A 55,861-nucleotide genomic window follows, 5' to 3' on the forward strand; every position below is an offset into this window, starting at 1 on the left:
GAGCAGCGGCCCGGTGCGCCCGCCCATGACGACGCTGGCGCTGACGCCGACCACCTCGACCAGGCACCCCAGCGCGTAGGTGGCATAGAGCCCGATCCTGGCCGCGAGCTTCTGCCACAGCCAGACCGATGGGAAACCGGCAAGTCCCGTGACCATCCAGACCACCGCCTCGAAGACGCGGCCACCGCCGCCCTGGCGGACGATGGCGACCAGGAACGTTGCCGTGACGATGTAGCCGAAGCCGAACAGGCCGTAGGCGACGATGATCTTCACCAGCGACTGGTGTGTCGGCAATGCCGGCTCGCTCCCGGTGGTGCTGTTCGCGGCCGAGGTGCCGCCGGCCAGCAAGGCGACGGCGGCAAAGCCGCAGGCTGAAATCACCGCGGACCACAGCCAGCCCGCAGCCCAGCCGGCATGTTCGGTGACGAGGACTGCCAACAGCGCCGAAGACGCCGCGATGCCGAGGCCGACTCCGCCGAAATACAGCGCCTGCAGGTCGCTTCGCCCGGCTGCGGCGAGATGACCAAAAACGATGCTGGTCATGAAGACCAATACGAAGGCGCTGGCGAGGCCGGCAAGAAAGCGGATGAGGAGAAAGGCGGGCATCGTGCCGGTCAGGCCCATCAGCCCGGCGAGGATCGCAGTGGCGGCGAGGCCGGCCAGCATCAGCTGGCGCTCGCGGCCTTGCGCCCAGCCGCCGGTGGCGGCAAGCGCGCCGACGAGGTAGCCGAGATAATTGGCCGATGCGATCCAGCCGGCATCGGCCGGCGACAGGCCGAGCTCTTCCATCATTCCGGGCAGGATCGGCGTATAGACGAAGCGGCCGATGCCCATGGCGACGGCCAGGGCGATCATGCCGGCGATTGCCAGGCGCAAGGGCGAAGCGATGTTCATCGCGGTGCACCATAGGTGCGCCTGCCAGTGAGACAATCCGCCTTTTATTGGGCCAGAAGTGTTCGCGGCCGCGTCGGCGGCTGGCTCGCCTGAAGTGCCAGCAAGTCCTTGTTTAGCCGCAGCAGGTTCTTGGCGGGGCCGTCTCAAAGTGAGTACGACCCGCAGTCAGCCTGAACGGCATGTCGGCGAGTTCGCGCTCCGACATGGTGTCGAGCACCGGATGCGACAGCGGATCGGTCACCCAGCTGGTGGCCTCGCTGTCATGCCGGTGTGGCTGCGTTCCGATTGGGGAAAAGGCGCCGAGCCATGATAAAATCTTCATCGGATTTGCCTCCTCACTCTGAGTAACCCACCTAAAATCCGGCATTCGGCAGCGCCTGGCAATTGAGATTTCAGCCGTACGAGTTTAGAAAAACTGTATGGCTATGCTGAACCGTGTCCATCTCAACGGCTTGCGCGCCGTCGAAGCCGTCGCCCGCCTGGGCTCGCTCGCGGCGGCGGCCGGCGAGCTCAACGTCTCGGTCAGCGCCGTCAGCCAGCAGATCAACCGGACCGAAAAGCAGCTCGGCCGGGCGCTGTTCGAACGAACGCCAGCTGGCCTCGTGGCGACCGAATTCGGTGCCATCTTCACAACGCGGCTCAGCGCAGGCTTTCGCGAACTTGCGCAGGCGATGGCGCTTGCCGATGAAAGCTCGGAGTGCACGCTGGTGGTTTCGGTAGCGCCGGCCTTCGCCTCGAAATGGCTGCTGCCGCGGCTGTCACGGCATTTTGCCCGGCATCCGAACGTGCTCCTGCGGATCGATGCCTCGGTGCGGCTTGCCGATCTCGATCGTTCGGACATCGACGTCGCCATCCGGCTCGGCGACGGCAAATGGCCGGGCGGGCGGGCCGAATTGCTGCTGGCGCAGGAGGTGTTTCCGGTCTGTGCACCGGCGATCGCCAGCAAGCTGAAATCGATCGAGGACCTTGCTTTGACCTGTGCGATCACCGACGAAAGGTCGATGATCAGCTGGGAGAGCTGGTTCGAAGCGGCCGGCGTGGAGCCGGTCACCTTCATGCAGGGCGCGCGCTTCACCGATCCGATGCTGTGCCTGGAATCGGCGATTGCCGGTCACGGTGTCATGCTCGGCTGGCAGTTGCTGGCCGCCGACGCGCTGGCCGACGGCCGGCTCGTCGCGCCGTTCGGCGCGAGGGCGCAGAGCGGGCTTGGCTATTGGCTGGTGACCTCGGCCAGCAAGAGCGAAAGCCGTAAGGTCAGGGATTTCAAGATCTGGGTGCGCGAAGAGATCGAGGCGACGATGGCGCAGTTCAGATCGCTCGAGAGGGCCAGCTAGCACTACTTTGGCAGATTTTTAGCGGAGATGGTTCTGCGGCAGTGGGGACAACGGATTGGGGGCGGCTGCGCGAGCGCGGTGAGGATGGCTTGCCTGACGGCGGGTAGGCTCGGTTGGGGCGGCGGGCCGAGGATTCTTTTTTCCCCCTCCCGCTTGTTTGAGGCGGCGAGATTGCAGGAAGGCGTAGGCGATCATCGTCATCAGCGCGTGCCGGTGCAGGCCCGTCCATGAGCGCCCCTCGAAGTGGTCGAGGCCAAGTTCCTCCTTGAGCTGCTGATGCGCCTGTTCGCAGACCCAGCGCGCCTTGATGGCGCCTGCGATCTGCTTGAGCGGGGTGTCGGCGGGCAAGTTGGAGAGTAGTATTTGCGCTCGCCGGTCGAGCGGTGCTCGCCGATCACCCAGACCTCCTCGCCAGGCAGATGCTGAGCGCCCATGTCGCGGATGCGCTGGGGTGGGCCATCTGCAACCCGGACACGGACAGCGGCGAAGCGGGCCGAGAGGCGGCCTTTGGTGCCACGCCGCCAACTGACCGTCCGCCATTGGGCTTTTTCCAGCATCGCCTGCGCGGCCATCGACTTCACATCGGGGATATGCCGGCGGCGCGGGCGGCCGTGTCCGGCAACGGGGAAGATCATCGCCACGTCGGCGGCATAGACCTTCTGCTTGAACGGGATACCGACGGCCCAGGTAAGGCCGCGCTCGGTGAGCGCCTGCCGGAAGGGGGCGCTCAAGCCATATCCGGCATCGGCGAGCACGCAGCCAAAGCGTAAGCCGGCTGCGCGAGCCCGGTCGATCTCGGCCAGCGCGATTTCGGGCTTGGTCCTGTAGGCACGATGGTCCTCGGGCACACCGGCACGGTCGAGCCGGGCGGGATCGGAAGTCCAGCTCTCGGGCAGAAACAGTCGCAGCCCCACCATGACCGGCACTTCGCCAGAGGCCAGCGTCAGCGACACCAGCGTCTGGCAGTTGGCGTTCTTGCCAAGTGCCGAGGCATATTGCGGCGCGACGCCGACCGAGTGGCGCCCCTTCTTGGGGAGCGCGGTGTCGTCCACGATCAGCCACGCATCGTTCCCGCCAACTTGTCTGTCGGCCTCCGCGAGCAGCACCTTCTCCAGCGGCGCAGCATCCCACACGCCGCTCGCGATGAAGTGGTGCAGCTGGTCATAGTTGACGCCTGCGTCGCGCGCAGCCATCGGTTGGACGCTCTTGCGATCCCCAAGGCCAATCAGCCCAGCAATATAGGCCGGACACATCCGCGCACGCGTCTTGTGCCTCAACGCCGAGACGAACGGCTCAAGCCACCGCTCCAGATCGAGTTGCCAATCCCTGTTCATGGCCGGCCCCTCCAACAGCCGACCTCTCATGAATCACGCAAAACCGCTCTTGGGAATCCTCGAAACGCTCCCGGAACTAAAAATCTGCCAAAGTAGTGCTAGGACGTAGACTCATTACCGCGTAGCCAGATGCGGATTGCGACGAGTTTGAGCGCGGTAAGATAGTTCTCAGCCAGCTTGTCGTAGCGGGTTGCGATGCGGCGGAATTGCTTCGCTTTGTTGAAGAAGCGCTCAACTAAGTTGCGGGCCTTATACAAGAAGGGGCTGAAGCAGATCGGGTCCTTGCGGTTGGCCTTGGGCGGATGTTGGCCCATGCTTTTCGCTCGCTGACCGCATTGCGCAAGGCGTCGGCATCATAGCCCTTGTCGGCGAGTAGCATGGCACCCTCCGGCAAATCCGTGATCAGGTCCGCGGCCGAGGTAATGTCACTCATCTGACCTGCCGTGAGCATCAGTTTGATCGGCATGCCTTTGGCGTCGACAAGAGCATGGATTTTGGTTGTCAGCCCGCCTCGGGAACGACCGAGACAATGATCTCGATCCCCCTTTTTTGCCGTCGCGCCCTGCTGATGGACGCGAACAATAGAGGTGTCGATCATCTGCACCTTGCCGTCATGGACTTTGGTGATAGCACGCGCCGATCATCGACACGCGGCACACCTCGTGGCCTTTTTGGGCAAAAGTGGCTTGATCACGTGCCATTCGAAGTCGGTCAGGTCATATCGGCTCATGCAGAGTCTGGAATCAGATTCCCCTGCAATAGGAAAGCCGCCAGTCGACAATCGACCTCTTAGCGGACGTATTTGATTTTCACAGGTGGTCTTGGGAGTGCCGCAGCCACGAAGTCTTGACCTCGGAATTGCAGTGCCAATGGTGTTCAGCCACCAGCACCGCAAGTCCGGATGTTCCGCAGGGTTCGTTAGTTGCGGCCGTTCTCGTCGATGGCGAGGGAACTCGACAGCTCGCGATAGGCATCGATCTGCTGCTGCAGAATGGCAATCTTCTGCTCTGCCGTGGCAATGGCGTCGGCACCGGCAAGGAAACGGTGGGGCAGCACGTCCTCAGCCGCGAGCGTGATCAGGGCGCGCGCAAGCTTGGCGGCGTCACCCCCTTGCTTGCCGTTCTGAGAACGCCAGAAGGCGATCTGCGCCGTCCGTCGCTCATGGTAGTCCTCGACGGAAGGCGCGGCATAGTTGGTCGACTCTTCCGTGAGAAGCTCGGTGCGGAAGAAGCCCGGGTTCACGATCATCGTCTCGATGCCGAACGGCACGACTTCGGTCTGCAGCGCCTCCATCCAGCCGTCGAGGCCGAACTTCGAGGCTGAATAGGCCGTGCAGAACTCGAAGCCCATCAGCCCGGCCGTCGAGGAGATCGAGATGACCCTGCCGGACCGCTGCTTGCGCATCGCTGGCAGAAAGGCCCGCGTCACGTTCATGGGACCGACGAGGCTGGTGCTGAGCTGCAGTTGCATCTGTTCGGCGGTCAGCTCTTCGAAGTACCCGGCAAAGAAGCTCGCCGCATTGTTGACCAGCACGTCGATGCGGCCAAACCGGTCAAGCGTAGCCTGGGCAGCGGCTTCGGCGTCGGCCGCGCTCGTCACGTCCAGCTTGACGACAAGGAGGTTCTCGGACTTTCCCACGGCCCTTGCGACCTTTTCCGTGTTGCGGCCGGTTGCCACCACCTTGTGGCCCGCCGCCAATGCGGCCTTGGCGATATCCAGACCGAGGCCCCGGCCTGCGCCGGTGATGAACCAAACACTCATATTGGGCTCCTGTTCTTTAGGCCGCAGCTCGGCCTCGAATTCGGACGCGATGGCCAGCGGGGGCTGACGTCCCATACTGGTATCCGTCCGCTAGCGGACTGTGTCACTGCGGAAGGCCGGCGCCTTCGGTAATGATGCGAAATCCTTCGGTCGACTTGGTAAAAAACTGCCGGGCCGCCGTGTATTCCGGCGAGTTGTAGTAGCGCTGGGCGTCAGCAAGGCTCGGGAACTCGGCGATGGCGATCACCGATCTCGAGCTTCCTTCGATGGCAATGACATTGGGATTGTAGACGATCACGCGGCCGCCATACTGGGTGACGAGCGGCGAGGCGGCTTCGATGTACTGCTGAAACACCGCCTGATCCTTAATGTCATAGCTGCCGATCATGTAGGCGCGGGGGGCGGCGCCCGTCGCTTCCTGAGCAAAGGCGGCCGGGCTCACCATCATGGTGAGGGCGGCGAGCGCGCCCACGATTACCTTCTTCATTTTGTTCTCCTTCAGTGCGCCAGTTGGACGGTAGGCATTGCGCGGAGAGTTGCTCCGGTGGACCGTCTGGCCTTGACGTCAGGAAGTTAGCTCCTTTAGCGGCATGCAATTAGATGGTATAATCTGCATGGGCTTAGAAGTGGGATTGATGAATGCGTCGCGACAGTCTGGATGACTTCCTGACCTTCATCGCCGTCGCCCGCGAGCGCAGCTTCACCAAGGCGGCCGCCAAGCTCGGCCTGTCGCAGTCGGCTCTGAGCTATTCGATCCGGACGATGGAAGAGCGCCTCGGCGTTAGGCTGCTGACCCGCACGACCCGCAGCGTCTCGCTAACCGAAGCGGGGGATCGCCTGTTTCGAAGCATCGCTCCCAAGTTAGATGAGATCGCAAGCGAGATTGCCGCCCTCAGCGCCCTGCGCGACAAGCCGGCCGGCACAGTCCGGATCACCACGGTGGAGCATGCCGGCGAGACCATCATCTGGCCCGCCATGGTCGGGCTCATGCGCGACTATCCCGACATCAGGGTCGAGATTATCCACGACTACGGCTTGGCAGACATTGCGGCCGATCGCTTCGATGCGGGTGTACGGCTTGGCGAACAGGTGGACAAGGACATGATCTCGGCGCGCGTTGGGCCAGACTTCCGCATGGCGGTTGTGGTAGCGCCTTCATACTTCGCAAGCCGCTCCCGTCCGGTCACGCCTGAAGACCTTGCCGATCATGCGTGCATACCCCTGCGACTGCCCACAGGCGGCTGTGCACCGTGGGAGTTTCGCAAGGAGGGGCGGGAGTTGAAGGTGCGCGTTCAAGGACACGCCGCGTTCAACACCCTCGCGATGATCTGTCAGGCCAGCCTTGAAGGATTCGGGCTCGCCTATCTGCCCGAGGATCTGGTGACCTACCCACTCGAACAGGGTCGCCTGGTGCGTGTTCTTGAGGACTGGTGCCCCCTTCGGCCGGGATATCACCTGTATTATCCAAGCCGGCGCCAACACTCGCCGGCTTTCGCACTCGTGCTGGAAACGCTGCGCTACCGCGACTGAGTGCGGTTGAAATAAGGGTCGTCAGACCTCGACGACCATGGCACCTATCCAAGCCGCCCAGTACAGGAAGTCCGGAGCGTCCGTTTCCCACCGATCCCAGTCTTCCCCAATTTATGAGTTCACGGCCTAGCACTACTTTGGCAGATTTTTAGCGGAGATGGTTCTGCGGCAGTGGGGACAACGGATTGGGGGCGGCTGCGCGAGCGCGGTGAGGATGGCTTGCCTGACGGCGGGTAGGCTCGGTTGGGGCGGCGGGCCGAGGATTCTTTTTTCCCCCTCCCGCTTGTTTGAGGCGGCGAGATTGCAGGAAGGCGTAGGCGATCATCGTCATCAGCGCGTGCCGGTGCAGGCCCGTCCATGAGCGCCCCTCGAAGTGGTCGAGGCCAAGTTCCTCCTTGAGCTGCTGATGCGCCTGTTCGCAGACCCAGCGCGCCTTGATGGCGCCTGCGATCTGCTTGAGCGGGGTGTCGGCGGGCAAGTTGGAGAGTAGTATTTGCGCTCGCCGGTCGAGCGGTGCTCGCCGATCACCCAGACCTCCTCGCCAGGCAGATGCTGAGCGCCCATGTCGCGGATGCGCTGGGGTGGGCCATCTGCAACCCGGACACGGACAGCGGCGAAGCGGGCCGAGAGGCGGCCTTTGGTGCCACGCCGCCAACTGACCGTCCGCCATTGGGCTTTTTCCAGCATCGCCTGCGCGGCCATCGACTTCACATCGGGGATATGCCGGCGGCGCGGGCGGCCGTGTCCGGCAACGGGGAAGATCATCGCCACGTCGGCGGCATAGACCTTCTGCTTGAACGGGATACCGACGGCCCAGGTAAGGCCGCGCTCGGTGAGCGCCTGCCGGAAGGGGGCGCTCAAGCCATATCCGGCATCGGCGAGCACGCAGCCAAAGCGTAAGCCGGCTGCGCGAGCCCGGTCGATCTCGGCCAGCGCGATTTCGGGCTTGGTCCTGTAGGCACGATGGTCCTCGGGCACACCGGCACGGTCGAGCCGGGCGGGATCGGAAGTCCAGCTCTCGGGCAGAAACAGTCGCAGCCCCACCATGACCGGCACTTCGCCAGAGGCCAGCGTCAGCGACACCAGCGTCTGGCAGTTGGCGTTCTTGCCAAGTGCCGAGGCATATTGCGGCGCGACGCCGACCGAGTGGCGCCCCTTCTTGGGGAGCGCGGTGTCGTCCACGATCAGCCACGCATCGTTCCCGCCAACTTGTCTGTCGGCCTCCGCGAGCAGCACCTTCTCCAGCGGCGCAGCATCCCACACGCCGCTCGCGATGAAGTGGTGCAGCTGGTCATAGTTGACGCCTGCGTCGCGCGCAGCCATCGGTTGGACGCTCTTGCGATCCCCAAGGCCAATCAGCCCAGCAATATAGGCCGGACACATCCGCGCACGCGTCTTGTGCCTCAACGCCGAGACGAACGGCTCAAGCCACCGCTCCAGATCGAGTTGCCAATCCCTGTTCATGGCCGGCCCCTCCAACAGCCGACCTCTCATGAATCACGCAAAACCGCTCTTGGGAATCCTCGAAACGCTCCCGGAACTAAAAATCTGCCAAAGTAGTGCTAGGGCTGCCGGCGTCATCAGAGTGGAAAGGTCGGTAGCGCCGGTCTATGTAAGACACAGTCCCCAATCACGGCAGGCAGGATCATGACCACACATTCGCGCGGCGTTTCCGCAAGCATCGACCCGGTGAAGCTCGACAGGCTGGCGGAGGTCGCCGTCAAGGTCGGGCTGCAATTGCAGCCGGGGCAGGATCTGGTGCTGACCTCGTCTATCGCCGCGCTGCCTCTGACGCGGCGGGTCGTCGAGCACGCCTACAAGGCAGGTGCGGGCCTGGTGACGCCGATCTTCAACGATGACGAGATCACGCTGGCGCGCTTCCGCTACGGCGCCGACGCCGGCTTCGACCGCGCCGCCGGCTGGCTCTTTGAAGGCATGGCAAAAGCCTTCGCCAATAATGCGGCGAGGCTTGCCGTGCGCGGCGAGGATCCGTCGCTGCTTTCTTCTCAGGACCCGGCAAAGGTGGCGCGTGCCAACAAGGCGAATTCGATGGCTTACCAGCCGGCGCTGGAGAAGATCACCGGCTTCGATATCAACTGGAACATCGTCGCCTATCCCGATCAGGCCTGGGCCAAGCAGGTTTTCCCGGACGACGCCGAAGACGTCGCCGTGGCCAAGCTAGCCGACGCCATCTTTGCGGCCTCGCGGGTGGACGTCGAAGACCCGATCGGCAACTGGACGGCGCACAATGCGGCGTTGAAGAGCCGCACCGAATGGCTGAACGGCCACAATTTCCACGCACTGCATTTCACCGGCCCCGGCACCGACCTGACCGTCGGACTGGCCGAAGGCCACGAGTGGATGGGTGGTGCCTCGACCGCCAAGAACGGCATCACCTGCAACCCCAACATCCCGACCGAAGAGGTGTTCACCACGCCGCATGCAAGGCGTGTCGAAGGCCATGTCACCAGCACCAAGCCGCTGTCCTATCAGGGCACGCTGATCGACGGCATTGCGGTTCGTTTCGAGGCGGGGCGCATTGTCGAGGCCAAGGCCACGAAGGGCGAGGATGTGCTGCAGAAGGTGCTCGACACCGATGAAGGCTCGCGCCGTCTTGGCGAGGTGGCGCTGGTGCCGCATTCCTCGCCGATCGCCAAGAGCGGGCTCTTGTTTTTCAACACGATGTTCGACGAGAACGCCGCCTGCCACATCGCGCTTGGCCAGTGCTACTCTAAGTGCTTCGTCGACGGCGCCTCGCTCAGCCAGGAGGAGATCGCGGCGCGCGGCGGCAACAAGAGCTTCATCCACATCGACTGGATGATCGGCTCGGACAAGATCGACATAGACGGCGTCCATAAGGACGACAGCCGCGTGCCGGTGATGCGCAAGGGCGAGTGGGTTTAGGCCCGGGATCTCTAAGCGAAGGCCAGCAAGCAGCGGCGCCTGCTGGCCCAGCGGAGTTGGCAATGGAGCTCGCGGTCAAGCGCATTTATGAGCAGCCGGCGCCCGATGATGGGCAGCGGGTGCTGGTGGATCGCATATGGCCGCGCGGCATCGCCAAGCAGGACGCGGCGCTGACGCTATGGCTGAAGGACATCGCGCCAACCAATGCGTTGCGCAAATGGTTCGGCCATGAGCCGGCGCGCTGGTCGGAGTTCCAGCGGCGATACCGCGATGAGCTCGACCGGAACGGCGAGGCGGTTGCGGAACTGCGCGCCTTGCTCCGTGAAGGCCGGGTGACGCTGCTCTACGGCGCGCATGACGAGAAGCACAATAACGCGGTGGCGCTGGCGAGCTACTTGCGTGAGAGCAATTAGTCACGCCAGCGGGACAGCACCCCTCTCTGTCCTGCCGGACATCTCCCCCTCAAGGGGGGAGATTGGCAGCTTCGCCGAAAGCGCCCTTCTTTGGAGACTAGCGAACGCCGAAGTGACATCCAATCACCCCACTAGAGGGGGAGATGTCCGGCAGGACAGAGGGGGCGCGACGGATCGCGGCGGGTCGGTCCTATTTCCCACTCACCGCCTGCTGATAAACATCAGGCTTGAAGCCAACGAGAACCCTGTCGCCAAGTTCCAGCACCGGTCGCTTTATCATCGTCGGTTTGGCCAGCATCAGCGCCTTGGCCTTGTTCTCGTCCAGACCCATCCTGTCCTGGTCCGACAGTTCACGGAACGTCGTGCTCGCCTTGTTGAGCAGGATTTCCCAGCCGACCTTGCCTGACCAGCCGTTCAGCCGATCCGCGTCAAGCCCGTCTGCCCTGTAGTCGTGAAAGCGATAGGCAACATCGTGGCTCGCCAGCCAGGAACGCGCCTTCTTGACCGTATCGCAATTGGTGATGCCGTACATGGTGATCGTCAAAACGCGTCCTCGGACCAGTCGAAGCTGACGGCACCCTAAAACCGCGCCTCTCACTTTTCCAGCGGCCTCGCCGGGCTCCGCGATTTTGGGGCTTGCCAATAGTAAGGACTTTCCCTAAGTGTTTTCTAAGCCAACTCTGGTCACGCGGAATGGCCGAGGCAAGGAAATGACCATGACGAGCCTGCAGACCGAAAGCCCCCCGCCGATCAACGGCATTTTCCGGGCGCTCGCCGATCCGACCCGGCGACGCGTGGTCGAGCGACTGAACCGAAGTCCCGCCTCGGTCAGCGAGCTTGCGCAGCCGTTCGAGATGGCCCTGCCATCCTTCATCGAGCATCTCCGGGTTTTGGAAGGCTGCGGGCTGGTGCATTCGGAGAAGGCAGGCCGCGTCAGGACCTACCGGCTCGCGCCGGAGCCGTTGAAGCTCGCGGAAAACTGGTTGGCCGACCAGCGGGCGCTGTGGGAGCGCCGTCTCGGCCAGTTCGACGACTACGTGCTGAAACTCAAGGAGAAAGACAGATGAATATGGCCCCGTTGTTCCAACCCGATCCGAAGCTCGACCTCGTGCTCGAACGGACGATCGAGGCGCCGCGAGAACTGCTGTGGACGGCCCTGACGAGGCCCGAGCATGTCCGCCAATGGTTCACGCCGAAGCCGTGGATCATCACCGATTGCGAGATCGACCTGCGGCCCGGCGGTCTGTTCCGCACCCGCATGCAGTCGCCCGACGGCAAGGAGGTCAACGACAGGCGTTGCTGCTACCTCGAGATTGTTCAGAACGAGCGGCTGGTGTGGACCGATGCGCTGCTGCCCGGCTACCGGCCGTCAGGCGACCCATTCATCACAGCGGTCATATCGCTGCAATCGCAGGGCGAGGCGACGCGCTACACCGCGACCGCTATCCACCGCGACGAAGCCACGCGCAACAGCCACGAGGAGATGGGCTTTTACGACGGCTGGGGCACGGTGGCGGATCAGTTGGCGGGCTACGTCAAGACGATCTGAGGGGACCCTGGCTTGGCTCACATTGCGGCCACGGAATCGTCGTGGCCGTTCAACCGCCAGCGCCCGAGCTCTTCGTACCGGCCTTGCCGGATCAGACTGCGGATGAGCACAAAGTCACGTACGGTCCAGCTGATCGGTTCGATCGCCCGTTCTCGAACCCTTTGAACCCGCAATTTGTCACGAAGCAATCTAACATGAGGTTCAAAGGAGCTCCCCACAAAGGGCTTCAGCGGGCTGTCGGCGATCAGGGCGGTAAGATTGCGCCAGAACGCTTGCAGCGGCGGGACGCCGTCGCTGCCACGCAGCACCAACGCACCGCCGCCGAAAGCCGACAACCGATCGAACGACACCTCAAACGGTTTCGCCTGGACCATCGAGGCGACGTGGCGGGCGATTTTGACCAATTCCTCCGGCAGTCCATCATAATCGCCGAGCCCAACAAGCGAGATGTGCAGGCGTTCTGCCGGAAACGCTTGCCCTCGCAATCCCGATTCTCGCCGCCAGACGGCGGCCCGGCGTGCAAGCGGCACGGCGATCGTACTTTCAAGAAGAATGGCGAAGAACAGCCGGTCATTCCAGCGCCGATCCAGCTCCTGCCAGTTGAACACGGCTTGGCCGTTTTCGGTGATCCTGAATGCGGGCAGCTCATTCATGTTCATTGCTCCTCTCAAAGCCATTCCCGCCCAGCCAAGCAGAATAGAACAAAAAGGGAACAAATCAAACGGAAATGATACGAGCGCTGGTGCTGGCAGCATCAATGCTCGCAACCACATTTCGGTCGGCCGTATGTTGATGGCTCAGGCGCCGTAGCCGATGATGCCCTTGATCTCGAGGAAATCGTGGATCGCCCGGTCGGCGTATTCGCGGCCGTTGCCTAGCTGGACAGCATAGGGCAGTTGGCGCCACGGCGCAGGCTGATATGCGCCACGTCGCCGACGCTGAATTGAAAACCCTCCGCCCGGCGCGGCGCGTCGATCACCACCTGTGTCCCCTGCCCCAGCTCTGCATGAAGGCGCAAGGTGCGGCCGTGAAAGACGATGCTGTTCACCCGCACCGGTGCAGTACCGGCCGCGGCCTCTGTCGTCGCCAAAAGGTCCTCCGGACGCACGCCGATGGTGCGCACCGTGCCCTCGCCAGGCAGTTCGCCCGTCTCCGAAACCGCTTCCAGCGGCAGGGCGCCGGCGGCGAACCGCAAGCGCTCGCCGTCACGGCCGACGAAGCGCGACTGCAGAAGGTTCATCGTGCCGATGAAGCTGGCAACGAATTTGGTGGCGGGCCGGTCGTAGAGGGTCGCCGGCGGCGCAATCTGCTCGATGCGGCCTTTGTTCATGACGACGATGCGATCAGAGATCGACAGCGCCTCGGTCTGGTCGTGCGTGACCATGACGAAAGTGGTGCCGAGGCGCGACTGCAGTCGCTTCAATTCGACCTGCATCTGTTCGCGCAGATGCGCATCGAGCGCCGACAGCGGCTCGTCGAGCAGCAGCACGCGCGGTTCGCAGACGATGGCGCGGGCAAGCGCGACGCGCTGGCGCTGGCCACCCGACAATTCGGACACGCGGGCGCCGAGCTTTTCAGCAAGGCCGACCATGTCGAGCGCTGCGCCGACGCGCTTCGCCTGTTCGGCACCGGAGAGCTTGCGCAGCGACAAGCCGAAGCCGACATTTTCGGCGACGTTCATGTGCGGGAACAGCGCGTAGTCCTGGAATACGGTATTGACCGGACGGTCGAAGGGCCTGAGCGCACTGATGTCGCGGCCTTCGAGCAGAACCTTGCCGCTCGACGGGCTTTCGAAGCCGGCGATGACCCGCAGGCTGGTGGTCTTGCCGCAGCCGGATGGTCCGAGCAGGGTCAGGAACTCGCCGCGCGAAATATCGAGATCGACGGCATCGAGCCCGACGATGCTGCCGGGGAATATCTTGGAGACCTTGTCCAGCCGGACGAGCGGATCAGGCGCCATCGCGAACCTCGGACGGTTTGGTCGTGTTGACCCACAGGATCTGGCAGCGCTCGCTGCCCGGATTGCGGAAGGCATGCAGCAAGGTGCTCTTGAAGGCGAAGCTGTCGCCGGCCTTCAGGCCGTATCTGGTCGAATCGACCACCAGCTCGACCTCGCCCGAAAGGACGAACCCGAATTCATGGCCTGCATGGGCGTAGGCTTCGGCGGTGCCGCCACCGGCCTCCACCGTCACCAGCATGCCGGTCAGCGTAGCGGCCGGCGGCGACAGCAGTGCCTTGGCAATGCCTTCCGACTTGACCGGGATCTGCCGCCGGCTGTTGGCGCGCACACAATAAAGATCGTTGCCGGCGTCGTTGCCGTCGGCGATCAGCGCGGACGGCTCGATGTCGAGGGCGGCGGCGAGCGGCCAGATCACTCGGACCCGCAATGACGACATGCCGCGCTCGATCTGGCTCAGCGCTCCGATCGAGACGCCGGCTTTGGCTGCAAGTTCGGCCAGCGAGAGATTACGCTCCAGCCTTAGCGCCCGCACGCGCCGGCCGACCCTGACGTCGGCGTCGTCCTTCGGCTTCTCAGCCGCTTCGTCCAGCATGTCCATTCGTTCGTCCTTGTTTGGTAAGGTTTCCCCTTCTCCCCTTGTGGGAGGAGGTGGATAGGCGCGAAGCGCCGAAACGGATGAGGGGTGTTGGGCGGAGTGCCGTCGGTGCCATCTGGAACACCCCTCATCCGTCGCCTTCGGCGACACCTTCTCCCCAAGGGGAGAAGGAAGAAGCAGGCTCAGCCGCCCGCCTTGACCTTCTCGAACATCTTGGCGAGTTCATCATTCTGTTTCATCGGCCCGGTGAAGATGGTGGTCTTCAGCATCACTTCCGGATCGGACGGCAGCTGCAATTTCTCCAGCTCCTCCTTCGGCACGGCAGCGAAAGCCGAGCTGGTCGAGCTGCCATAGCCGTAGGCCTGGATCAGGTATTTGCCTGAGTCCGTTTCCAGCCGGCTGTTGATGAAGTCATAGGCGAGGTCGACGTTCTTTGCATCCTTGAGCATGACGAAACCACAAGCCCAGGTAAGCATGCCTTCCTTCGGCTTCATGAACTCGACAGGCACGCCTTGCTTCTTCAGCGACGTGGCCGATGCGTTCCAGGTCATGGCGGCGACCAACTGCCCGCTCGCCAGCGCCTGTTCGACCGATGTCATGTCGGTGGTGTAGTTCGAGAGCAGCGGGCGCTGCTCGCGCAGTTTCTCCGCAACCTTGTCCATCTGTTCCGCCGTCATGTCGAATGGATTGACGCCGGCAAGAAGGGCCGCCACCACCGGAGTATCGTGGACGGCATCGATGGTCGCCATGCGCCCGGCATATTGCTTGTCCCAGAGCAGGTTCCAGCTCGCTTCCGGGTTCTTCACCAGATCGGTGCGGTAGAGAATCGAGGTGTTGCCCCAGTCCCACGGCACCATCCAGACCTTGCCGTCGCCGGCCTGCAGGTCGGGCAGGTTCTTGAAGACCGGGAAGATCGAATCCCAGTTCTTGATGCGCTTGGTGTCGATCGGCTGCAGCAGGCCTTCCTTGTTCCAGCGCGCCACCTTGTCATAGCATGGGTGCGCGACATCGGGGCGGAAGCCGGCCTTGACCTTGGTGAAGGCGTCATCGTCGTCGCCGAACATCGAGGCTTCGACACCATCGGGGTGCACGGCGAGGAAGCTCTTGTTGAAGTCGGGCAGCTCATAGCCCGACCAGGTGAAATATTGCAGCTTGTCGCCGGCAAAGGCGACAGTCGACGCAAGCGCCAGTGCGAAGGCGGCCAGTCCGGTTTTCGCTGCCTTTGTCGTTATCGATTTCAGGTCGAATGCCATTGCAGTTCTCCTCTTTCGGTTTCTTCTGGTTTTGACAGGCTGGCGGGCGCTGACCGCCGGGTGGCAGCGAGCCCGCGATGGCGCAGGATTTCGGCGAGTGCGGCGGTGACGAAGGACACGGCCAGGATCGCCGTGCCCAGCGCCATGACGGTCGGCAGCGATTTTGGGAAGCGCAGCTGGCTCCAGATATAAAGCGGCAGCGTCGGCTCGGTGCCGGCAAGGAAGAAGGCGACGATGAACTCGTCGAACGAGCTCAGGAAGGCCAGCATGAACGCCGAAATAATGGCGGGCAGGCTGAGTGGCAGCATCACCCGCCTGAAGGTCGTCCAGTCGGAGGCGCCGAGGTCGAGTGCTGCCTCACGGATGGTCTTCGGAATGACGGCGAAGCGGCTGCGCATGACCACCACCGTCGCCGGCAGCGCCACCAATATGTGGCCGAGCACAATGGCAATGCGCGACGGCCCAAAGCCGGCGAGGTTGACCAGGATGAGCAGCGATATGCCGACGATGACGCCTGGGATCAGGATCGGCAGCCGCGCTATGGCACTGATGGTGGCGGCCAGCGGCGAGCGTCCGTAGAGGTCCATATAGGACACCGTGATGCCACAGAGCGTGGCGCCGGTGGCGGCAATGGCGCCGATGACGAGGCTGTTGGCGAGCGCACCGGACAGCGCCGAATTGCCTAACAGCGTGCCGTACCATTCAAGCGTAAAGCCTTGCAGGGGAAATGCCGCCTGGACGGAATTGTTGAAGGAAAACAGCGGGATCAGCAATATCGGCAAATACAGGAACACCAGATAGGCAAGGACATAGGCACCGAGCCAGCCGCCGCCCTGCCTTGCATCGATACGCGTCCCGTTCATGTGCGGCTGCTGTATCGGCGGTCGGCGAAGCGCACCACCAGCACCACGGCGAGAATGACCAGCATGACGGCGACGGCGAGTGCGGCGCCGAACGGCCAGTCATTGGCCTTGCCGAACTCGGCCTGGATAAGCGTGCCGATCATGGTGCTGGCCGGGCCGCCGACCAGCGCCGGCGTGACGTAGTCGCCGACCGTCGGCACAAAAACGACGAGGGCCGCGGCCAGCACGCCGGGCATCGAATTTGGCAGCACGATGCGGCGGAAGCTGGTGAACGGTTTTGCGCCGAGATCGGAAGCGGCTTCGAGCAGCGATTTCGGGATGGTGTCCAGCGCCACATAGATGGGCAGGATAGCGAACGGCGCATAAGCGTGGGCGAGCGTGACAACGACTGCTGTCGGCGTATTCAAGAACGCCAATGTCGGCTCCGACCAGATGCCGCTTTCAATCAGCGCCGAGTTCAGCACGCCATTATAGGCAAGCACGATCTTCCAGGCGAAGACGCGCAGGAGATAGCTGGTCCAGAACGGCAGGGTCAGCAGGAACAGCAGCAGCCCACGCCGCCGCCCGGCATGGAAAGCCAGATAATAGGCGACGGGATAGGCGGTGACGACGGTTGCGAGCGTGACCAGGCCGGCGACGCCCAGCGAGCGCAGCGTCACCGTCCAGTACAGCGGATCGGTGGCCACAGTGACGAAATTCGCAAGCGTAAAACCGGCCCCCAGCAGCGAGCCGTCATTGCCGCGGAAGGCGAGGAAGAACACCAAGCCAAGGGCGAAAAGGATCAGCAGAAAGGTGACCAGCCCGCCGGGCAGCAGCATAGCGAAGCGGAAGCCCGGCGAAGACCGGGTTTCCGGCAGCGGCTGCGTTGCGGCAATGGTCGACATTGACTGTCCGTCGAAATTTGAAATGGACTAAGCTTTTTTCATATTGGTGAAACTGTCAAGCTGTTTCACGTTTGGGAATGAAGTCAGCGTTCGAACGCGTCCAGCATCCGGTACCAGGCGATGGTCGCGGCAACGCCGACCTGCCGAAACGCGTGAAAAGGGATCGGCCGGATCGGCGATATCGGGAACGGCAATTGCCTGGTGTCGCCGCTCGACAGATAGGAGGCGATGCGCTCGCCAAGCGCGGTCATCAGGCCGATGCCGCGGCCCTGGCAGCCGACGACCGCCAGGAGACCCTTCTCTGGCTCGTGGATATGCGGGAGATGGTCCGGCGTCATTGCCACCCTGCCGAACCACCGCTTTTCAATGGCAATGTCTGACAGCGCCGGATAAAGCCGCAGCAGAGCGCGTTCAAGATGCGCCCAGTCGGCCGGGCCGTTCGGCAAAGCCATGCGGCCGCGCCCGCCGAGCACCAGCCGGCCGTCGGCACTCTTGCGGTAATAGACGAGGATGCGGCGCGAATCCGAAACCGCCTGCCCTTCCGGCAGGATCTCCGCAGCGAGATTGGACGATAGCGGCGCTGTCGCGATCTGGAAGGAATGCAGCGGAACGATCGTCTCGGCGAGGCCGGGGAGCAGGCCGCCGGTACAGGCGTTGGTCGCCAGAACGACCACCTTGGCCTTCAGTTCGGCGCCGCTTTCCGCCGAAACGTGCCAAATGCCAGCATCCTTGCTGATCTGCATCACGTTCTGGCGTTCGGCGATCTTCACGCCCGCCGCGGCAGCGACGCGCGCCAGTTCCGACGTGTAGGCGAGCGGATCGATGACACCGGCGCGGCGATCGAGCCAGCCGCCGAGATAGCCTTGCGCGCCGGTCATCGTCGCAATCTCCGTCGCGCTCAGCAGCCGGACATCGGCGCCGCGGGCGCGCCACTGCCGATCCCGGTTTGCCGCCGCTTTTAGCGCGGTCTCGGTATGCGCCGCCTGGATCCAGCCATTACGGACGAACGGCACCGCCAGTCCTTCGTCGCGGATCAATTCGAAGACGGTGTCAGCGGTCGAGGCGGCAAAGTTGACGAGCGCTTCGCCGCGCTCCGGACCAAAATGCTCCAGCAGCCAGTCCGGATCGTATTTCAGGCCGGGAATGACCTGACCGCCGTTCAGGCCGGATGCGCCATTGCCGATTTCGCCGGCGTCCACCACCTGGACGGCAAGACCGAGCCGGGCGGCGTGCAAGGCCGTCGACAGCCCCATGATGCCGCCGCCGACGATGACGACATCGACGCGTCGGCCGGCTGGAAAAAGCGACTGGAACGCGGTTGCTGTCCGCGGCTTTTGCCAGATTGGATCGGAAAACCGTAAGCGCAAGCGTCACCTGGAGATTTCAGTAAGTGAAAACCCTAGCGACGGTTTCATTATTTTGAAAGAGCGTTTTCCATGGCCATTGGCGCACGTCAGGCTCGATCAAGGTCCAGCGATGCGAAGACCGCTGGAAAGAATTGACAAAGCTCACCCTGGAAGCGGGATAGACGTTTGGCGGGAATTTGTTGAAAGTGCCGCGGCCAAAGGACAAGACAACAGGAAACGTAAGTCATGACGAACGCCACACATTTGCCCGCCGAGGGCCTCTTCGTAGGCCGCGCCCGGACGAGCGATGCTTCCCATCCGCTGGTGGTCACGGTGCGCGACGGCACGGTCTTCGACATCACGTCAAATGTGGCACCGACCGTACGCGACATTTGCGAATTGCCGGATCCGGCAGGACACGTCCGCTCGGCCAAGGGGCGGCCGATCGGCCCGCTCGAAGCCATTGCCGCCAACAGTTTCGAGACAGCGCGCGATCCGGGAACGCCGTACCTACTGTCCCCCGTCGACCTGCAGGCGATCAAGGCGTCTGGCGTTACCTTTGTCGTCAGCCTGCTCGAGCGCGTCATCGAGGAACAGGCGCGCGGCTCGGCGGAGAAGGCGGACGCCATTCGAGCCGACATCGCCGGGCTGATCGGCCACGATCTGTCGAAGCTCAAACCCGGCTCGCCGGAAGCGATGGAGATCAAGGCCAAGCTGATCGCGCGCGGCGCCTGGTCGCAATATCTGGAAGTCGGCATCGGGCCCGATGCCGAGATCTTCACCAAATGCCAGCCGATGGCCTCGGTCGGCTTCGGCGCCGATGTTGGCCTGCATCCGGTTTCGACATGGAACAATCCGGAGCCGGAGATCGCCATGATTGCCGCCAGCAGCGGCAGGATTGTCGGGGCGACGATCGGCAACGACGTCAATCTGCGCGACGTCGAGGGACGCTCGGCGCTCCTGCTCGGCAAAGCCAAGGACAACAACGCTTCGGCAGCACTTGGCCCCTTTATCCGGCTGTTCGACGAGACATTTTCCATCGGCGACGTGAAGAAGGCGGTCGTACGGCTGAAGGTCGAGGGCCAGGACGGGTTCTCGCTGGAGGGCGCCAGTTCGATGGCCGAGATCAGCCGTTCGCCGGAAGAGCTGGTCGCCGCCGCGATGGGGCCGCACCACCAATACCCGGACGGGCTCGCGCTCTATCTCGGCACGATGTTCGTGCCGTCGAAGGATCGCGGCGAAAAAGGCAAGGGTTTTACCCACAAGGTCGGCGACATCGTCACCATCTCGTCGGAGAAGTTCGGCGCCTTGGTCAACCGCGTGCGGCTGTCACCCGACTGCCCGCACTGGACCTATGGCGCCAGCCATCTGATGCGCGACCTCGCCAGAGCCGACCTGATCTGAATAGAGACGATCCAATTCGGCAGTAACCAGGCCGTGAACCGCCTCTATTTCGGGACGGGCAAGCAGGAGCCGCCGAGGATCAGATGGGTCGGAAAGGCGATGCGTTGCGCCGGCCGCTCGCGCTGGCCGCCGAGCCGCTCCAGCAGAAGCTGTGCCGCGGTGCGGCCGATCTCCTCGACGGCCCGGTCGATGAGCGTGATCGGGCCGGGATAAAGCAGCGCGACGTCCGACCTGTCGCAGCCGATCAGCGAGATATCGCCCGGGACCGAAACGCCTTGCTGCTGGATGGCGCGCAGCAAGCCGACCAGAATGCGGTTGCCGGCGGCGATGATGACGGTTGGACGCTCCTCCATCTGCAACAGGGCGGTGGCCTCGCGGAAACCGAAGTCCACCGAGAGGCTTTGCGAGCGGATCAGGTCCTGCGGCACCGGCAGGCCGCTGCGCTGGAACGCCTCGACGAAGCCGCGCACCCGTTCACGGCCCGGCCTGATGTCGCTGCCGGCCGTGATGATGGCAATGCGACGGTGCCCGAGTTCGATCAGATAGCTTGTCGCCTGCCGCAACCCGGTGGCGTGCTCGGTCAGCACCGCGTCGATCTCGAGCGGAATGTCGCGATCGAGCAGTACCGAAGGGATCCGTAACTCCTTTAAGCGCTTGATGGTGCGCGCATCCTGTTCGTTGTTGATGGTCATGATCATGCCGTCGGCCCGCCCATGCTGCAGCATGGTGGCGCGGCCGTTGGTGCTCATCAGGTAAAGCGAATAGCCGCGCTGGCGCATTTCCGCGTCCACCGCCTTGAAGCAACTGGCATGCCAGGGATTGGCAATGTCGTCGATGACGAAACCAACCGTCATGGTGTTTCGACGGCGCATGTTCTGGGCGCGCGAATCGGGCTGGAAGCCGAGCGACTGGATTGCCGCGCGTACCTTCCCCAACGTGTCCGGCCTGACAGTCTCAGGCGCGTTCAAGCTCCGTGAAACGGTTCCGACGGACACGCCGGAAACGCGCGCCACGTCGCGTATTGTCGCCGCCAGAATCCGGGTTTTCCATGTCGCGAAACTGAAAATCGAACGCGACATGATGAATGCTGGCGACTTCCGCGTCTCGCCGCTGGAAGTCGAGGCAGCGCTTGCGCCCTGCCCCGGCGTCGCCGAGATCGCCGTTGCCGAACACCGGGTGCGCGACGATGTCTCGGTCATCGCGGCCTATGTCGTGCGCAAGGCAGGCGTCAGCGTCAGCGCCGAAGATATCGTCGCCCTGGCGGGGCAAAGGCTCGCCGCCTACAAACGGCCGAAACAGGTGTTCTTCGTGCCGAGCCTGCCGCGCAGCGCCAACGGCAAATTGCTGCGCCGAAATCTCGCGCCGGACTGAAGTGGTTCAGGTCTTCTGCGTCGGCTTCTTTGCGGCTCCCCGACCCCCAGCGAAGCGGGCGAGCACCGCCTCGGTATCGGCGTCGAACGGACGGCCCTGATGACGCAGGCGGCCGGGTGTCTTCGACATGCCGGCAACGACATTCTGCATCACCACGCCGTCCACTTCGGCGATCATACCGCGGGCGCGGAAATGCTCGTCGTCAAAGATGTCCCTCATGTCGAGGACCTTGGCGATTGCCGCATCGACGCGGCGGAACTCGCGCAGCACCTCCTCGGATGGCCGGCCGGCGACCCAGGCGGCGACATAGGCCTCCAATGCCTCGCGGTTCTGGCTGCGGGCCTGGAAGCCGGCAAAGCGGGGATCGTCACCGTGACCGATCAAGGCCAGGACGCGGCGGGCGACGGAATCGGACGAGCTCGAAATCGCCACCCACACGCCATCGGCGCAGCGATAGGTGCCGCGCGGGACGGTGTAGGGGATGCCGGAGCCGAGCCGCGGCTGCAGATAGCCGAGATGGGCATAGGCGGACGGTAACGGCCCCATGATCTGGAACATCGAGTTGAGCAGATTGACGTCGACTGTCTGGCCTTCGCCTGTCCGCTCGGCATGACGCAGCGCCGCCAGCGCCGCAAAGGCGCCGACAAGGGCGGTGACTTCGTCGGTCATGGCGATCGGCGGCAGCAGCGGCGGGCCCCCGGCCTCGCCGAGGAGCCCGGAAAACCCACTCATCGCCTCGGCAATCGTGGCGAAGCCCGGATGCATGGCATAGGGACCATCCTGGCCGAAACCGGTGATGCGCAGGATCACCAGCCTGGGATTGCGGCGCAGCAGTTCGTCCGGCGCAAAACCCAGCGCCTCGAGCTTGCCCGGCCGCATGTTCTCGATCAGTACGTTGGCGTCGAGCAGCAGCGACCAGAGATTTTCCTTGCCGGTATCGGTCTTGAGGTCGAGCGCAATGACCTGCTTGTTTCGGTTGACCAGTTTCCAGAAATAGGAATCCGTTTCCCCCGGACCGGTCCACCCCATGCGGCGGGTCGGATCGCCACCCGGCCCCTCGACCTTGATGACCTCCGCGCCGAAATCAGCAAGATAACGGCCGGCACCCGGCCCGGCTACGACGGTGGCCAGCTCGATGACGCGGACGCCGTCGAGCGGCCCCGACGCTTCGGCCTTCGGCACGGTCTTGGTCGCTGGCGGAGCCGGCTTGTCCATCACGCGTCCTTCCCGGGGCGCAGCGGCAGCAGGACCGAGCGCGTGAATGTGCAGACTTTGAGCCGGTCCTGGTTGAACCCATCCGTGCGAACGGTCAAAACCCCCTCGCCCTGCCTGGAGGCGGATGGACGCTGCGCCAGTATTTCGGTCTCGCCATAGAGCGTATCGCCATGGAACAACGGAGCGAGATGGCGCAGCTCGCTAAGGCCGAGATTGGCGACCGCGCGTCCGGAAATGTCGGGTACGCTCATGCCGAGAAGCAGCGAGTAGACATAGGTGCCGACGACGACATTGCGGCCTTGCGCCATTTCGGTCTCGGCGAAATGGCGGTCGATGTGGAGCGGGCTGGCCGCCATGGTCAGCAGGCAAAAGAGGTGGTCATCGGCCTCGGTAACGGTCTTGCCCGGCCAGTGCTTGAACACGTCGCCGATCTCGTAGTCGTCGAGATACGAGCCAAACCTTTCGTCGCGGGCCGAATGAACCCTCGGCATGTCAGACCTCGAGCACCAGGGTCGGGGCGCCGGTCCTCACGTCATCGCCGACAGCGATCAATATCTCGATGACGGTTCCGGCGAAGGGTGCGGGAACCTCGACCTGGGTTTTGTCGGTCTCCACCGTGAACAGGGTTTGCCCCTCGGTGATCTTGGCACCGATGCTGGCCTGGATTTCGCTGATGACGACTTCATCGACGGCATCGCCGACCTTGGGCATCTTGAGTGTGGAACGCATCGTCAGTTCTCCGTCCGCAAGGCGAGGGTTGAAGGAAGTCCGCCGGCTGGCAGCCAGGCTTCGCGGCGGATGGGCGCTTGAAAACACCCACTTCTTCGTTGCCAGACGACAAGACCCCCGCCAAGATCGAGCGCAAAGACTTCGGTGAAATTCGAGGCGGCACGCGTTCTCATCACAGCGCCTTGCCCGTGGTGCCGTCGAAGAGATGCGCGCGGCTACCATCGATGACGAGTTCCAGCATCGTGTCGCGGCGCGGCACCTTGTCGGCGCTGACGCGAAGCACGATCAGGCGGGCATCCCGGCGCACCAGCTCGGCCGGATCGGCGGGAGTGCCGATCGAATAATCATCAGCGGTGCGGATGACGACCTGGGGATTGGCTGGAGCCACCGCGATGAAGGATTCAGGTTCGAGCTGTTCGACCAGCTCGACACGGGCGGCCAGACGGCTTGCTGCCCCCCCGCTGGCCGAAGCTTCGCCTGCAGGCCGCCATGACAGGTGCTCCGGCCGGAGGCCGACCAGCAATGTTCTGCCGGCCGGAAGGTCGTGGGCATCCGACTTCGGTGTCACAACCAGCCGACCGTCGCCGATGGACACGACCATCTTGCCGCGCCCGGCATCGACTACAGTTGCCTCAAGGAAATTCATCGCCGGGCTGCCGATGAAACCGGCAACGAAAATGTTGGACGGCGCGTGATAGAGCGCGTGCGGCGTGTCGTACTGCTGCAGCGCGCCGCGCGAAAAGACGGCGACGCGGCTGCCGAGCGTCATCGCTTCGACCTGGTCGTGGGTGACATGGATTGTGGTGACGCCGAGCCGCACATGCAGGCGGCTGAGCTCGGCGCGTAGCTGGACGCGCAATTTCGCGTCAAGATTGGAGAGCGGCTCGTCGAGCAAAAAGGCCTCCGGATCGCGCACAATGGCGCGGCCCATGGCGACACGCTGCCGCTGGCCGCCGGAGAGCTCGCGCGGCTTACGGTCAAGCAGATCGGCGAGGTCGAGAATTCGCGCCGCTTCGCTGACGCGGCGGTCGATCTCGGCCTTGGCAAATTTACGCAACTGCAGCGCGAAGGCGATGTTCTCGTGCACCGTCATTTGCGGGTAGAGCGCATAGTTCTGGAAGACCATGGCAATGTCGCGATCGCGCGGCGACACCTCGTTCATCACCTTGCCATTGATGCTGATCTTGCCGGTGGTGATGGATTCCAGCCCAGCGATCATGCGCAATAATGTCGACTTGCCGCAGCCGGACGGGCCGACGAAGACGACGAACTCGCCGTCCTCGACCTCAAGGTCGACGCTATGGACCGCCGAAACGGCGCCATAGAGCTTGCCGACCTTCTGCAGGCTGATCGATCCCATCAACACCCTTCCCTGCGCAACGGCCTGCAAGCAGCCAGGCGCGGGCGATGCAGGAGCGCATTTCGCACCGTTGGCGACTGCCGACAAAAGCGGTCCCGCACCAGAAATTGTGGCGCGAGACTAGGCAATTCGAGAATCTATGTCAATCGTTTGACCAGACCAGATCAATCGGTTGACCAAACCGCCTCGCGGGGCTATGGTTGCTCCGCTTTCCCGGGTCGGCCGGGGTCCTTGGGAGGGGATGGAATGCCTGGTCCTTCAACTATCGTCGATATCAGCGTCGCCGCCATACAGGGCCAATTGCCGGCGCCGGTGATCTTTGGCGACTGGGTGATGAAGCAAAGGGAATTTGTGGTCGTGCGGCTGCGCACGCAGTCCGGCCATGAGGGCTGGTCGTTCACGCTGACGCGGGATGGCGCCTGCGCCGAGCAGATCCGCAAGAGCATCGCCCCAGTTTATATCGGTACCGACGTTGGCGACCGCGTGAAGACCTTCAAGACAGCCAAGGGGCGCAGCTACGGTTCGCACAGCGCCGGTGTCGGCTTGCGCGCGCTGTCGCAGGTCGACCTCGCCGCATGGGACGCGGCAGCAAAGATAGCCGACAAGTCGATCGCCGAGTTCCTCGGCGGAACAACCGCGCCAATGCCGGCAACCGCGATCGTCGGCTACCCGCCGGCGCTGATGAACCCGCAGCAGATCGGCGAGCAGGTGAAAGGGCTCTATGCCGCGGGCTGGCGCCGGTTCAAGGCGCCAATGGGCGTCACGCTGGATGAATCCGAAGCGCGGCTGCGCGCCGCGCGCAGGAACGCGCCGGACGCCTGGCTCGGCACCGATCTGGTCTGGATGTTCTCGGACGTCGACGCGGCTGCCGCCTATGCCAACCGCCTCGCCGATCTCAATATGGGCTGCATCGAAGACATCTTCCCGCCGGGAAACGCCAGGAAGCTCGCCGAGCTGCGCAAACGCGTGCCAATGCCGATCTGGCAAGGCGACGAACAGGGCGGCTCTTACTATCCCGAAGCGCTGATCATGGCCGGCTCCGTCGACCGCGTGCGCGTCGACCTGACCTGCATGGGTGGGATTACCGGCGGCCGCGCCATTATCGACGAGTGCCTTGCCGCGGGCGTCGATTTCGGTCCGCACATGTTCGCGCATGTGCACAGCCAGGTGTTCAGCGCCTGGGGCTTTTCCGACAAGCCGGTCGAATGGGGCGTGCCGTGGAGCGGCGTCGACCCCTATGCGGACAGCCTGGTGCAACCGGAAATCATCAAGGGCGGGCTGATGAAGCCGCTTCCTGCCAAACCCGGCTTCGGCGACATGCTCAACCGGGAATGGGCGCTGAGCCAACCGCACCAGGATCCCGACCACATTCTCAACTGACCAAAGCCGCCGCGGAGCGGCCTAGACACGGGCATAGCGATGACCGACGACCAGACCGTTCCCGCCAATTATGCAGCGGGCCTCTTCGACCTCTCCGGCCGCGTCGCCGTCGTGACCGGCGGCGGCAGCGGGCTGGGTGCCGCGATCGCGATCGGCTACGCGCAATTGGGCGTCACCGTCATCGTTGCCGACATCAACATGGCCGGCGCCGAAGCGACGCGCGCAACGATCGCCGAACAGGGTGGCAAAGCCGAGGTCGCCAGCCTCGATGTCACCAAGCGCGACCAGTGCTTCGCCTTGGCCGAGGCGGTCAAGCGCGGTCACGGCCATGTCGACATACTGGTCAACAGCGCCGGCTCGGCCTTCCGCAGCCCGGCCGAGGAGTTCCCCGAGGACAAATTCAACTTCATCCTCGACCTCAACCTGAAGGGCACGTATTTCTGCTGCCAGGCCTTTGGCGGAGTGATGCTCGGCCAGAACAAGGGCTCGATCATCAACATCGCCTCGATCGGCTCGTTCAAAGCCTATCCCTGGGCGAGCGCCTATCTCGCGTCGAAGGGCGGCGTCCTGCAGGTCACCCGCGCACTGGCGCTCGAGTGGCGCGACCGCGGCGTCAGGGTCAACGGCATCGGGCCGACACTGATGGAATCGCCGCTGACCAGGGCGGCGGGAGCGACAAGCTCGATCACCGCCGATTTCATCAAGGCGCGTATGCCGCGGCCGCGACTCGGCTTGCCGCGCGAACTGATCGGCACGGCGGTGTTCCTCGCCAGCGACGCCTCGGAACTGGTCACCGGCCATGTCGTCATGTGCGACGACGGCTATCTGAACGCCTGACCAAAGGAGCGCAGACGGAATGGCCAGGATCACGAAAGCCCATCACACCGGCTTCACCGTGCGCTCGCTCGACCGCTCGATCGCGTTCTATCGCGACGTGCTCGGATTCGAGCTGGCGTTCCAATGGAACCCGCGTGCGCCCTATATCGGCGAATTGGTCGGCTATCCGGAAGTCGACCTGCACAGCGCCATCCTGCGCCTGCCCGGTACCGACGTCTGCCTCGAGCTTCTGGAATACCGCAATGTCGAGCAGATTCCCGTCGACATGCATAACGGCAATGTCGGCAATGGCCATATCGCCTTCAACGTCGATGACCTCATGTCGTTCTACGAAAAACTGACGGCGATGGGCGTCAAATCCGTGTCGCCGCCGGTGACACCGACGATCGGGCCGAACAAGGGCGGCAAGGCGGTTTACCTGATCGACCCGGACGGCTTCCGCGTCGAGCTCATCGAAAGTGCCCAAGCCTTCGGCAGCTACAAACCGGAATGACGCCAGTGCCGATAAAAATGTTTCCAAATCTTTTCCGCTGCGATGATTTCGCCGACGCTATCGACGATCCGAGCAGTGCATTGGGAGGTCTGAACCTTGGCTAAAATCTGGATACGGCAAGCGGTTCTGCGGGCGCTTGACGATGCAATGACGGATGACCCCAGCGTCATCGTCATGGGTGAAGACATCGCCGCCGCCGGCGGTCCGTTCAAGGTGACCGAGGGGCTGCTTGCCACGCACGGCCCCGAACGGGTGATCGACACACCGATTTCGGAAATGGCGTTCATGGGTGCCGCGGTCGGTGCTGCCGTCTGCGGCCTGAAGCCGGTGGTCGAGATGATGTTCATCGAATTCATCGGCGTCGCGCTCGACCAGTTGACGACGCAGGCGGCAACGATGCGCTATCTGTCGCGCGGCCGGCTGACGACGCCGCTCGTCGTGCGCGCGTCAGCCGGCGCCGGCCAGGGGTTTGGCTGCCAGCATTCGCAGATGCTCGACCACTGGTTCCGCGGCACGCCCGGCCTCAAGGTCGCGGTGACCAGCAATGCACGCACGACCTATGGCCTGCTGCGGTCGGCGATCGAAGATCCGGATCCGGTGGTGGTGCTCGAACCGCGTGTGCTTTACGCCGAGCGCGAGGAATACGAATTCGACCGCAACTACCGCATTCCGCTCGGCCAGGCCGAGATCGCGCGGCCCGGCACCGACGTGACGCTCGTCACCTGCGGCGCGATGCGGCGGGTGGCGCTCGCGGCAGCGGAAACCAGCCACGCCAATATCGAGGTCGTCGACCTTCTGACGCTGTGGCCATGGGACCGCCGGACCGTTGCCGAATCGGTTGTGCGCACAGGCCGCCTGGTGACGCTCGAAGAGGCGCCGGCCGGCAGCGGCTGGGGCGGCGATGTCGTCTCGTCGATCGCCATCGAAGCGTTCGGCCGGCTGAAGGCGCCGCCGCATCGTATCACGCTTCCCGAAGCGCCCGTACCTTATAGCGGCGCGCTCGAAGCCCGTTTCCTGCCGAGCCCGGCCTATGTGGCCGAACAGATCGCAACGCTTGTCTCGACCAACAAGCCACCCCTTCCGTGGTGGAGGAACGCAGCATGACGCTCTCCAATTCGAATGTGCCGATCGTGCGGCGCGAGGCCTTGAAGAACAGGCTGGAGCAGCTCACGCGCATGGTCGAGATTCGCGCGGTCGAGGAGCGCATCCAGAAACTCTTCGCCGAAGGGCACGTCCGCGGCAGCACGCATCTTGCCAGCGGACAGGAGGCCGTCTCGCTCGGCATCGCGCGCTCGATCGATCCCGACGACATCGTCACCTGCACCTATCGCGGCCATGGCCATGCATTGGCGCTCGGCGTGTCGCCAACGGCGGTCATCGGCGAGATCTGCGGCCGCGTCATCGGTTGCGCCGGTGGCCTCGGCGGTTCCATGCATCTGGTCGAGCCGGAGGTCGGGCTGCTGCCGACCGCCGCCATCGTCGGCGCCGGCCTGCCGATCGCCTGCGGCGCGGCGATGGCGGCTCGCGCCCGCGGCAAGGACCGCATCGCCGTATCCATTTTCGGCGACGGCTCGGCCAATATCGGCGCCTTCCACGAGTCGCTCAATTTCGCGGCGATCCGCAAGCTGCCGGTGGTCTTCGTCTGCGAGAACAATCTCTACGGCGAATACACCCGTATCCAGCTGTCGACGCCGGTCGAGGACATCGCCATACGTGCCGCGAGCTACAACATGCCGGGCGTCGTCGCCGACGGGCAGGATGTCGACAAGGTGGCGGAGGCGATGGCGACCGCCGTCGCCCGCGCCCGCCGCGGCGGAGGGCCGACACTGATCGAAATGAAGACCTATCGCTATTCCGGCCATTCACGTTCGGACCCGGCGACCTATCGGCCGGCCGGCGAGCTCGATGCCTGGCTGAAGCGTGACCCTATCGACATCCTGGCAGAGCGGCTGGCCGGCGAAAAAATATTGGCGCCGGGCGGTCTCGACCAGCTTAAGGCCGACATAAGCGATGCCGTGGAGCGGGCGACAATGGAGGTGCTGGACTCACCGGCGCCGGATCTCGGCGAAATCCTGTCGCATGTCGGCGCCCATTCGGCTGGAGGGGACCAGAGATGGAATTTCTGGTCGAAATAGAGGTCAATTTCCCGCCCGACGGCGACCCCCGGCAAAAGGCGGAGCTGATCGCGGCAGAAGGCCGTCGCGCCAAGGAATTGGCCGCGGCCGGCATCGTGCGCCGGCTGTGGCGTCAGCCGGGCCGATGGGCGAATTTCGGCATCTGGGAGGCGCCCGACGCGACCGCGCTGCATGAGGCGATCGCGTCGCTGCCGTTCTACCCCTGGCTGAAGGTGGTGGTGCGGCCGCTGGCAGCGCATCCTTCTGATCCGGGCCGAAGCTGACGAAGGATCAGCAGCGTGAGCACGTCTCCACCCGCAATAGGCATCGACGGTCCGTTCTACGAGGATCTCCGCATCGGCGACCGCTTCGACGGAGCGCCGGTGATGCGGCTGAGCGACGGCCTTGCCGCTGCCCACCATACAATCGTCGGCGGCAGGCTGAGGCTGGCCTTCGATGCGGCACTGTCGGCATCCGTGACCGGACTAAAGCAGCCTTTTGCCGCGCCGGCGCTGGTCTGGGACGTGGCGATCGGCCAGTCGACGCTGGTGACGCAGCGGGCGATCGCCAACCTCTTCTACCGCGGTCTGATCTTTCGCCGGGCGCCGGCGATCGGCGACAGTTTGAAGACCGTTACCACCATCATCGGGCTGCGGTCCGCCGCCGCCAGGCCGGGGCGTGCGTCGCGCGGCCTGGTCACCATGCGGATCGCCACCAGCGATCAGGAGGACCGACCGGTACTCGATTTCTGCCGGTGCGCGCTACTACCGGCCAGACAGGCAGGGGATGGTGCCGCGCAGGGCGAAACCGATCCGCCGCGATCCGAGTTCATGGGAGCGCCGGCGGCGATCGGCGGATGGAACCTCGACGCTTACCGCAAGGCGGTGCCTGGCCCGCATTTCAACGATCTCAGCGCCGGCACCATCCATCGCCTTGCCGGCGGCGATGTGGTGAGCAGCGCGCCGGAGCTGGCGCGGCTGACGATGAACCTGGCGACGATCCACCATGACCGCACCCAGACGGGGCAGCGCCTCGTCTATGGCGGCCATACGATCGGGCTGGCAGCGGCACAGTTGACCCGTGCACTGCCGTCGCTGGTAACCATTTTGGGCTGGCAGGACTGCGATCATCTGGGGCCGGTGCACGAGGGCGACACGCTGCACTCCGAAATCGGCATCGGGCACTGCGAGCCTCTGCCCGGCGGCGGTGGGCTGGTGCATTTGCGCTCACTGGTGCGGGCGACCGCTTCCGATGGCGGGATTTCCGACGTGCTCGACTGGCGATCAGTGGGGCTGTTCGCATGAGCGGCGGCATTCTCGCCGGCCTTAGCATCGTCGAGGGCTCGGCCTTCGTGGCGGCACCGCTTGGCGGCATGACGCTGGCACAATTGGGGGCCGACGTGATCCGCTACGACCAGATCGGCGGTGGGCTCGACCATGGCCGGTGGCCAGTGGCGGACAACGGCCAGAGCCTGTTCTGGGCCGGCATGAACAAGGGCAAGCGTTCGATCCAGATCAACCTGCAGTCGCCCGAAGGGCAGGACGTCGTGGCCAGTCTGATCGCGAGACCGGGGCCGGGCAACGGCATCTTCCTGACCAATTTTGCGGCGCGCGGCGCCCTCTCCTACGAGGCCCTGAAGCACCGGCGCAACGACGTCATCATGATCGCGCTGACCGGCAACAATGATGGAACCAGCGAGGTCGACTATACCGTCAACGCGGCAACCGGCTTTGCCGAAATCACCGGCGCGCGCGGCGCCACGGAGCCTACCAATAGCGTGCTGCCGGCCTGGGACATCGCGATGGGCGAGATGGCGGCGGTGGGCGTGCTTGCCGCCGACCGCCACCGCAGCCGCACCGGCAACGGGTCATTGGTGAAACTGGCGCTATCGGACGTAGCGCTGGCCATGACCGGCAATCTCGGTCGGCTGGCGCAGGCCGAACTTGGAGGCAGTGCCGAAAAGGACGGCAACTATCTCTATGGTGCGTTCGGGCGGGATTTCCTCACCGCCGACGACCGCCGCGTCATGGTGATGGCGCTGACCGGCCGGCAATGGGCCGTACTGCTGCAGGCGACCGGGCTGGACACGGCAAAGCTCGCGGCAACAAGCGGCGCCGACCTCGACAGCGAAGGCGGGCGTTATGCGGCGCGCGAGGCGATCGCCGCCCTACTGGCGCCGTGGTTTTCGGCACGGAGCTTCGCCGACGTGCGGCGCAGCTTCACGGCATCCGGCGTCTCGTGGGGGCCTTACCAGACATTCCGGCAATTGTTGGTCGAGGATCCGCGCTGCTCGACGGACAACCCGATGTTCGCAAAGGTCGATCACCCCGGTCTCGGATCGCTGCTGACGCCGACTTCGCCACTGGATTTCTCCTCGGTGGAACGGCTTCCTGCAGTCCGCGCGCCCGTACTTGGCGAGCACACCGACGAGATCCTGACCGAACTGGGGTTGAGCGACGGCGAGATCGGAAGCCTGCACGACCGCGGCATCGTCGCCGGTCCGGCGACGGCTTGAGCCGCGAAGGCTTTAGCGCAATTCCAGGAAAGGTGTGAAACGGTTTTCCGTCCGGAATTGCGTAGAAACAAAGAGATAGAGCGGTTCGGCGTTTCCGTGAAACGATGAACCGCTTTAGCGAGGCGGCGGCGCCACGGATTCGCGGTAAACCAGCTTCGGCGGGATATCGATGACGACATCCTGCGGTTCGCGCCCCTGGATCATGGCTTCGAGCTCGACGACGGCGCGCGCGCCCATTTCGGCGAGCGGGGTAATGATGGCGGTCAGCGGCGGCGCGGTAAAGATGGCGTCCTCGCCGTCGAGCGTGACCACCGAAAGATCGTCCGGCACGCGCACGCCGCGCACACGGGCCGCCGCCAGCGCACCGATGCCGACCAGCATGTTGAAGGCGAAGACGCCGGTCGGGCGTTGCGCCTCATCGAGCAGCCTGTGCAAGGCATCGTAGCCACCGCGGCGCGAGACCGGGCCGGCGATTTCGACGACGGCCGGCAGGCCGGCAGCCTGGCAGACTTCGACGAAGCCATGGCGCCGGCGTCGCGAGGTGTCGAGTTCGGGCAACGCGCCGATGAAGCCGAGGCGCCGATGGCCGGCCTCGATCAGGGTCTGCGCGGCAAGCCGTCCCGAAGCCTGGTCGTCGACGGTGACGCTGCGGCCGATGCTGGAACGGCGGTTGACGAAGACGTGCGGCACCGGATTGTTCTCGATGGCAGCGATCATCTCGCTGGTTTCGGCGCTGACGGCGATGATCAGCCCGTCGATGCGGCGTTCGCTGACCAACCGCATATAGGCGGCGGCGGAGGTGCGCTCGTCCGCAACCTCGGCAATGAGCATGACGTAGCCGGACCGTTCGGCCTGGCGCATCGCACCATGCACCGTCTCGGCATAGATTGGATTGGTGAGGTCGGGCAGCAGAATGCCGAGTGCGCCGGTGCGCTGGGTGCGCAGGTTGCGAGCAAGCGCATGTGGGCGATAGTTGACCCGGCTTGCCTCGTCGATGATTGCTTGGCGCGTCTGCGGCCGCACGCTGATGCCGCCGTCGTTGAGCACCTTGGAAACGGTGGAAACGTCGACGCCGACAGTGCGGGCAATGTCCTTCAGCGTGGCGCGCCCCGGCGGGCTGATTGGCTTCAAAGGCTTCAGCCCTTTCCGTACATGGCGAGCAGTTGCGCGTCGGGCGCATAGCGGTAGCAGCGCGAGGTCAAGCCGCCATCGACGGCCAGCGACTGGCCGGTGACGAACGAGGCCTCGGACGAAATCAGCCACGAGACGGCGGCCGCGATCTCCTCCGGCTCGCCGATGCGCTCGAGCGGATGCTGAATCGACATTTCCTTTTCAGCCACCGCGCTGTCGGGGCTGTCGCGGATCACGCGTTGCACCAGCGCCGTACGGACGGCGCCGGGCGCAACCGCATTGGCGCGGATGCCGATCGGCCCGTATTCGACCGCGATATAGCGGGTCAGCGCATCGATGCCGGCCTTGGCCACATCATAGGCCGCCCACATGTTGAAGGCCGAGCGGCCATGCACCGAGGAGACATTGACGATCGAACCGGTCGCCCGGTCTCGAACCCACGTCCGGATGGCTTCGGACGAGCCCCAGAAATGCGACATCAGGTTGACGGCGAACAAACGCTCGACCTCGGGCTCATTGGGTTCATGCAGATTGCCCATCAAGGCGATGCCGACATTGTTGACCCATCCGCGCAACGGCGCGAGTTGTTCCGCCGCCTCGCGGGCGGCTTTCAGCACCGAGCGGTCGGATGCGTCGCCGCACACCGCATGATGGCCGTTGCCAAGCGTCTTGCCAAGCGCCTCGGCTGCCGCCCGGTCAAGTTCGAGGCCGACGACATTCCAGCCGTCGGCGGCCAATCGGATCGCTATGGCGCGTCCTATGCCGTCGCCCGCACCTGTCACGACAACGCTTCCCAGGCTCATCGACGACCTCCCTGTCGGTTCGGGCTTCGGATGCGCTGGAAGGCCGCCATTCAGTCGCCTGGCACATTGTTGTTTGCCAGCGTGTAGAGGCCGTGCGCGACAGCTGTCAAGCGCCTGCGCCCGAGACAATTTTCACCCATAGAGCACGGCATCGATAACACGACGTGTTTGTTCAAGCAATCGTTTGAGCGATCATTAAGCAATCGATTGACTATTTAGATCGCCGGATGCAATCTGCCGTCCGGACCGATGCAGTCCCGTCGGCAGAACAAAGAAGAAACTGGGGAGTGAGACATGAGCGGAAAAGAGCAGACGGATCACCCGCGGCCCGGCGAAAACGCCGCCGTGGATACAGGCGGCCTGACGCGCCGCGACCTGATGCAGCGCGCCGGCATGCTGGGCCTGGCAACGGCGTTTGGAGGACTTGGCGGCACCGTGCCGCTCTACGCCGCCGGTTTCGACATGAAGAAGTTCGCCGGCACCAAAATCAACATCCTGATGACCGGCGATGAGAACGACCATCGCGCGCTCGCCGACATGATGCCGAAATTCGTCGAGGAGACCGGCATGGAACTGGAGATCACCTCGCCGGCACTCGGCGCGCTGATCGAAAAGACATTGCAGAACCTCAAGGCAGACAAATCCTCGTTCGAATTGATCGAGTATCTTGGGTTCCTGACGACCCAGCAGGTCGGCGGCGGCTATTACGAGCAGCTCAACGCCTATATCGACGATCCCGCAAAAACGCCGCCGGACTGGGATTTCGCCGATCTCATCCCGGCGGCGATGAAGAATGTCGGCATTTTCGACATGGCCTCCGGCACGGTTGGCAAAGGCAAGGACGTCTACGGCATACCCGGCCTGCATTCCGGGTCGGTCATCTATTTCTATCGCAAGGACCTGTTCGACGCGGCAGGCCTGCAGCCGGCCAAGACCTGGGACGAGTTCAAGGCTGCCGCCGAGAAGCTCAACACCGACGACGTGGCCGGTTGCTCCTTCATCGGCGCCAACGATTTCTCGCTCGCCGCGGTCGACTGGTACACTCGCTTCATCACCACTGGCGGCGTGCTGATGACCGGCAGCGCCAAGGAGAAGAATTTTAAGCCGCAGGTCAATTCCAAGGAAGGCATCGGCGCCTTGCAGATGCTGATCGACCTGCTGCCCTATGCGCCGAAGAATGTGACCAAATACGGCTTTGCCGAAAACGTCGACGGCTTCTCCACCGGCAAGATCGCGCAGATGATCTTCTGGTCTACAATTGCCGGGCCGATCCTGAACAGCGAGAATTCCATGGTCGCCGAGACCACCGCGACCACCCCGGTTCCTTCCGGCGACGGCAAGTCGCCGCGGGCAATCCAAGGCGGCTGGGGGGTCGGCATCCCGAAGAATATCGACCCGGCGAAGAAGGACGCCGCCTGGCTGGCGCTGACCTGGATCACCAGCAAGGCGGTGAACCGCTATTCCATCGAGAAATACAACATCGATGCGAACCGCACCTCGGCTTTCACAGATCCCGAGCTGGTGGCGAAGTTCCCCTACCTCAAGGACGCGCTGACGGCGATCGAGACGGCCGACACCATACCGACGTCGCTGATCCCGGAATTCTTTCAACTCAACGATGTCATGAACGTCGAGTTCAACGCGGCGCTGATCGGCACGCAAGATGCCAAGACTGCCTGTGAAAAAGTGCAGACCCAGTGGGAGGCGATCTTGCGGAAGGCAGGCCACCTTGCCTGATCGGTGCCCGCGCGGATCGCTGTGGATGTGATTTTCGATGAGCCTTGCGACAACCGCCGCCACCCAGACGAAATTCGTCTTCGGCACACGTGACGAGCCGGGGAGAGCCGTGTGGCTGCTCCTCGGCCCGTGCCTGCTTTACCTGATCGTCTTCAGCATTTATCCGCTGTTCCACAGCCTGCGCCTGTCGCTTACAGATTTGACCGCCGCGACCGGCACCGGCAATTTCGTCGGCCTCGCCAATTACCGTGCCCTGCTGGTCGATCCGCTGTTTTGGAACGCCGCCATGAACAGCGCCATCATGGTGTTTTTCTCGGTTTCCATCCAGGTCGTGCTCGGCGTCGCACTGGCGATGTTCTTCAACCTGCAGCTGAAGGGCGCCTGGATCGTGCGCGGCATCCTGTTGCTGCCGATGCTGATGACGCCGATCATCGTCGGGGTGATGTGGCGCGCCCTGCTCAATCCGGACTGGGGGCTGGTCAACTGGGCGATAAAGCAGATCGGACTGACGCCACCCGACTGGCTGGGCTCGGTCGGCATGTCGATGGTGACGGTGATCCTCGTCGACTGCTGGCAATGGACGCCATTCGTCTTCATCATCGTCTTTGCGCGCCTGCAGGCGCTGTCGCAGGATGTCTTCGAAGCCGCCCAGGTCGACGGCGCCGGCCCATTCGTCACCTTCCGGCGCATCACGCTGCCGATGCTGACGCCGGCCATCGTCTTCGCCGCCGTGTTCCGCGCCGTCGATGCTTTCCGTTCGTTCGACCTGATCTACGGGCTGAGCTATGGCGGGCCAGCGCGCAGCACGACGACGCTGTCCTTTTTCTCGTTCCAGAACGGCTTCCAGTTCCAGAATTACGGCTATGCCGCGGCGGTCGCCTACATGATGCTTTTGATCCTCGCCGTCGGCACGACAGTGATGCTCAGATACGTCCAGATCCGGCCCGGGAACTCGCGATGAAGATCCGCCCGGGCCGGGTCATCGCCTACCTCTTCCTCATCGTGCTCGGCATCTTCGGCGCCGCGCCCTTCCTCTATCTGGCGGTGCTGTCGACCAAGAAGCGCATCGAGATCCTGGCGCAGGTGCCACCGACGCTCAACCTCAACTGGACGCAGATCGTCAAGAACTACAATGAGGTGCTGTTCAGCCAGGGGATGCTGGCCTTCACCCTCAACTCCATCATCGTGGTCGGCATCGCAACCGCAGCCGCGATTCTGATCGGCACGCCGGCGGCCTATGCGTTTTCAAGGCTGCGCTTCAAGCATAGCGAGCAGCTGGCAAGCACCATCCTGTCGATGCGCTTCATGCCGCCGATCGCTGTCGCCATTCCGCTGTTTCTGATGGTCAAGACGGCCGGCCTGCAGGACAGTTATCCGGGCCTGGTCCTGCCCTATATCGCCTTTTCGCTGCCGCTCGTGGTGTGGATCATGATCGGCTTCTTCGACGAAATCCCGAGCGAGATCGATGAAGCGGCGATGATCGACGGCTGCACGCGCGTCGGTGTGCTGTGGCACGTCATGCTGCCGATCGTGCGGCCGGGCCTGGTGACGGCAGCGCTGTTCGGCGCGCTGTTCATCTGGAACGAGTTCCTGGTCGCACTCTACGTCATCGACAGCCGTGCCTTCCAGACCATATCGCTGGGTGCCGCGACCCTGGTCAGCGCGCAGCGACCGATCGACTGGAACATCGCCGCGACGGTCGGCGTCGTCACCGTCATCCCGATCCTCCTCTTCTCGCTTTTCGTCCAGCGCTACATCGTGCGCGGACTAACCGCAGGGGCCGTGAAATGAAGAACGATCTTTCGCCGGAACTGGTGACGGACAATCTCGGATGGCCGGAAGGGCCGACCGTGATGCCGGACGGCAGCCTGGTCTTCGTCGAAAGCTACCGCAGCCAGCTGACCATTGTCGGCAAGGACGACAAGGCAAGGCAATTCGCCTATGTCACCGGCGCGCCGAACTCCTGCGTGCTTGGCTCCGACGGCGCGCTCTATGTCTGCCAGAACGGCGGCACCGTCGGTCCGTGGCGCGCGCCTGAGATGACCGTGCCATCGATCCAGCGGGTGCGGCCGGGCGCCGGGCCGGAAATTCTGGTGACCGAGGTCGAGGGCGTCAAACTCAATGGCCCGAACGATCTGGTCTTTGCGCCGGATGGTACGCTGGTCTGGACCGACCCCGGCACCTATAATCCCGCCAGTCCCGACCCGAGCTACATTTTTGCGCTGGCGCCGGACGGCAAGGCGACAATCAAGGTGGCCTTCCCAGAACCGGTGTTTCCGAACGGCATCGTCGTCGAGGCCGACGGCTCGATCGTCTGGGACGAATCTTACACCGGCGGTGTCAGGCGACTGAAGGGCGACGGCAGCATCGAGGATCTCGGCCGCATGCCGGGGGATAACCCGATCCTCGACGGCATGACGATCGCCGCCGACGGTTCGCTGCTGGTCACGGATCTGGTCGGCGGCGGCATCCATGTCGTCGCCCGCGACGGCGCCATCAAGGGCTTCATCAAGTGCGGCGGCGCGCCGACCAATCTCGCCTTCGATGGCGAGACGCTGTGGGTGACCGACGCCAGCGTGCTGGCATCGAGCGACAAACCGTCCTATGCCGGGCGCCTGTGGCGGCTGAAAGTGCCGGGCGGCGGCGCCCCGACCTACAAAGGCACGATCAAAATGGCAACGAAGGCCGGCGCATGAGCCCGCGCGAACCGTTTCCCGGACTTTCCTATCAAGGCAAGGTCGCCTTCATCACCGGCGGCGGCTCGGGCATAGGCCGCGAGACGGCGCTGACACTGGCCGATCTCGGCGCCGATGTCGCGATCCTCGACTGGACCGCGGGCGCTGCTGCAGACACCGCCAGGCAGGTCAAGCACATCGGTCGGAAAGCGATCGCCTTCGAAGGCGATGCCGGTCATGAGAAGACCGTCGCCGATGCCTTTGCGGCGACGCGCAAGCAGCTTGGCGAAATCGATGTCGCCGTGGCCTGTGCCGGCGTGCTCGGCGCCGGCGGGCCGGTGTTCGAGACCTCGGTCGAGGATTTCGAGCAGGTGATGGGCGTCAACGTGCGAGGCTCATTCCTGGTGGTGCGCGAGGCGGCCAAGGGCATGCGCAAGCAAAAGAGCGGCGCCATCGTGCTGCTCTCCAGCCTCGATGGGCTGCAGGCCGAGCACGGCATGTTCTCCTACTGCGTGTCGAAGGGAGCGCTGCTCAACCTTGCCCGCGCGGCGGCGCTCGACCTGGCGCGGGACCGGGTCACGGTCAATTGCGTCTGCCCGAGCGTGACCCATACGCCGCTGCTGGCCGGACGGCTGGCAGCGCTGCCGAATGGTGACGAGATCCTCGCCTCCTACGCCGAGCGGCATCCGCTCGGCCGGGTGCTGACACCGCGTGACATCGCAGCGGCGATTGCGTTCGTCGCCTCGCCCATAGCCAATGGCATTACAGGCGCTGCCATTCCGGTCGATGCAGGCATCGGTGCCACATGGGACAATTTTCGCGACCCGGCCTGGATCAAGGGCTGATCTTGACATCCGGAATCTGAGGTCTTCGGTATCAAACAGGCCCGCAGCGCCCACGACAAGGGACGTCATGGTCGTTTGGAGTAGATGGGCGCCGGGAGCAATCCGGCCGACGCAGTCCAGGAATCGCCTGCCTGAAAAATATCACGCAAACTGATGCAATCTGATGGTAGGGCTGATGGCGCCTGCGGATGCGCCAACTACCACTGGCAGATGAAGGCTTGCCATCGATCGAAAAAGGGGATGCTCTGATGCACCCAGGTCGACGCTGGCAGAATACGATCGCGATTTTTGCCGCGCACGGTTTTTCGCCGCGATCGTCGTGGGAGGAGGAGTTCGGTTCAAATGGGAGGAAATCAAATGCTGACGAGGCTAAGACTGCTTGTACTTGGCTTGGTGGTGGCGCTGGCCATTCCGGCCGCGGCACAGGCCAAGACATTCTACTGGATTTCGCATGGCGGCCCGGCCGATCCGGTCTGGACCTACTTCCTTGCCGGCGCCAAGCAATGGGCGACGGACACCGGCAATACCGTCAACACCTCGTTCCACAATGGTGACGTGGCGTCGCAGCAGGAAGCCGTTCGCGCCGCAATCGCCGCCAAGGCCGACGGCATCACCACCACCAGCCCCGATCCGGGCAGCCTTGTCGAGATCGTCAAGGAAGCGCGGGCGGCGAACATCCCGATCATCAACTTCAACACGCCCGACCCGAAGGCGGATTTCAACGCCTATGTCGGCGGCGACAACGTCACCTTCGGCAAGCATTGGGCGCAGTATCTGGTCGACAAGGGCCTGGTGAAGAAGGGCGACTTCGTCTGGATGCCGGTCGAAATTCCCGGCGCCACCTATGGCGTCCAGGAAGAGGAAGGCATCAAGAGCGTCTTCGAGCCGCTCGGCATCACTTATGAAATCACCGAAGCGACGCTCGACCAGGCCGAAGTGATCAACCGCATGGTCGATTACCTCACCGCCAACAGGGCCAAGGTCAAGGCGGTCATCGGTCTCGGCGACCTTGTCACCGGTTCGATCAAGCGAGTGTTCGACCAGGTCGGCGTCAAGCCGGGCGAAATCCCGGTTGTCGGCTGGGGCAACTCGCTCGATACCACCCAGGAAGTGCTGAACGGCTACGTCAATGCCGGCCAGTGGCAGGATCCGCAGGCGACCAGCTACGTCGCGCTCTCGCTCGCCAACATGGCGGCGAGCGGCATTCCGCCCGGCTTCGACGTGATCACCGGCGCGCTGTACGAGAAGGACACCGCGGCAGTCTACGACAAGATCCTGTCCGGCAAATAAATCCGCGATCGAGTTGGTCACGGCCGCTCCGGCGGCCGTGACTGTCTCATCATTCCGCCGAAGCCGGTTGCCGTCTCGGCCAGTTCCAATCCTATCGCGGGTCCAAGGTGGAAAATCGTTCCCTTATCCAACGCTCGATCGCGCGGCCAGAGTTCGGGCCTTTCGTGCTGCTTGTCGTCGAGATTGCCGTGTTCTGGGGCATCAATCACGACTTCCTGTCGCCGCAGAACATCTCGAACACGCTGGCCTTCACGGTCGAACTCGGGCTGATCGCGCTGGCGATGACACTGCTGATGACATCGGGCGAATTCGACCTCTCGGTCGGCTCGGTGTTCGGCTTCTCGCCGGTCCTGATGTGGACGCTGTTCAACAGCGGTCTCACCTCGCTCGAAGCCGCCTTCGCCGTTGCCCTGGTGGTTGCCGCCTTCATCGGGCTGGTCAATGGCTGGTTCGTGACGCAGCTCAAGATCCCGTCCTTCCTGGTGACGCTGGGCATGCTGCTGGTGGTGCGCGGCACCGCTTTGTTCGTCACCAACGGGTTTCCGCAGCGGACCTGGAGCGCCGAGGGGAGCTGGCTGGCGGAAGCCCTGGTCGGCGATTTCTTCATCGGGCCGTTCCGTATCTATATGTCGCTGTTCTGGTTCATCGCGGCCGCCGTCGCGCTCGGCTACGTGCTGACGCAGAGCCGGATCGGCAACTGGATCCAGGCGGCCGGCGGCAACCCGAGTGCCGCAAGGGCGCGCGGCGTCAATGTCAGCGGCGTCAAGATCGGCCTGTTCATCCTGTCGTCGATCCTGGCCTCGCTTGCCGGCGTCATCAGCTCGCTGCGCACCTCGGCGGCCAACCCCAACAGCGGCACCGGCTACGAGCTCGAAGTCATCGCCATGGTGGTGATCGGCGGTACGGCGCTGACCGGCGGGCGCGGCACCATCATCGGCACAGTGCTCGGTATCCTGATCCTGCGCGTGATGCGCAACGGCATCGTGCTGATCGGTGTGCCGGGCCTTGCCTACAACATCTTCATCGGCGCTATCATCCTCGGCATGATGGCGCTCCACTCCTGGCTGGAACGCCGGCATCAGGCAGGGACTTGAGACGATGGTCGAGCCGCTGATCCGCATGACGAACATCCGCAAGTCCTATGGCCGCGTTCAGGCGCTGGTTGATGCCAATTTCCATGTCAACGAAAGGGAGATCGTCGGACTGCTCGGCGACAATGGCGCCGGCAAGTCGACGCTGATCAAGGTGCTGTCGGGCGCGGTCCCGCTGACCAGCGGCGACATCTTCATCCGCGGCAAGAGGGTAAATTTGCGCAGCACCAGCGACGCCATCGCCCACGGCATCGAGACGATCTACCAGGACTCGGCGCTGGTGACGCAACTGTCGATCGCCCGCAACCTGTTCCTTGGACGCGAGCCGATCAAGCCGCCGCGTTTCCTCAACCGCATGGACCAGGAGGCGATGAACGTGGTTGCCCGCGACCTGCTCAAGCAGGTCGGCATCTCGAAGAACATTCCGCCGACGACGCCGATCGGCTCGCTCTCCGGCGGCGAGCGGCAGGCGGTGGCGATTGCACGCGCCATGCATTTCGACAGCGACCTCATCATCCTCGACGAGCCGACCAACAATCTCGGCGTCGCCGAAACGCAAGGCGTTCTAAGCTTCGTGCGCAGCGCCCGCGATTCCGGCCATTCCTGCATCTTCATCGCCCACAACATCCACCACGTCTTCCAGGTGGTCGACCGCATCGTCGTCATGCGCCGCGGCAAGGTGGTCGCCGACGATATCGACCCGAAGAAGACCAGCGTCGCCGAAGTCGAACGCGTCATCACCGGCATGTCGGACAAGGAGATCCACGACGCGCTGGTCGAGCGCACAAAGCGGCACGACTGACCGCCGGCTGACCGCCGAGGCACTGGATCGCATCGCCACATGGTTGCGAGATGAAAGCCACCGTTTCGGATATTGCCAGGAGCTGCGGCCTGTCGACCGCGACGGTCGACCGTGTGCTCAACAACCGGCCGGGGGCGAGTGCCGCCAACCGGCAGCGCGTGATGGAGGCAGCCAAGCAGCTCGGCTATCTGCCGGTTGTCGACCAGGTCGCGTTGCCCTCACGGCCGGCACATCTCGAATTCTTCCTGCCGATCGGCAGCAATGCCTTCATGGCCGATCTGGCCAGGCACATCGAGGATTATGCGGCGCGCCTGCCGCTGGTCGCCTCCTGCCGCATCCACAAGCTCGCCGGGATCTCGCCGAGCGCCTTACAAGGGGCCGTCGAAAACCTCTCGCTCAAGGCGAACGGTCTCGGCGTCATCGCCATCGATCATCCGAGAACGCGCAACATCTTGCGCGAGATCGTCGAGGCCGGCATCCGCCTGGTCACGCTGGTGTCCGACGTTCCCGGCGCGCCCCGCTCGGCCTATGTCGGCATCGACAACCGGGTGGCCGGCCGTACCGCGGCGCTGCTGATGGGACGGTTCCTCGGCGGCCGCCAAGGCCATCTGGCGATGGTGGTCGGCTCACGTTCCTATCGCGGCCACGAGGAACGTGAAATGGGCTTTCGCTCGGTGCTCGGCGAGGAGTTCCCCAATCTGACCGTCACCAGTGCCGTCGAGATCAACGACGAGCCGGAGGTCAGTTATACCGCGACCATGAAGGCGCTGCACAACCAGCCGGAGCTGCTCGGCATCTACTGTATCGGCGCCGGGCGCTCGGGCGTGGCAAAAGCATTGCTCGAAGCCAGGCCGCAGAAGAAGCCGGTGTTCATCTGCCATGACCTGACGCGCGAAACGCGCGGCTATCTTGTCGACGATCTGCTCGACGTCGTCATCGACCAGAATGCGCGGCTGATCGCGGAACAGTCGGTCATTCGCCTGCTCGGCTCGATTGCCTCGTCGGCGCCCTATCTGACGCGGAAATTCATCGAGCCGCGCCTGATCTTCAAGGAAAATGTCCCGGTGCAGTGATGCCGCGCGAGGGCGATGTTCGCTCGGCCTCGATCGTTAAAATTCGGCTGATACCGCAAATCTGCACATCAGCTATGCAACTTTTGTGGTTGCCGAATCATTGGGCAATCGATACTTTCGGAGGTGTCGGCCATCTACTCCTCCCAGATGCGATGCCGACGCTGAGTGCGGTACACCTCCTCCCGTGCCGTATTCGAAATCGAGCCCGCTGCCACCTCCTCCCGGCAGCGGGCTTTTTTCGTTCCAGCTCCGAGGTATCGGCCAAGGCTGGGGCCATCACCGGGACGAGTATCGATCCGCGAATCGATGGGCCTTCGCTGAGATCGCCACGGCTTTTCCGGGCGGAATCCTGTCACACTTGTCACTCTCACCAATTCGCTGCCGGCCCTATCTTGCCTCACAACCAACAAGCAATACGCCGCGCAAGGAATGGCGCGGCGGCAGACGGAGAAGTGTGGTGACGACACATCCGAATGGGACGAAAGAGCGCTCGGCGGCGCGGCTCGTAACCAACGAGCTGTCAATGGTTTCGCCGCTTGCGAGACTATCTGGCCCTGAAAGAAGTGATCAGGCCTTCCGCCATGCGGACGAACTGCGCGCTCGGGCCCTCGGCGCCAACGCTTTGCAGGCTGACACGGGCGCCCTCGAGCAGAAGCGACAGCGTGTCGGCGAGAAGTTCGGCCTGGCCGATGCCTGCATCGCGACACAGGGAGACCAGCCGCTCGCGCTGCGCTTCCTTGAGTTCCTTGATCACTTGCCTTGCCGGATGATCGGTCTCGCTCAGCTCGATGGCGGCGTTGGCCATGTCGCAACCGCGACGATCCGACATCAGGCAATCGGCCGCCATCCGGACCCAGGCGTGCAGCTGCGCCAGTTTGTCGCCCGGATTCTCGGCCTCGAACTTTTCCCACATCGCGTTGGCGCTGCAGGCGGTCGCCCGCAGACATTCGATGATCAGGTCGTCCTTGGACTCGAAATGCCGGTAGAGCGTCATCTTGTTGGTACCGGCGGCCTCGGTGATGGCGTCGATGCCGACGCCGCGAATGCCATGCTTGTGAAACATGTCCCGTGCCGTCTCCAGGATCCTGTCCCGGGGGCGAACACGCTCCACAACACCGTCTGTCATCAAAACCTCCGTGATTGCGTTTCCCGAAATTCCCTCGGTGCACCTCTTGACTAGGGTGTTACCGGTCTGTAACGTTAGAGATGTTACTTACCTGTAACACCCGCATTGCATCATGTCAAACTCGCAAGTGCCGGCCATCAGCCCCGCCCAATCGGCAAGGGGACGAACCGCACCTTACGGCCTCGGCCGGCGAGCAAGAGAACACCCGATCCGCGGCCTGCCGCGGATCGCCAAAAACCAGGAGCCGCTTCGATGTCGCAGCGCAATGATCTGACGATCGATGAAGTCGTGAAGGATCCGATGATCCGCATGCTGATGAAGGCCGACCGCGTCGACCCGCGGTCTTTCGAGGCGATGCTGCGTGCGCTGGCGGACGAGCAGGCCGAGCGCCGCAACGCGCCGCGTCGCCCGCTGCAAGATTTCGGCTTTCTCGAAGATTCCGGCTCAACGCGCAGCCGGCGACTGTCCAGGGTGGCCAGGGCCTTTGGCCGGGCCAGAGCATCGGGCGAGGCGTGCATCTCATGGTAAACTTCTTCATTCATCGTCCGATCTTTGCGTCGGCGATCGCCATCATCATGGTGCTCGCCGGGGGCATTTGTTATTTTCTGCTGCCCGTCTCGCAGTTTCCCGACATCACGCCGCCCCAGGTCGTGGTCAGCGCACACTACCCGGGCGCCAGCGCGCAGGTTGTCGCCGACACGGTGACGACGCCGCTCGAACAGCAGATCAACGGCGTTCAGGGCATGACCTATATGTCGTCGTCGAGCTCCAATGACGGCTCCTCGACGATCACCATCACTTTCGAGGTCGGCTATTCCCTGAGCACCGCCGCCGTCGACGTCCAGAACCGCGTTTCGCAGGCGGCTTCCTCGTTGCCGGCCATCGTCAACCAGGGCGGCGTGACGATCAAGAAACAGAACCCGAACTTCGTCCTGATCGTCGACCTCACCTCCCCGGACGGCTCCGTCAACCCAGTCACTTTGAGCAATCTCGCCTACCTGCAGGTGGTCGATCCGCTGAAGCGCCTGCCTGGCGTCGGCGACGTGCAGATCTTCGGCGAGCGGCGCTATTCGATGCGCGTTTGGCTCGATCCCGACAAGCTCGCCAATCTCGGCATCACCGCCGTCGACGTGCAGAACGCCGTCGCCGAGCAGAACGTCCAGGTGGCGGCCGGCAAGATCGGGCAATCGCCGGCTCCGGCCGGCACCGCTTTCGAGATGCAGGTCAACGCCGTCGGCAGGCTGAGCGACCCCAAGGAGTTCGGCGACATCGTCGTGCGGGCCAATACCGCCAACGGCTCGTTGGTGCGGCTCCGCGACGTTGCGCGCATCGAGCTCGGCGCGCTGCAATATTCGTCGTCGGCCTTCTTCGGCAAGGACCCGACGGTGGTGCTCGCGGTCTACCAGATGCCGGGCTCCAACGCGCTCGATCTGCAGCAGCGCGTCAAGGACAAGATGCAGGAGCTGTCGGCCCGCTTCCCGAAGGGGGTCAGCTATGCCATGCATTACGATACGACACGTTTCGTATCGGCGTCTATGCATGACGTGCTGATCACGCTCGGCGAGGCGCTGGTCCTGGTCGTCGCGGTGGTGTTCATCTTCCTGCAAAGCTGGCGCACCACGATCATCCCGACGATCGCGATTCCGGTGTCGCTGGTGTCGACATTAGTCGTCATGTACATGTTCGGCTTCTCCCTGAACATGCTCAGCCTGCTCGGCATGGTGCTGGCGATCGGCCTCGTCGTCGACGACGCTATCGTCGTCGTCGAGAATGTCGAACGCCAGCTCGAGGCCGGCCTCAAACCGCTGGCTGCCACGCGTACGGCGATGGCCGAGGTCACCGGACCGATCATCGCCACGACCGCCGTGCTGATGGCCGTGTTTGTGCCGGTTGCCTTCATCCCCGGCGTTTCCGGCCGGCTCTACAACCAGTTTGCCCTGACGGTCGCGATCTCCTTCGGCATCTCGGCCTTTGTCTCGCTCACGCTTACTCCGGCGCTCAGCGCGGCGTTCCTGCGCCACCGGCCTGAAACGCAGTTCGTGCTGTTCCGCTGGTTCAACATGGGCTTCGAACGGCTGTCGCATGCGTATGCGAATGGCGTGCGCATTCTCATCCGTCTGCGCTGGATCATGCTTGGCCTGTTCGCGGCCGGACTTGTCGCGACCTATTTCGTCTGGCAGCGCCTGCCCTCGACCTTCCTTCCGGTCGAGGACCAGGGCTACTTCTTCGTCGTTATCCAGCTCCCCGACGGGGCCTCGCTGGAACGCACCGATGCAGTGGCGCAAAAGGCACGCGACATCCTGCAGAACACGCCCGGCGTCGACATTGTCGGCTCGATCAGCGGCTTGAACTTCCTGACCAGTGCCGCGCAGTCGAACTCGGCGGTCGAATTCGCCATCCTGAAGCCATGGGACGAACGCGGTCCCGACCAGAGCGCCTCGAAGCTCGTCGCCGACGTGCGCAACAAGCTGCTGCAAATTCCGGAGGCTTTTGCGCTGAGCTTCGACCCGCCGTCGATCCCGGGCATCGGCACCACCGGTGGCTTCGAGTTCCAGGTCGAAGATCTGACCGGCCGCGGCAGCGTGGCGCTCAACGATGCGACGCAAGCTGTGATTGCCGAGGCGCGCAAGCAGCCGGAGCTCAACCCACAGCAATTGTTCTCGTCGTTCTCGACCTCGACGCCGCAGTTCAACTACGATCTCGATCGCGCCAAGGCAAAGCTGCTCGGGCTCAACCTGCCGGACGTCTTCAACACGCTGCAGATCTATCTCGGCTCGCTTTATGTGAACGACTTCAACCTGTTTGGCCGCACCTTCCGGGTGACGATCCAGGCCGACAAGGACTCTCGAGCCGGTCCGGCCGACATTTCGCGGCTCTATGTCCGCAATGCGTCGGGTGGCATGGTGCCGCTGAGCACGCTGGGCAAGCTTGTGCCCATCGTCGGCCCCGAGACCGTGCCGCACTACAACAACAATGCGTCGGCCCTGATCAATGGCGGCGCCGCCCCCGGCTTTTCGTCCGGTCAGGCGGTGGCGGCAATGGAACGTGCCGCTGCCACGGCGTTGCCGAGAGATTTCGGCTACGAATGGACCGGCATCACCTATCAGGAGCTCAAGGCGGGATCGATCGCATCCGTCGTCTTCGGCCTCGCCATCGTCTTCGTTTTCCTCATCCTTGCCGCGCAATATGAGAGCTGGGCGATGCCGTTCATGGTGCTGCTGGCGGTGCCGCTCGCATTGTTCGGTGCGTTCGTCGTGCTGTGGCTGCGCGGCATGCAGATCGACGTCTACTCGCAGATCGGCTTCGTCATGCTGATCGGACTGGCGGCCAAGAACGCGATTCTGATCGTCGAGTTTGCCCGGCGCCGGCGCGAAGAAGGCCTCAGCATCGTCGACGCCGCGATGGAAGCGGCGCGGCTGCGGCTGCGGCCGATCCTGATGACCGCCTTCGCCTTCATCCTCGGCGTGCTGCCGCTGATGTTCGCCACAGGTGCGGGTGCCGCAAGCCGGCAGTCGATCGGCACCACCGTCTTTGGCGGCATGGTCGCGGCGACCATTCTGTCGCTGGTGTTCGTGCCGGTCTTCTATGCGGTGATCGAGCAGCTGCGCGAGCGCCGCAGCGAGAGCGAACCGGTCTCCGAAACGACTGAACAACCAACCGCCGAACCCGCCTTCGAGCCATTGGCCGAAGCGGCTGAATAGGACTGGAGAATCGATCATGCGTAAATGGAAAATCGCGCTGGGAACGGCCGTCGCCCTTGGGGCGATTTCGATGGCGAGCGTTCACTTGCTCGACATGGGCAGTCTCAGCCTCAACGCCGGCACAGCCGGGGCGGCAACACCCAAGCCGGAAGCCTTTGTCATGCCGGTGCCGGTGGTGAGCGTCGTCAAGAAGACGATCCCGATCTATCTCGACTATGCCGCTCGGGTGGAGCCGATCCGCAGCATCACGCTGCAGGCGCGCGTGCCGGGCTATCTACAGGAGCAGGTCGCCACCGACGGCAGCGACGTTGCGAAGGGCGACCTTCTCTACAAGATCGCCCCGGAGGATTTCCAGGCTGCCCTCGAGCAGGCGAAGGCGCTTATCCAGCGCGACACGGCAACACTCGACTATGCGCGCTCCAATCTCGGGCGCGGCAGCGAGCTCGCCAAGAGCGGCTATCTCGCCAAGGACGTGTTCGACCAGCGCACCAGCACCTTGCGCGAGGCTCAGGCCTCGCTCGCCGTGAACCAAGCCGCCTTGCGGACCGCCGAGCTCAATTTGAGCTATACCGAAATCCGTGCCCCGTTCGCGGGACGCATCGGACGCAGCCAGGCTTCCGTCGGAACGCTGGTCAGCGTTGCCGGCACGGTGCTCAACTCGCTGGTGCAGCTCGATCCGATCTACGTCACCTTCAATCCGAGCGAAACGGACCTGACCCAGATCGAGGAAGCTCGGGCTGCGGGACCGATCAGTGTCGACGTCCTGCTTCCCGGTGAAACCGAACCGCGCCAGAAGGGCGATCTTACCTTCATGGACAACACAATCGATCGCTCGACCGGCACGATCACGGCACGGGCGACGGTCGGCAACGGCAAATTCACGCTGCTGCCCGGGCAGTATGTCCGCGTCCGGCTGCACGTCAAAGAGCAGCCCGATGCGCTGATGGTGCCGCAGACGGCACTCGGCTCAGGCCAGCTCGGCAAATACCTCTATGTCGTCGGCAAGGACAACACCGTCGACCAGCGCATCGTTTCGCTCGGACCGACCAATGGCGATCAGGTGGCCATCTTGAGCGGCGTAGCCGAAGGCGACCAGGTGATCACCGGCAATCTGCAGAAGATCGGCCCGGGAATGCCGGTCTCGCCGCTACCCCAGAAACCGGCCACCTGATAACCCCCATCAGGTCCGGTCCCGCGGCGCCCTCGGCTCCCACGCCGAGGGCGCCGTTTTCTTGCTGAGCAGGGTCGGCAAGATTGGCCTCATCGGCGCACTCGGCCTTGGCAGGAGCCATGAAGGCGCAAATAGAGCGGGCCGTGACGTACCCATCTGCCGCAAGCTGCAGGCCAGCGGAGAACCTGAACCCGCAATTACCCTCTTGTTAGATTGTCGACAATCTGCTTGTGTAGCTTTTGGTCTCCTGGAGCACCGAATGGCGAAGCTGGATTTCAGTCCGATCGCGGATACGACACGCCGGGCCGAGATCGTGGCGCTGCTCCGGCGCGCGATCCTGACCGGCCAGTTAGAGCCAGGACAAAAACTCAACGAACTCAGGATTTCCGAGCAGATGCGGGTGAGTCGTGCGCCGCTGCGTGAGGCGATGCGCGAGCTGGTGCAGGAAGGCATCCTGACCAGCATCCCCTACGCCGGAACCTTCGTCATCGACGTTACCGCCAAGGACATCGACGATGCCTATTCGCTCAACAAGGTGCTGGACGAATTCGCCATCGAGCGGACCTGGCCGCTTCGCGACCAGCGCTTCTTCGACGAGATCGACCGGCGGCATGCGGCGGTGAAGCAGGCGACGCGCGAGTTGGACACGACGCGGCAGATCGAAACGGCGCTGCAACTGCATGGACTGATCCACGAATGGGCCGACAACTCGGTGCTGCTGGAAACCTGGCAGCGGCTGGCCAGCCGGCTGCAGATGTATTTTGCGCTGCACCAGCGGGCCCGCAACGAGCCGGTGCCTGCCGAAGACGCTCACGAAACCTATGTGCAGTTGCTCCAGGGCAGCGACATGCGCGCTGCCCAGCGCCACGCCAAGGAGCATATCGATTTGGATTTCGAGGAACTGCTCGCCTATGCGCGCGGGCTGGAAGAGCGCGGCTCAAAGGGCGCCGGTGCCGATCGTAGCGGCCGGCCCGAAGGCGGTTGAAACCGACAAGTTTGGCGGGTCATCCCGGAACATAGGCAACGGACAGAAAACGTGCAGATCAAAACCATCAAAGCCTACCATGTCGTGCAGCCCTTCGTTGACGGGCCTTATCGTATGTCCAAGGGGCGCGTCGCCGATGCGTTCGACGCGGTGATTGTCGCCGTCATCGCAGATAGCGGGCTCACCGGCTGGGGCGAGATGGCGCCGCTCGGCAATTTTTATTCACCGGCGTTCGCCGCCGGCACGCGCGCCGGCGTCGTCGAGATCGCGCCGCATCTCATGGGCCATGACCCACGCGGGCTTGCCGGGATCAACAGGCTCATGGATACGGTGTTCAAGGGCCATCCCTACGTCAAGTCGGCGCTCGACATGGCATGCTCGGATCTCGCGGCGCGCGCCGCCGACGTGCCGCTGGTTACGTTGCTTGGCGGACGCGAGAGCGAGACGGCCGAACTCTACAAGGTCGTCACCCATGGCACGGTCGACGCGATGGCTGCACTTGCCAAGCGCATCGTCAAAGACGGCTTTCATCGACTGCAGGTCAAGGTCGGCGGCAACGTCCATGACGACATCGAACGCGTCACAGCCGTCGCCGCCGCGGTGCCGAAGGGCACCGTCATCTTCTGCGACGCCAATGCCGGCTGGACGCCTTACCAGGCACGCCAGTTCGTGGATGCGACGCGCACCATCGACTACACGTTCGAACAGCCCTGCACGACGATCGACGAATGCATGTCGGTGCGCCGCTCGCTTGACAAACCGATGGTGCTCGACGAATCCGTCGCCTCGCTGGACGACATGCTCGACATCCACCGCAAGCGCGCTGCCGACGGGCTGACGCTGAAGATCTCGCGGCTCGGAGGAGTGACCAAAACGCGCCAAATCCGCGACCTCGCCGTCGATCTCGGCTTCATGATCACCGTCGAGGACACTGGCGGCGCCGAGATCGACACATCGGCCATGGCGCATCTGTCGCTGTCGACGCCCGAGGAGCGCCGGCTGCACGCCATCGCCTTCCACGAATGGGTGACGGTGCGCACCGCATCCAATATGCCGCCGGTCTCGGGCAGCCGCATGGGCATTCCGGACGGGCCGGGACTTGGCATCGATGTCGTTCCCGACCTGCTCGGCGCGCCCTTCTTCGAGATCGGCAGCTGAGGTAGAGACCGCGCCACCTCAAGGCAACGTCGAGCAACCCGCATCGGTCGGCGCCGTCCGGCTACCTGCAGAGGTCGTGCCCTGACCGGCAGCTGACCCCAAGCGATCGGCCATTCCAGAGCGGGAATGTCCCAATTGCAGGTTGAAATATTTTTCATTTGGAAATAGGAATGTTCAAAACGTTGATTTGGACGCTGCGGCGCGTCAAGAACTGGAGGAAGCGACATGTCCCATCCGCAATTTGCAGCGGAACTTCTGCAGCGCGCTGAACAGCAGGGGCCGATCACCATCGGGCTTGCCGGCGCCGGTCAGATGGGCACCGACATCGTCGTCCAGGTGGCACTGATGCCGGGCATGCGGATCGGCGCTATTTCCGAGGTCAGGCCGCAGGCAGCGATCGACGCGGCGCTGCTCGCTGGCCACGACCGTTCCGACATCGTCCAGGCCGGCAATGCGGCGGCGATCGACCGCGCCATCGAGGCCGGCAAGATTGCGGTGACCGAAGATTTGCACGCGCTGGCGGCGGCCGGCCGGATCGACGTCATCATCGACGCGACGGGCAATCCCAATATCGGCACGCTGTTCGCGCTGGAAGTGATGAAGAACGGCAAGCACATCGTCATGCTCAATGTCGAGGCCGACATCACGATCGGCCGCTTCCTCAAGGACGAGGCACGCAAGGCCGGCGTCGTCTATACCGGTGCCGCCGGCGACGAGCCGGCCTGCACGCTGGAGATCATCGGCTTTGCCAAAAGCCTCGGCTTCAACATCATCGCCGCCGGCAAGGGCAAGAACAATCCGCTGAAGATCGACGCCATGCCGGCCGATTACGAGAAAGAAGCGGCCGAGCGCAACATGAATGCGCGCATGCTGGTCGAATTCGTCGACGGCTCGAAGACGGCCATCGAAATGGTGGCGATCGCCAATGCCACCGGCCTGGTGCCCGACGTGCCGGGCATGCACGGCCCAACCGCAACGCTGGAGGAGCTCGCCAGCGTGCTCTGCCCGCGCGAGGATGGCGGCGTGCTGCATCGCAAGGGCGTGGTCGATTATTCGATCGGCAAGGGCGTGGCGCCCGGCGTGTTCTGCATCATCGAGACCCAGCATCCGCGCGTGCTGGAGCGCATGATCGACCTCAAGGTCGGCAAAGGCCCCTATTTCACGATCTTCCGGCCCTATCATCTGACCAGCCTGGAAGTGCCGCTGTCGGCGGCGCGCGCCGTCGTCTACAAACGGGCCGACATGGAGCCGCTCGACCGTCCGGTCGCCGAGGCGGTGGCGGTTGCCAAGAGCGATCTTGGCGTCGGCCAGTCGCTCGGCATGATCGGCGAGAACGACTATCGCGGCTTCGCCATGACATGGGAAGATGCACGCGCCCGGGGCGCGCTGCCGCTCGGCCTTGCCGAACGGGCCAAGGTGGTCAAGCCGCTCAAGATCGGCGATTTCCTGACCTATGAAAATTGTGTACCCGACGATTCGATGGTGATAACCCAGATCCGCCGTCGTCTCGATCAGTCGGACGGACGGTTCGCTACCAACGCGGCTTGACCCCGCCGGATCTCCGCCTGATGGACGATATCGTAATCGGGATCGACGCCTCGACCACGGCCGTGAAGGCGATTGCCTTCACCCGCGACGGCGAGGAGCTGTTCCAGGCGCGCGAGACTTATCCGCTTTCAAATCCGAAGCCCAGCCATTTCGAGCAGGACGCCGAACATTGGTGGACGGCGCTGCTTGGCGCATTGAAGCAGGTCACTGAGGCGGTCGGCGCTTTCCGCGTGGCGGCGATCTCCATTGCCCACCAGCGCGAGACCTTCACGCTGGTCGACAGCGCCGGCAAACCACTTATTCCGGCGATCCTGTGGCTGGACGAACGCGCCCGGCCGCAGGTTATCAGGCTTTCGGCCGAACTCGGCCGCGAGGCGATCCGCGACTGGAGCGGCAAGCCGCCGGACCCGACGCCGGCGCTCTACGCCATCGCCTGGCTTGCCGAACACCAGCCTCAGGTGCTTCACCAGGCAGCGGCACTGGTCGACGTGCACGGTTTCTTCGTCCAGCGGCTGACCGGGCGATTGGTCACCAGCACCGCAAGTGCGGATCCGCTCGGGCTCCTCGACGTCGAGAGAGGTACCTGGCATCCCCGCCTCGTTGCGGCCGCCGGACTGCAGATGGAGCAATTGCCCGACCTGGTCGCGCCGGGCGCAATTTGCGGCGGGCTTTCCGCAACCGCGGCGCAACTGACCGGCCTGAGGGCCGGCACGCCGGTCGTTGCCGGCGCTGGGGACGGCCAGGCGATGGGCCTCGGCATGGGCGTCTACGGCGAAGGCAAGAGCTATCTCTCGCTCGGCTCCGGCGTGGTCAGCGGCTGCTATTCCGGCAAGGTGAAAACCTCGGACGCCTTTCGCACGCTGGTCTCGCCGACCGGTTCCGGTTTCATGCTGGAGACAGTGCTGCGTTCGGGCATGCAACTGGTCGACTGGATTGTCCGCACGACCGGTTCGCCGTCGGCGGCAGCACTGGAGAAAGCGGCGCTGGAGGTTGCCGCTGGCAGCGAGGGCCTGCTCGTCATGCCCTATTGGGCCGGCGTCATGAGCCCCTATTGGGATGGTGCCGCGCGTGGCGCCATTGTCGGCCTGTCGCTCGACCACCGGCCGGAGCATCTTTTCCGCGCTGTCCTGGAAGGCATCGCCTTCGAGCAGGCCGTTGCCACCGAGGCCATGGAAGCCCAGGCCGGCGGACAGGCGGCGATGATTGCCGCCGGCGGCGGCACCAATTGCGTACTCCTCATGCAGATCATGGCAAGCGTGCTCGAGCGGCCGATCTCGGTTTCGCCGGTCAACGAAGCCGCCGCACTCGGCGCCGCCATGCTGGCGGCCGCCGCGGTCGGCTGGTTTGCCTCGCCGGAAGCCGCCGCAAAGGCAATGGCTGCCGCTCCCACCATGCATGTCGACCCGGTCGATGGACTTGTTGCCGGCTATCGCGGCCGCAAGGCAATCTACCGCGATCTCTATCAAGCGACGCGCGATATCCACGTGCGGCTGAGTGCTCTCAACGCGACTAGCGGTTGAGCAGCCCCTTTGCCGCATCCTCGTCGGTGATCAGAACCGATACCTTGGTGTTGGCGAGTGCTGCCCGCATGATGGCAATCTTTTCCTGCCCTCCCGACACCAGGATGATGCTCGGGATATCCGACAGATCCTGCAGCGGATAGGCACAGACGCGGCGGTTCACCTCGTGGTCGACCGGGCGGCCCTCGGCGTCGATGAAATGACACAGAATATCGCCGACGGCGCCGGCCGCCTGCAGTTCCTCGAGTTCGCTTGGCTTGATGAAGCCGTAATTGGCGATCGGGCTGTCGTTGGAAAACGAGCCGACGCTGAGCACGGCAATGTTTGCCCGGCGTGCACGGAAGACAACGTCCTGAACGCTGCGCTGGCTCATGAACGCGTCGCGCTGTTCCGGCCGGTCGGCATAGACCGGCACCGGCAGCAGGAAGCACTCCGCACCGATCTTCTCGGCGAAATCCCAGGCGCTTTCTGTCGGGTTGAGCGGCTGTGCATGGGTCAGGCCGCCAAGCATCGAAACCACCGTGGTCCTGGCGATAGGCCGCCTTGGCAACTCATTGATGGCGAATTTCAGCGTCCGCCCCCAGCCCAGCGCAATGACATCGCCGGCATTCACATGGTCGGCCAGATAGGCGGCGGCGGCGTGGCCGATCATCAGCGGTGCGTTGCTTCGGTCGGCAGCCGACGGCACCACAACAGCCTGGCTGAGCCCGAACCTCTGCTTGAGGCTTTCCTCCAAAACCACGCATTCGACGACGCTGTCGCGGATGCGAAACTGGACGACACCCTCTTCGCGGGCGGCTGAGAGAATGCGATGTACCTTGATGCGGCCGACGCCAAGAATTTCGGAAATCCGCTCCTGTGTAAGACCCTCGACATAATAGTGCCAGGCGGCGCGGGCCTTGAGTTCGGCGTCGGGAAAGCGCGAGGCTCTTTCGTTCTCTACGATCGTCATCTGTTTGCCTTGCCGCAGCCGCCGGCTCTGCTCATGATATTCCAATCCGGCGACTTCGAAATGCCCAAGATTTCCGAGACCTTGCGTAAGGCAAACCGGCGGACAGCGCAAACCGTCGTCGAATGAAACGGCAGGCCTTGACAATTTTCCGACGAACAGTTTAGCTGAACAAAATTGCATGTTAAAGATAAATTGTTCACATGGAGGGGCCTGGT

Annotated in this window: 53 protein-coding genes and 4 pseudogenes (1 of these 57 cut by a window edge); 32 read left to right on the forward strand and 25 right to left on the reverse strand. The window is 63.8% G+C overall.

Annotated elements, in window-relative coordinates:
* Together NKI50_RS05595 and NKI50_RS05600 are read right to left on the reverse strand one after the other, a co-directional pair.
* A protein-coding gene (locus tag NKI50_RS05595) for a YbfB/YjiJ family MFS transporter (protein WP_352715708.1) crosses the window boundary here: on the reverse strand, positions 1-894 show its 5' portion. Its footprint begins 261 nt before the window's first position; the window shows 894 of its 1,155 coding nt (coding positions 1-894); the start codon lies at positions 892-894; its stop codon lies off the left edge, out of view.
* A gap of 112 nt (positions 895-1,006) precedes the next feature.
* A complete protein-coding gene (locus NKI50_RS05600) occupies positions 1,007-1,216 on the reverse strand; it encodes a hypothetical protein (protein WP_352715710.1) in 210 nt (69 codons plus the stop codon).
* A gap of 97 nt (positions 1,217-1,313) precedes the next feature.
* Between NKI50_RS05600 and NKI50_RS05605 the strand changes: the two genes are divergently transcribed.
* Entirely contained in the window at positions 1,314-2,228 is a 915-nt protein-coding gene (locus tag NKI50_RS05605; RefSeq protein ID WP_352715713.1) for a LysR substrate-binding domain-containing protein, read from the forward strand.
* Between the two features lie 18 nt (positions 2,229-2,246).
* On the opposite strand, the pseudogene NKI50_RS05610 reads toward NKI50_RS05605, so the two are convergent.
* The 4 genes and pseudogenes from NKI50_RS05610 to NKI50_RS05625 all read right to left on the reverse strand — a co-directional run bounded on the left by NKI50_RS05610 (position 2,247) and on the right by NKI50_RS05625 (position 5,810).
* Positions 2,247-3,599: pseudogene (locus tag NKI50_RS05610) on the reverse strand (IS701 family transposase).
* A 61-nt stretch (positions 3,600-3,660) separates the two neighbouring features.
* Positions 3,661-4,292, reverse strand: a pseudogene (locus NKI50_RS05615) (IS5 family transposase).
* A gap of 188 nt (positions 4,293-4,480) precedes the next feature.
* On the reverse strand, positions 4,481-5,323 hold the full coding sequence (locus NKI50_RS05620) for an SDR family oxidoreductase (RefSeq protein WP_352715716.1): 843 nt from the start codon (positions 5,321-5,323) through the stop codon (positions 4,481-4,483).
* A gap of 103 nt (positions 5,324-5,426) precedes the next feature.
* Positions 5,427-5,810: a DUF1330 domain-containing protein gene (locus NKI50_RS05625; RefSeq protein ID WP_352715719.1), complete on the reverse strand. Its 384-nt coding sequence runs from the start codon at positions 5,808-5,810 to the stop codon at positions 5,427-5,429.
* 152 nt (positions 5,811-5,962) lie between these two features.
* Here NKI50_RS05625 and NKI50_RS05630 point away from each other — a divergent pair, with 152 nt between their 5' ends.
* Positions 5,963-6,853, forward strand: coding sequence for a LysR family transcriptional regulator (locus NKI50_RS05630; RefSeq protein WP_352715722.1), 891 nt, complete (start codon positions 5,963-5,965; stop codon positions 6,851-6,853).
* A gap of 148 nt (positions 6,854-7,001) precedes the next feature.
* On the opposite strand, the pseudogene NKI50_RS05635 reads toward NKI50_RS05630, so the two are convergent.
* Positions 7,002-8,354 (reverse strand): annotated as a pseudogene (locus tag NKI50_RS05635) (IS701 family transposase).
* A gap of 146 nt (positions 8,355-8,500) precedes the next feature.
* On the opposite strand from NKI50_RS05635, the gene NKI50_RS05640 reads away from it, so the two are divergent.
* Positions 8,501-9,757 (forward strand): aminopeptidase, encoded by a 1,257-nt coding sequence (locus NKI50_RS05640; RefSeq protein WP_352715725.1) that lies wholly within the window; start codon positions 8,501-8,503, stop codon positions 9,755-9,757.
* Positions 9,758-9,813: 56 nt separating this feature from the next.
* Positions 9,814-10,170 (forward strand): DUF488 domain-containing protein, encoded by a 357-nt coding sequence (locus tag NKI50_RS05645; RefSeq protein ID WP_352715729.1) that lies wholly within the window; start codon positions 9,814-9,816, stop codon positions 10,168-10,170.
* Positions 10,171-10,360: 190 nt separating this feature from the next.
* Here the strand turns inward: NKI50_RS05645 and NKI50_RS05650 are convergent, their stop codons facing one another.
* Positions 10,361-10,714 carry an ArsC family reductase gene (locus NKI50_RS05650; RefSeq protein WP_352715732.1) on the reverse strand — a complete coding sequence of 118 codons (354 nt, stop codon included), beginning with the start codon at positions 10,712-10,714 and terminating at the stop codon, positions 10,361-10,363.
* Positions 10,715-10,886: 172 nt separating this feature from the next.
* Between NKI50_RS05650 and NKI50_RS05655 the strand changes: the two genes are divergently transcribed.
* Together NKI50_RS05655 and NKI50_RS05660 are read left to right on the forward strand one after the other, a co-directional pair.
* Positions 10,887-11,237, forward strand: a complete 351-nt coding sequence (locus NKI50_RS05655) for an ArsR/SmtB family transcription factor (protein ID WP_352715735.1) — start codon at positions 10,887-10,889, stop codon at positions 11,235-11,237.
* 2 nt (positions 11,238-11,239) lie between these two features.
* A complete protein-coding gene (locus NKI50_RS05660) occupies positions 11,240-11,719 on the forward strand; it encodes an SRPBCC family protein (protein ID WP_352716023.1) in 480 nt (159 codons plus the stop codon).
* A gap of 17 nt (positions 11,720-11,736) precedes the next feature.
* Here NKI50_RS05660 and NKI50_RS05665 read toward each other — a convergent pair whose 3' ends face one another.
* From NKI50_RS05665 to NKI50_RS05695, 7 genes are all read right to left on the reverse strand, one after another.
* On the reverse strand, positions 11,737-12,372 hold the full coding sequence (locus tag NKI50_RS05665; protein ID WP_352715739.1) for a 2'-5' RNA ligase family protein: 636 nt from the start codon (positions 12,370-12,372) through the stop codon (positions 11,737-11,739).
* A 221-nt stretch (positions 12,373-12,593) separates the two neighbouring features.
* Complete coding sequence (locus NKI50_RS05670; protein ID WP_352548690.1) at positions 12,594-13,679, reverse strand: ABC transporter ATP-binding protein; 1,086 nt, start codon at positions 13,677-13,679, stop codon at positions 12,594-12,596.
* Positions 13,669-14,277, reverse strand: coding sequence for a cupin domain-containing protein (locus NKI50_RS05675; RefSeq protein ID WP_352548691.1), 609 nt, complete (start codon positions 14,275-14,277; stop codon positions 13,669-13,671). Before NKI50_RS05675 ends, NKI50_RS05670 begins: the two co-directional genes overlap by 11 nt.
* Before the next feature lie 179 nt (positions 14,278-14,456).
* Complete coding sequence (locus NKI50_RS05680) at positions 14,457-15,527, reverse strand: ABC transporter substrate-binding protein (RefSeq protein WP_352715743.1); 1,071 nt, start codon at positions 15,525-15,527, stop codon at positions 14,457-14,459.
* On the reverse strand, positions 15,512-16,390 hold the full coding sequence (locus NKI50_RS05685; protein WP_352548695.1) for an ABC transporter permease: 879 nt from the start codon (positions 16,388-16,390) through the stop codon (positions 15,512-15,514). Before NKI50_RS05685 ends, NKI50_RS05680 begins: the two co-directional genes overlap by 16 nt.
* A complete protein-coding gene (locus tag NKI50_RS05690; protein ID WP_352715747.1) occupies positions 16,387-17,274 on the reverse strand; it encodes an ABC transporter permease in 888 nt (295 codons plus the stop codon). Before NKI50_RS05690 ends, NKI50_RS05685 begins: the two co-directional genes overlap by 4 nt.
* Positions 17,275-17,357: 83 nt before the next feature.
* Complete coding sequence (locus tag NKI50_RS05695) at positions 17,358-18,641, reverse strand: NAD(P)/FAD-dependent oxidoreductase (protein ID WP_352715750.1); 1,284 nt, start codon at positions 18,639-18,641, stop codon at positions 17,358-17,360.
* Between the two features lie 225 nt (positions 18,642-18,866).
* Here NKI50_RS05695 and NKI50_RS05700 point away from each other — a divergent pair, with 225 nt between their 5' ends.
* Positions 18,867-20,024: a fumarylacetoacetate hydrolase family protein gene (locus NKI50_RS05700; protein WP_352715753.1), complete on the forward strand. Its 1,158-nt coding sequence runs from the start codon at positions 18,867-18,869 to the stop codon at positions 20,022-20,024.
* Between the two features lie 44 nt (positions 20,025-20,068).
* On the opposite strand, the gene NKI50_RS05705 is transcribed toward NKI50_RS05700, so the two are convergent.
* Positions 20,069-20,878, reverse strand: coding sequence for a substrate-binding domain-containing protein (locus tag NKI50_RS05705; protein WP_352716025.1), 810 nt, complete (start codon positions 20,876-20,878; stop codon positions 20,069-20,071).
* A gap of 93 nt (positions 20,879-20,971) precedes the next feature.
* Positions 20,972-21,223, reverse strand: a pseudogene (locus NKI50_RS05710) (LacI family DNA-binding transcriptional regulator); the annotation flags it as partial.
* On the opposite strand from NKI50_RS05710, the gene NKI50_RS05715 reads away from it, so the two are divergent.
* Positions 21,105-21,395 carry an AMP-binding enzyme gene (locus NKI50_RS05715; protein WP_352515654.1) on the forward strand — a complete coding sequence of 97 codons (291 nt, stop codon included), beginning with the start codon at positions 21,105-21,107 and terminating at the stop codon, positions 21,393-21,395. The pseudogene NKI50_RS05710 and the gene NKI50_RS05715 overlap by 119 nt on opposite strands.
* 6 nt (positions 21,396-21,401) lie before the next feature.
* On the opposite strand, the gene NKI50_RS05720 is transcribed toward NKI50_RS05715, so the two are convergent.
* The 4 genes from NKI50_RS05720 to NKI50_RS05735 form a co-directional block, all read right to left on the reverse strand.
* Positions 21,402-22,610: a CaiB/BaiF CoA transferase family protein gene (locus NKI50_RS05720; RefSeq protein ID WP_352484086.1), complete on the reverse strand. Its 1,209-nt coding sequence runs from the start codon at positions 22,608-22,610 to the stop codon at positions 21,402-21,404.
* Positions 22,610-23,101: a MaoC family dehydratase gene (locus NKI50_RS05725; protein ID WP_023716825.1), complete on the reverse strand. Its 492-nt coding sequence runs from the start codon at positions 23,099-23,101 to the stop codon at positions 22,610-22,612. The genes NKI50_RS05720 and NKI50_RS05725 overlap by 1 nt, the downstream gene beginning before the upstream one ends.
* A gap of 1 nt (position 23,102) precedes the next feature.
* Entirely contained in the window at positions 23,103-23,339 is a 237-nt protein-coding gene (locus tag NKI50_RS05730; protein WP_023716824.1) for a biotin/lipoyl-containing protein, read from the reverse strand.
* A gap of 172 nt (positions 23,340-23,511) precedes the next feature.
* Complete coding sequence (locus NKI50_RS05735) at positions 23,512-24,699, reverse strand: ABC transporter ATP-binding protein (protein ID WP_352715756.1); 1,188 nt, start codon at positions 24,697-24,699, stop codon at positions 23,512-23,514.
* Positions 24,700-24,945: 246 nt separating this feature from the next.
* On the opposite strand from NKI50_RS05735, the gene NKI50_RS05740 reads away from it, so the two are divergent.
* The 8 genes from NKI50_RS05740 to NKI50_RS05775 all read left to right on the forward strand — a co-directional run bounded on the left by NKI50_RS05740 (position 24,946) and on the right by NKI50_RS05775 (position 32,038).
* Entirely contained in the window at positions 24,946-26,079 is a 1,134-nt protein-coding gene (locus tag NKI50_RS05740) for an enolase C-terminal domain-like protein (RefSeq protein ID WP_352715759.1), read from the forward strand.
* A gap of 39 nt (positions 26,080-26,118) precedes the next feature.
* A complete protein-coding gene (locus NKI50_RS05745) occupies positions 26,119-26,916 on the forward strand; it encodes an SDR family NAD(P)-dependent oxidoreductase (protein WP_352494009.1) in 798 nt (265 codons plus the stop codon).
* Positions 26,917-26,935: 19 nt separating this feature from the next.
* Entirely contained in the window at positions 26,936-27,409 is a 474-nt protein-coding gene (locus tag NKI50_RS05750; RefSeq protein WP_352588929.1) for a VOC family protein, read from the forward strand.
* Between the two features lie 96 nt (positions 27,410-27,505).
* Complete coding sequence (locus NKI50_RS05755) at positions 27,506-28,513, forward strand: alpha-ketoacid dehydrogenase subunit beta (protein ID WP_352715762.1); 1,008 nt, start codon at positions 27,506-27,508, stop codon at positions 28,511-28,513.
* Positions 28,510-29,544: a thiamine pyrophosphate-dependent dehydrogenase E1 component subunit alpha gene (locus NKI50_RS05760; RefSeq protein WP_352715765.1), complete on the forward strand. Its 1,035-nt coding sequence runs from the start codon at positions 28,510-28,512 to the stop codon at positions 29,542-29,544. Before NKI50_RS05755 ends, NKI50_RS05760 begins: the two co-directional genes overlap by 4 nt.
* A complete protein-coding gene (locus tag NKI50_RS05765; protein WP_023716817.1) occupies positions 29,523-29,807 on the forward strand; it encodes a muconolactone Delta-isomerase family protein in 285 nt (94 codons plus the stop codon). Before NKI50_RS05760 ends, NKI50_RS05765 begins: the two co-directional genes overlap by 22 nt.
* A gap of 15 nt (positions 29,808-29,822) precedes the next feature.
* Entirely contained in the window at positions 29,823-30,827 is a 1,005-nt protein-coding gene (locus tag NKI50_RS05770) for a MaoC family dehydratase (protein ID WP_023716816.1), read from the forward strand.
* Positions 30,824-32,038: a CoA transferase gene (locus tag NKI50_RS05775; protein WP_031193340.1), complete on the forward strand. Its 1,215-nt coding sequence runs from the start codon at positions 30,824-30,826 to the stop codon at positions 32,036-32,038. The genes NKI50_RS05770 and NKI50_RS05775 overlap by 4 nt, the downstream gene beginning before the upstream one ends.
* Positions 32,039-32,152: 114 nt before the next feature.
* Here the strand turns inward: NKI50_RS05775 and NKI50_RS05780 are convergent, their stop codons facing one another.
* Positions 32,153-33,169 (reverse strand): LacI family DNA-binding transcriptional regulator, encoded by a 1,017-nt coding sequence (locus tag NKI50_RS05780; protein WP_352484090.1) that lies wholly within the window; start codon positions 33,167-33,169, stop codon positions 32,153-32,155.
* Between the two features lie 5 nt (positions 33,170-33,174).
* Positions 33,175-33,972, reverse strand: coding sequence for an SDR family NAD(P)-dependent oxidoreductase (locus tag NKI50_RS05785; protein WP_023716813.1), 798 nt, complete (start codon positions 33,970-33,972; stop codon positions 33,175-33,177).
* Between the two features lie 294 nt (positions 33,973-34,266).
* Between NKI50_RS05785 and NKI50_RS05790 the strand changes: the two genes are divergently transcribed.
* The 9 genes from NKI50_RS05790 to NKI50_RS05830 all read left to right on the forward strand — a co-directional run bounded on the left by NKI50_RS05790 (position 34,267) and on the right by NKI50_RS05830 (position 43,485).
* Positions 34,267-35,709: an extracellular solute-binding protein gene (locus tag NKI50_RS05790; protein ID WP_023716812.1), complete on the forward strand. Its 1,443-nt coding sequence runs from the start codon at positions 34,267-34,269 to the stop codon at positions 35,707-35,709.
* A gap of 37 nt (positions 35,710-35,746) precedes the next feature.
* Positions 35,747-36,670 (forward strand): carbohydrate ABC transporter permease, encoded by a 924-nt coding sequence (locus NKI50_RS05795; protein ID WP_352484091.1) that lies wholly within the window; start codon positions 35,747-35,749, stop codon positions 36,668-36,670.
* Positions 36,667-37,500: a carbohydrate ABC transporter permease gene (locus NKI50_RS05800; RefSeq protein ID WP_023716810.1), complete on the forward strand. Its 834-nt coding sequence runs from the start codon at positions 36,667-36,669 to the stop codon at positions 37,498-37,500. The genes NKI50_RS05795 and NKI50_RS05800 overlap by 4 nt, the downstream gene beginning before the upstream one ends.
* On the forward strand, positions 37,497-38,405 hold the full coding sequence (locus NKI50_RS05805; protein ID WP_352715770.1) for an SMP-30/gluconolactonase/LRE family protein: 909 nt from the start codon (positions 37,497-37,499) through the stop codon (positions 38,403-38,405). The genes NKI50_RS05800 and NKI50_RS05805 overlap by 4 nt, the downstream gene beginning before the upstream one ends.
* Positions 38,402-39,229 (forward strand): SDR family NAD(P)-dependent oxidoreductase, encoded by an 828-nt coding sequence (locus NKI50_RS05810; protein ID WP_352484093.1) that lies wholly within the window; start codon positions 38,402-38,404, stop codon positions 39,227-39,229. The genes NKI50_RS05805 and NKI50_RS05810 overlap by 4 nt, the downstream gene beginning before the upstream one ends.
* Positions 39,230-39,586: 357 nt before the next feature.
* Positions 39,587-40,519: a substrate-binding domain-containing protein gene (locus NKI50_RS05815; protein WP_023716807.1), complete on the forward strand. Its 933-nt coding sequence runs from the start codon at positions 39,587-39,589 to the stop codon at positions 40,517-40,519.
* Between the two features lie 107 nt (positions 40,520-40,626).
* A complete protein-coding gene (locus NKI50_RS05820) occupies positions 40,627-41,613 on the forward strand; it encodes an ABC transporter permease (protein WP_352493998.1) in 987 nt (328 codons plus the stop codon).
* Positions 41,614-41,617: 4 nt separating this feature from the next.
* Positions 41,618-42,412: an ATP-binding cassette domain-containing protein gene (locus NKI50_RS05825; protein WP_023716805.1), complete on the forward strand. Its 795-nt coding sequence runs from the start codon at positions 41,618-41,620 to the stop codon at positions 42,410-42,412.
* 50 nt (positions 42,413-42,462) lie between these two features.
* Entirely contained in the window at positions 42,463-43,485 is a 1,023-nt protein-coding gene (locus NKI50_RS05830) for a LacI family DNA-binding transcriptional regulator (protein ID WP_352715773.1), read from the forward strand.
* 544 nt (positions 43,486-44,029) lie between these two features.
* Here NKI50_RS05830 and NKI50_RS05835 read toward each other — a convergent pair.
* Positions 44,030-44,611 (reverse strand): TetR/AcrR family transcriptional regulator, encoded by a 582-nt coding sequence (locus tag NKI50_RS05835; RefSeq protein WP_023716803.1) that lies wholly within the window; start codon positions 44,609-44,611, stop codon positions 44,030-44,032.
* 252 nt (positions 44,612-44,863) lie between these two features.
* Between NKI50_RS05835 and NKI50_RS05840 the strand changes: the two genes are divergently transcribed.
* From NKI50_RS05840 to NKI50_RS05870, 7 genes are all read left to right on the forward strand, one after another.
* On the forward strand, positions 44,864-45,139 hold the full coding sequence (locus tag NKI50_RS05840) for a hypothetical protein (protein ID WP_023716802.1): 276 nt from the start codon (positions 44,864-44,866) through the stop codon (positions 45,137-45,139).
* Complete coding sequence (locus NKI50_RS05845; protein ID WP_023716801.1) at positions 45,133-48,312, forward strand: efflux RND transporter permease subunit; 3,180 nt, start codon at positions 45,133-45,135, stop codon at positions 48,310-48,312. The genes NKI50_RS05840 and NKI50_RS05845 overlap by 7 nt, the downstream gene beginning before the upstream one ends.
* 16 nt (positions 48,313-48,328) lie before the next feature.
* Complete coding sequence (locus NKI50_RS05850) at positions 48,329-49,483, forward strand: efflux RND transporter periplasmic adaptor subunit (protein ID WP_352639057.1); 1,155 nt, start codon at positions 48,329-48,331, stop codon at positions 49,481-49,483.
* A gap of 259 nt (positions 49,484-49,742) precedes the next feature.
* Positions 49,743-50,468 (forward strand): GntR family transcriptional regulator, encoded by a 726-nt coding sequence (locus NKI50_RS05855; RefSeq protein ID WP_023716799.1) that lies wholly within the window; start codon positions 49,743-49,745, stop codon positions 50,466-50,468.
* Between the two features lie 51 nt (positions 50,469-50,519).
* On the forward strand, positions 50,520-51,626 hold the full coding sequence (locus tag NKI50_RS05860; RefSeq protein ID WP_352484096.1) for a mandelate racemase/muconate lactonizing enzyme family protein: 1,107 nt from the start codon (positions 50,520-50,522) through the stop codon (positions 51,624-51,626).
* A 225-nt stretch (positions 51,627-51,851) separates the two neighbouring features.
* Positions 51,852-53,174: an NAD(P)H-dependent oxidoreductase gene (locus tag NKI50_RS05865; protein WP_023716797.1), complete on the forward strand. Its 1,323-nt coding sequence runs from the start codon at positions 51,852-51,854 to the stop codon at positions 53,172-53,174.
* 20 nt (positions 53,175-53,194) lie between these two features.
* Complete coding sequence (locus tag NKI50_RS05870; protein WP_023716796.1) at positions 53,195-54,694, forward strand: xylulokinase; 1,500 nt, start codon at positions 53,195-53,197, stop codon at positions 54,692-54,694.
* On the opposite strand, the gene NKI50_RS05875 is transcribed toward NKI50_RS05870, so the two are convergent.
* The gene (locus tag NKI50_RS05875; RefSeq protein ID WP_031193335.1) at positions 54,684-55,646 is read right to left on the reverse strand and encodes a sugar-binding transcriptional regulator; all 963 of its coding nucleotides are present in this window, start codon (positions 55,644-55,646) and stop codon (positions 54,684-54,686) included. The genes NKI50_RS05870 and NKI50_RS05875 overlap by 11 nt on opposite strands.
* Positions 55,647-55,861: the final 215 nt, after the last annotated feature.

The sequence above is a fragment of the Mesorhizobium sp. M0563 genome (genome assembly GCF_040321065.1).
Classification (GTDB): Bacteria; Pseudomonadota; Alphaproteobacteria; order Rhizobiales; family Rhizobiaceae; genus Mesorhizobium.

What these genes read in the sequence shown, in the direction of transcription:
- NKI50_RS05600 (WP_352715710.1), bottom strand. Translation starts at nt 1,216, where the DNA reads ATGAAGATTTTATCATGGCTCGGCGCCTTTTCCCCAATCGGAACGCAG.
- NKI50_RS05605 (WP_352715713.1), top strand. Translation starts at nt 1,314, where the DNA reads ATGGCTATGCTGAACCGTGTCCATCTCAACGGCTTGCGCGCCGTCGAA.
- NKI50_RS05620 (WP_352715716.1), bottom strand. Translation starts at nt 5,323, where the DNA reads ATGAGTGTTTGGTTCATCACCGGCGCAGGCCGGGGCCTCGGTCTGGAT.
- NKI50_RS05625 (WP_352715719.1), bottom strand. Translation starts at nt 5,810, where the DNA reads ATGAAGAAGGTAATCGTGGGCGCGCTCGCCGCCCTCACCATGATGGTG.
- NKI50_RS05630 (WP_352715722.1), top strand. Translation starts at nt 5,963, where the DNA reads ATGCGTCGCGACAGTCTGGATGACTTCCTGACCTTCATCGCCGTCGCC.
- NKI50_RS05640 (WP_352715725.1), top strand. Translation starts at nt 8,501, where the DNA reads ATGACCACACATTCGCGCGGCGTTTCCGCAAGCATCGACCCGGTGAAG.
- NKI50_RS05655 (WP_352715735.1), top strand. Translation starts at nt 10,887, where the DNA reads ATGACGAGCCTGCAGACCGAAAGCCCCCCGCCGATCAACGGCATTTTC.
- NKI50_RS05660 (WP_352716023.1), top strand. Translation starts at nt 11,240, where the DNA reads ATGGCCCCGTTGTTCCAACCCGATCCGAAGCTCGACCTCGTGCTCGAA.
- NKI50_RS05665 (WP_352715739.1), bottom strand. Translation starts at nt 12,372, where the DNA reads ATGAATGAGCTGCCCGCATTCAGGATCACCGAAAACGGCCAAGCCGTG.
- NKI50_RS05670 (WP_352548690.1), bottom strand. Translation starts at nt 13,679, where the DNA reads ATGGCGCCTGATCCGCTCGTCCGGCTGGACAAGGTCTCCAAGATATTC.
- NKI50_RS05675 (WP_352548691.1), bottom strand. Translation starts at nt 14,277, where the DNA reads ATGGACATGCTGGACGAAGCGGCTGAGAAGCCGAAGGACGACGCCGAC.
- NKI50_RS05680 (WP_352715743.1), bottom strand. Translation starts at nt 15,527, where the DNA reads ATGGCATTCGACCTGAAATCGATAACGACAAAGGCAGCGAAAACCGGA.
- NKI50_RS05685 (WP_352548695.1), bottom strand. Translation starts at nt 16,390, where the DNA reads ATGAACGGGACGCGTATCGATGCAAGGCAGGGCGGCGGCTGGCTCGGT.
- NKI50_RS05690 (WP_352715747.1), bottom strand. Translation starts at nt 17,274, where the DNA reads ATGTCGACCATTGCCGCAACGCAGCCGCTGCCGGAAACCCGGTCTTCG.
- NKI50_RS05700 (WP_352715753.1), top strand. Translation starts at nt 18,867, where the DNA reads ATGACGAACGCCACACATTTGCCCGCCGAGGGCCTCTTCGTAGGCCGC.
- NKI50_RS05705 (WP_352716025.1), bottom strand. Translation starts at nt 20,878, where the DNA reads ATGACGGTTGGTTTCGTCATCGACGACATTGCCAATCCCTGGCATGCC.
- NKI50_RS05715 (WP_352515654.1), top strand. Translation starts at nt 21,105, where the DNA reads ATGAATGCTGGCGACTTCCGCGTCTCGCCGCTGGAAGTCGAGGCAGCG.
- NKI50_RS05720 (WP_352484086.1), bottom strand. Translation starts at nt 22,610, where the DNA reads ATGGACAAGCCGGCTCCGCCAGCGACCAAGACCGTGCCGAAGGCCGAA.
- NKI50_RS05725 (WP_023716825.1), bottom strand. Translation starts at nt 23,101, where the DNA reads ATGCCGAGGGTTCATTCGGCCCGCGACGAAAGGTTTGGCTCGTATCTC.
- NKI50_RS05730 (WP_023716824.1), bottom strand. Translation starts at nt 23,339, where the DNA reads ATGCGTTCCACACTCAAGATGCCCAAGGTCGGCGATGCCGTCGATGAA.
- NKI50_RS05735 (WP_352715756.1), bottom strand. Translation starts at nt 24,699, where the DNA reads ATGGGATCGATCAGCCTGCAGAAGGTCGGCAAGCTCTATGGCGCCGTT.
- NKI50_RS05740 (WP_352715759.1), top strand. Translation starts at nt 24,946, where the DNA reads ATGCCTGGTCCTTCAACTATCGTCGATATCAGCGTCGCCGCCATACAG.
- NKI50_RS05745 (WP_352494009.1), top strand. Translation starts at nt 26,119, where the DNA reads ATGACCGACGACCAGACCGTTCCCGCCAATTATGCAGCGGGCCTCTTC.
- NKI50_RS05750 (WP_352588929.1), top strand. Translation starts at nt 26,936, where the DNA reads ATGGCCAGGATCACGAAAGCCCATCACACCGGCTTCACCGTGCGCTCG.
- NKI50_RS05760 (WP_352715765.1), top strand. Translation starts at nt 28,510, where the DNA reads ATGACGCTCTCCAATTCGAATGTGCCGATCGTGCGGCGCGAGGCCTTG.
- NKI50_RS05765 (WP_023716817.1), top strand. Translation starts at nt 29,523, where the DNA reads ATGGAATTTCTGGTCGAAATAGAGGTCAATTTCCCGCCCGACGGCGAC.
- NKI50_RS05775 (WP_031193340.1), top strand. Translation starts at nt 30,824, where the DNA reads ATGAGCGGCGGCATTCTCGCCGGCCTTAGCATCGTCGAGGGCTCGGCC.
- NKI50_RS05785 (WP_023716813.1), bottom strand. Translation starts at nt 33,972, where the DNA reads ATGAGCCTGGGAAGCGTTGTCGTGACAGGTGCGGGCGACGGCATAGGA.
- NKI50_RS05790 (WP_023716812.1), top strand. Translation starts at nt 34,267, where the DNA reads ATGAGCGGAAAAGAGCAGACGGATCACCCGCGGCCCGGCGAAAACGCC.
- NKI50_RS05795 (WP_352484091.1), top strand. Translation starts at nt 35,747, where the DNA reads ATGAGCCTTGCGACAACCGCCGCCACCCAGACGAAATTCGTCTTCGGC.
- NKI50_RS05800 (WP_023716810.1), top strand. Translation starts at nt 36,667, where the DNA reads ATGAAGATCCGCCCGGGCCGGGTCATCGCCTACCTCTTCCTCATCGTG.
- NKI50_RS05805 (WP_352715770.1), top strand. Translation starts at nt 37,497, where the DNA reads ATGAAGAACGATCTTTCGCCGGAACTGGTGACGGACAATCTCGGATGG.
- NKI50_RS05810 (WP_352484093.1), top strand. Translation starts at nt 38,402, where the DNA reads ATGAGCCCGCGCGAACCGTTTCCCGGACTTTCCTATCAAGGCAAGGTC.
- NKI50_RS05815 (WP_023716807.1), top strand. Translation starts at nt 39,587, where the DNA reads ATGCTGACGAGGCTAAGACTGCTTGTACTTGGCTTGGTGGTGGCGCTG.
- NKI50_RS05825 (WP_023716805.1), top strand. Translation starts at nt 41,618, where the DNA reads ATGGTCGAGCCGCTGATCCGCATGACGAACATCCGCAAGTCCTATGGC.
- NKI50_RS05830 (WP_352715773.1), top strand. Translation starts at nt 42,463, where the DNA reads ATGAAAGCCACCGTTTCGGATATTGCCAGGAGCTGCGGCCTGTCGACC.
- NKI50_RS05835 (WP_023716803.1), bottom strand. Translation starts at nt 44,611, where the DNA reads ATGACAGACGGTGTTGTGGAGCGTGTTCGCCCCCGGGACAGGATCCTG.
- NKI50_RS05840 (WP_023716802.1), top strand. Translation starts at nt 44,864, where the DNA reads ATGTCGCAGCGCAATGATCTGACGATCGATGAAGTCGTGAAGGATCCG.
- NKI50_RS05845 (WP_023716801.1), top strand. Translation starts at nt 45,133, where the DNA reads ATGGTAAACTTCTTCATTCATCGTCCGATCTTTGCGTCGGCGATCGCC.
- NKI50_RS05850 (WP_352639057.1), top strand. Translation starts at nt 48,329, where the DNA reads ATGCGTAAATGGAAAATCGCGCTGGGAACGGCCGTCGCCCTTGGGGCG.
- NKI50_RS05855 (WP_023716799.1), top strand. Translation starts at nt 49,743, where the DNA reads ATGGCGAAGCTGGATTTCAGTCCGATCGCGGATACGACACGCCGGGCC.
- NKI50_RS05865 (WP_023716797.1), top strand. Translation starts at nt 51,852, where the DNA reads ATGTCCCATCCGCAATTTGCAGCGGAACTTCTGCAGCGCGCTGAACAG.
- NKI50_RS05870 (WP_023716796.1), top strand. Translation starts at nt 53,195, where the DNA reads ATGGACGATATCGTAATCGGGATCGACGCCTCGACCACGGCCGTGAAG.
- NKI50_RS05875 (WP_031193335.1), bottom strand. Translation starts at nt 55,646, where the DNA reads ATGACGATCGTAGAGAACGAAAGAGCCTCGCGCTTTCCCGACGCCGAA.